The sequence below is a fragment of the Arachnia propionica genome (assembly GCF_003932785.1).
Lineage (GTDB): Bacteria > Actinomycetota > Actinomycetes > Propionibacteriales > Propionibacteriaceae > Arachnia > Arachnia propionica_B.
Window position 1 is genome coordinate 1 of sequence record NZ_RQYT01000020.1, and the last position, 48,045, is coordinate 48,045.

The window sequence follows — 48,045 nt, forward strand, 5'->3', positions numbered from 1 at the left end:
AGGTCGACGATGCCGCGGTGATGGAGGCTGTGGAAGGGTTCCTCGAGCCGGGTGGGGACGGGACTCCGTCGGTGGGTGAGTTCCTCGCCCATGAGGTGGGTGGGATTCTTCAGATCTCCCCGGATGCGGCGTTGGAGAAGATCGGAACGGTTCTGGATGTGCGGTTCCGGTTCCCCGCATTGTGGGAGGCCTTCCTGTCGGGGAATCTTCGCTGGTGGCAGGTCGCGGAGGTGGTGAACCGACCGTCGGTGTCCCAGCTGAATGCGGAGGCTGCTGCCCGGTTGGATCGGAAACTCGCGGTGGCGTTGAGGTTGTGGTCGTGGCAGCGGATCCGCCGCAACCTCGAAGCCTGGATCATCGCCGCCGACCCCGACGCAGCGAAAGAGCGGGAGATCCAGCAGCGGGAGAACCGCTATGTGGCAGTCGATACCGTCAAGAACGGCCACTGCGCGTTGTATGGGCTGTTGGATCCCCGCGACGCCATCGACTTCGATCATGCCCTGACTGAGGTGGCGAAAACCCTCCCCACCGAGGCGGGGGATCTGAAACAACGCCGCGCCGCGGCGGTCGGTGTCCTCGCGAGACGGGCGGGTGGGCAGGAGATGCTGCCCCAGACCACCCTCATCGTTCACATCAATGCTGATGATCCCGCTCTGGATCCGGATGCTGAGGGCTCGGGTGTGGCGGAGGTCGAACGGTGGGGCGCCTTCCTCACCACACGACTGCCGGAATTCTTGAAGGACTCGAAGGTCACCGTCCGACCCGTGGTCGATCCACTGCGCCATGCTCCGGAGGATCTCCATGACCCGTCGCTCGGGTTGCGGATGGCAGTCACCGCATTGATGCCAGTCGATGTATTCCCCTACGCCTCCCGCACCTCCAGGGCCTGTGATCTGGACCACACCATCCCCTACCGCGACGGGATTTCAGGGCAGACCAGGTGGGGGAATCTGGCGCCGTTGGCCCGCAGGTCACATCGGGCGAAGACCTTCGGCGGCTGGACACTCACTCAACCAGCGCCGGGCTGGTTCCACTGGCGCTCTCCAGCAGGGTTTGAGTATCTCGTCCATGCCACCGGCGGCACGATGTGTCTCCGAACTCCGGAACCAGAACCCAGGGTGGAGGAACCACCCCCACCCTGGCTCGACCCACCCGAACCCCCAGAGACCAGGCCGGTCGAATCCGAGGCCTGGGAATGGATCCAATACGCCCTCCACTGAACACCCTCTTCCCACCCCGCTGGTCGAGCCGAGGGGCCCTTTCCCTCCGTTGGTCGAGCCGGGACCCGAAATGAAGTGGAGGGGCCCGTGTCGAGACCTGGTGAGAGTTCGCGGGGACCGTTGCGGAGGTCTCGACACGAGGCCTGCGGCCTCGGCTCGACCAGCGGAAAGGTGTCGATCTGGGTGCCCGTGCTCCCGTGGCCGGTTCTCCCGTTCCCCGTTGGTCGAGCCGGGTCCCGGAACGCAGTGGAGGGGCTCGTGTCGAGACCCCGTGAGGATTCGCTGGGACTGTTGTGGAGGTCTCGACACGCTCGCTTCGCTTCGCGGCTCGACCAGCGGACAAGTGGCGATGCTCCCGTTCCCCGTTGGTCGAGCTGAGGGCGTGGCGCGCCCGATTGTCGAGACCCGGTGAGAGTTCGCAGGGACTCTTAGAGGGTGCGCGGATAGGCGCATCTACTGCGGTCGCCCCGGTGACCCCCTGACTTCGTTGTCCTCCTCGAACGCACGATCCAGTGCGCTCTTCGTCGTCCGCCTTGTCAGGAGGCCACCGTGACGATCCTCGTCACGATCCCCCTATCCGCGCACCCTCTTACAGAGGTCTGGACACGGACGGCTCGACCAGCGGAGAAGAGTCACGAATGACCTCCTCAGCACCCCTGGGTTCGCCTGCCTTACGACGGGTTCGCCTGCCTTGGGTTGGAAACGCCTGCCTTCTTTCACTTTGCCTGCCGAACTAGACAGGCGAGCCGTGGAAATGGCAGGCGAAACAGCGTCAAGGCAGGCGAACCGGCGGGATGGGGGAAGTGGGCTGTGGTACGCGGGATGCTGAACGGTGGCGGGCCGGCCCGCATGTGGCCCCGGTCGATCCGGTGCTACGCCTCGTGGACCCGGTTCGTCAGTGCCCCGCGGGCCGCCCAGAGGAACAGGTCCCCCGTCGGGCCGGTCAGGGTGGGCATGGTGGGGCCGCGCCCGATGGTGCGCGTCAGGCCCTCGTCCGTGCGGATCCTCACCGGGCCGATGGGAGGTTTCACGCAGGTGATCTCGAAGTCCAGCAGCCGACGTGCGATCTCCGGGTCGAGGTCGATGCCCTCGTCCGCGGGTTCGAGATCGAAATGATGGAGAACGACCTCCCGCAGCCGCACCAGCGGCAGCTCATGGACCGCGATGTACAGGCCCGGACGCAGGTGGAAGGCCCCGGTCAGGTCGGTCAGCTTCGCCAGTTCGTCGTGGAGTTCCCCCGCACTCGTGTCGAGGGCGATCTGGATGTCCAGGCCGTCCGCCGTCGCGAGAACCTCGTCCTCGTCACCGAGGCTGGGTTCGAGAAGATCCGGCGATGTGCCCGCCAGGAGCTCTCGGGCGATCCGGGTGAGGTTCCGTGCCCCCGTGATGAGGTGGGCCGCGACGTGAGCGCGACTCCAGCCGGGCAGCATCGAGGGCGCACACCAGTCGTCCGCGGAATACGTGATGGTGCGTCCCAGCAGCAGGTGGGTTCGGTCCCGGATGGCGTGCAGGACAGCTTCAAAGGGGGACTGTGCCTGGTCGGGATCGCCACTGGACATGCCGACAAACCTAGCAGCCTCCGCGTCCGTCGGTGCACCGGCATAGCATGAGGTCTCGTGAAAGCACGACCGTCCTCCCGTGGCCTGCTCGTCCGTGGCGCCAGGGTCCACAACCTCAAGAATGTGTCCCTCGACCTGCCGCGGGACGCCCTCATCGTGTTCACGGGGCTCAGCGGGTCGGGGAAGTCGTCGCTGGCCTTCGACACGATCTTCGCGGAGGGACAGCGTCGTTACGTCGAGTCGCTCTCGGCCTATGCCCGTCAGTTCCTCGGCCAGATGGACAAGCCGGACTGCGACTTCATCGAGGGCTTGTCGCCGGCCGTCTCCATCGACCAGAAGTCGACCTCCCGGAACCCCCGCTCGACGGTCGGCACCATCACCGAGGTGTACGACTACCTGCGGCTGCTGTTCGCCCGGATCGGAGTCCCGCACTGCCCGGAGTGCGGTGCCCCCATCGGCAAGCAGAGCCCCCAGCAGATCGTCGACCGGCTCATGGGGATGCCCGAGGGCACCCGGTTCCAGGTGCTGGCCCCCGTCGTGCGGGGCCGCAAGGGAGAGTTCCTCGAGGTGTTCCGACAACTCGTCACCGACGGGTACGCGCGGGTCCGGGTGGACGGCGAGATCCATCCGCTCACCGAGGTGCCGCCGCTGGATCGGAAGCGGAAGCACGACGTGGACGTCGTGGTGGACCGGGTCGTGGTGAAGGAATCGGCCAGGCAACGCATCACCGAGTCGATCGAGGCGGCCCTCCAGCTCACCCAAGGGGTGGTGGGTGTCGAGTTCGTCGACCTGCCCGCCGACGACCCGGAGCGCGAGAAGCGGTTCTCGGAGAAACTCGGCTGCCCCAACGAGCACGACGTCGCCATCGATGAACTCGAACCCCGCCAGTTCTCCTTCAACGGGCCGTGGGGCGCCTGCCCGGAGTGCTCCGGGCTCGGCACGATGCTGGAACCGGATCCCGAACTCATCGTTCCCGACGAGTCGCTCAGCCTGCTCGACGGGGCCATCGCGCCCTGGAACACCCCCCACCTCAAGGGACACTTCGAGCACGTGCTCGAGGCCCTGGCGCTGGAGTACGGGATGGACATGAGGGCGCCGTGGCGCAGCCTGTCCGCGGCCCACCGCAAGGTGCTGCTCCACGGTGTCCCCGGGGCCGTCACCGTCTCCTTCCGGAACCGGTTCGGGCGGGTGAGGTCCTTCTCCCAGAAGTACGAGGGAATCATCCCGTTCGTCAAGCGCCGCCACGGCGAGGCGGAGACCGACGCGGGGCGGGAACGCTGGGGCGGCTACATGCGGGAGATCAACTGCCACGGCTGCGGCGGCGCCAGGTTACGGCGGGAGAGCCTCTGCGTCACCGTCGACGACCGCACCATCGCCGAGGTGGCCGACCTGTCCATCGGCGACGCGTTCGCCTGGCTGGATCGGCTGCACCTGTCCGAGCGGGACGCCCGGATCGCCGAACGGGTGGTCAAGGAGATCCGGGAACGGCTCCGGTTCCTCCTCGACGTCGGGCTCGACTACCTCACCCTCTCCCGCGCCGCGGGCTCCCTCTCCGGCGGCGAGGCGCAGCGGATCCGGCTCGCCACCCAGATCGGTTCGGGACTCGTCGGCGTGCTCTACGTCCTCGACGAACCCAGCATCGGGCTCCACCAGCGCGACAACCTCCGACTCATCGAGACCCTCATCAGGCTCCGCGACCTGGGCAACACCCTCATCGTCGTCGAACACGACGAGGACACGGTGCGGGCCGCGGACTGGGTGGTCGACATCGGCCCCGGGGCGGGGGAGTACGGCGGAGAGGTGGTCGTCTCGGGCCCGGTGACGGACCTGCTCGCCTGCGAGGAGTCGCTGACCGGGCGGTACCTCTCGGGTCAGCTCGCCATCGACGTGCCGTCAGTGCGTCGCCCCGGCAACGGCAAGGCGGTGACCGTCCTCGGGGCGAGCGAGAACAATCTGCGGGACATCGACGTCGAGTTCCCGCTCGGGAGGCTCGTCGCGGTCACGGGGGTCTCGGGGTCCGGCAAGTCGTCGCTCGTCAACTCCATCCTCTACACGGCGGCGGCGAAGCAGATCTACAACGCCAAGGCCGTCCCCGGAAGGCACCGTTCACTCAAGGGGCTGGAGCACCTGGACAAGGTGATCCAGGTCGACCAGTCGCCGATCGGACGCACCCCCCGCTCCAACCCGGCCACCTACACGGGGGTCTTCGACAAGATCCGCAGCCTCTTCGCCACCACCCCGGAGGCGAAGGTCCGCGGCTACCAGCCGGGCCGGTTCTCATTCAACGTCAAGGGCGGCCGCTGCGAGAACTGCACCGGCGACGGCACCATCAAGATCGAGATGAACTTCCTGCCGGACGTGTACGTGCCGTGCGAGGTGTGCCACGGGGCACGGTACAACCGCGAGACCCTCGAGGTGCACTACAAGGGCAAGTCGATCTCCGAGGTGCTGGCGATGTCCATCTCGGAGGCGGTGACGTTCTTCGAGTCCATCCCCGCCATCGCCCGGCACCTGCGGACCCTGGAGGAGGTCGGTCTCGGCTACGTCCGCCTCGGACAGCCGGCGACCACCCTGTCCGGCGGCGAGGCGCAACGGGTCAAGCTGGCCGCCGAATTGCAGAAACGGTCCACGGGCCGCACCCTCTACGTGCTCGACGAACCCACCACCGGCCTCCACTTCGAGGACATCCGCAAGCTGCTCGCCGTCCTGCACCGGCTCGTCGACGCGGGCAACACCGTCGTCGTGATCGAGCACAACCTCGACGTCATCAAGGCCGCCGACTGGATCATCGACATGGGGCCGAGCGGCGGGTCACGGGGCGGGCAGGTCGTGGCCGTCGGCACACCCGAGGAGGTCGCTGCGACGGAGGGCTCGGCGACGGGCGAGTTCCTCGCCCCGCTGCTCAACCGTCAGTGACCAGCCGGTACGTCGTCCAACCGGTGCTGAACCCGACCGCGACCAGGTCCGGGCCCAGGGCTGCGAGACACAGGGTGGCGCCGATGCGCCGCTCGGCGAGGAGTTCTCCCTCCCGGTGCCAGGCTCGCAACCATCCGTCCTTGTCCACGGTGACCAGGATCTCCCCTGAGGGGCCCAGGGCGACGACGTCGAGCGGCATCGCCTCGCCGGGCATCGGGATGCGGGCCAGCTCCTCCCCGAGGTGGGGATCCCAGATGTGCAGGGCCGCGTCGTTGCCGAGCGTGGCCAAACGGCCCCCATCGAGCGGGAGCAGACCATCGTGGAACGATCCTTGCTCCTTGGCGCCCGGGAACAGCTCGCCCAGCAGCCCACCCGCGGCGTCCCACAGCAGGACCGCGTCCTCGAAACCCGCACTGGCGATCCGGACGGTGCCATCGGGCTCGGTCCAGGTGGCGGTGGAGAGCACCCAGTCGGTGTGACCGGACCATGGTTCCCCGAGCTGCCCGCCGAGGGGATCCCACAACCGCAGGGTGTGGTCCTCCGCCCCCGAGAGCAGACGCGATTGACCCTCCATCCCCACCGGGACGAGGCAGGAGACCCAGTCCTCGTGCCCCCGCAGCACGTTGAGCACCTGCCGGGTGCGGAGGTCCCACACGACGATGGTGCGGTCGTCGCCGGCACTGGCCAGCAGGTGCCGCCCATCCGGGGCGACCAGGGTGACCAGGGCCCGCACCGCGTCGGTGTGTGCGTGGAGGGCTTCACCCACCGGTTCCCCCGTCGCCGGGTCCCAGACCTGGATGACGCCGGTCACGTCCCCCGTCAGCAGGAGAGCGCGACCGTCGAGGGTGACCGGCGCGACGGCGAAGACCGGCTGGAAGGAGGGTTGGGTGACGGGCAGCAGGGCGGGATCCCACAGCCACAGCATCCCGTCGGCGTCGCCGACGACGAAGCCGCCATCGGGCGTGGTGGCCATCGCGGAGCAGTCGTGGGGCCTGCACACCGGGCGGCAGCGGACCCGGCCGGTGCCGGGGTCGATGAGCCGGAAGCCCCGGACATCCCCCGCGACGGCGAGCTCGTCACCCGACGTGGTCGGCAGGGCCGCCCAGAGGGGGAACCCGTCAGGGGTGGGCACCACCGTGACCCCGGTCCGATCCAGGAACCGCACCGTGCCGTCGTAACAACTCACCCCCAGCTGCCCACCCCGGATGAGGACCGAGGTCAGGAAACCGCCGCCGGGGTCGATGCTCTGCACCTGGGCGGCGGAGGCGAGGTCCCACAGCCGCAGCCGACCGTCCCCGCCGACGGTGGCCAGCCGGGAGTCGTCGAGGGCGAGGATCCCGCTGACGATGCCCTCATGGCCCTGCAACTCACCGGTCGGCGAGCCGTCGGCGATCCGCCACCACCGGATCCGACCATCCGTGCCACCGGAGACCAGGGTGTCGCCCACGAGGTGGAGCACCGTGACGCCACCTGGATGCGCATCGGGAACCCGCCACCGCTCCTCCGCGACCTCCGGGTCCAGGAGCAGCAGGGTGCCGTCGGCGAGCCCCACCGCGATGCCCTCGTCGGGTGCCGCAACCGCGAGGACGGGAACGTCGAAGCGGCACCAGCCCAACTCCCAGGTGTTCGGATCCGAGGCGATGACCGCGCCGTCATCGGCGCCTGTGACGAGCCGCCAGGAACCATGTGGACGGTGTTGGACCACGATGGCCCTGATCGTGGAGTCGTGCACCAGGTGGTGCCGGTTCGGTGGGGTCGGGTGCCTCAGCTCACACACCTGCCGCCACGCCGCCGGGGTCATGGGAGATCCAGCCGCCTCTGGAAGGCGGCCAGTGGTCGCTCCGAGATGAGCACGAACCGGATCAGCTCCAGGCTGCCGGGATCGTTCTGGGCGGTCCGGGCTGCGGTCACCGCGGCCGCGGCCACGTCATGGATGGACCAGCCGAAGGCCCCGGCCGAGACCGCGGGCAGGGCCACGCTCGCGCAGCCGAGTTCCTTCGCCAGCCGCAGTGAGTTGTCGAACGCGGCCCGCAGCAGCGCCGGGTCGTCCTGGCCGGCTCCCCGGTTCGGTCCCACCGTGTGGATCACCCACGAGGCGGGCAGGTCGAAACCGGGGGTGGCGACGGCCTCACCCACCGGCAGCCCCTTGCGATGCGTGGTGTCACGCAGTTCCCGGCAGGCCGCCAGCAGCTGCGGACCCGCGGCCCGGTGGATCGCCCCGTCGACGCCGCCCCCGCCCAGCAGGGTCCAGTTCGCGGCATTCACCACGGCATCGACGGCCTGCGCGGTGATGTCCCCGATCACCGCCTCGATGACGGTCATGGCTGCTCCTCTCAGAGATGGGTGGCCAACAGTTCGGCCAGGCTCATCGCATCACGATCCGCCAGACCCTTGAGCTGGGTCCGGCAGCTGAACCCGTCGGCCAGCACGATGGCCTCCGGGTGCGCGGCGACGGCGGGCCCGAGATCGTGGTCGAAGACCTTCACGCTCACGTCGTGGTGGCCGATCTCGACGCCGAAGTTCCCCGCCAGTCCGCAGCAGCCGCCGACCCGGATCAGCTCGGCCCCGGAGCTCGTCAACAACCGGTGATCGGCCTGCCAGCCGATGACCGAGGCGTGGTGACAGTGGGGCTGCGCGACGATGGTGTGACCGCTGAGGTCCGGAACCCGGAAGTCCGGGTCCGCGGTCAGGAACTCGGCGAGGGTGAGCACGGCGCCGTTCAGGGCCTCGACGTTCGGGTCGTCGGGAAGCAGCTCCGGGGCGTCGGAACGCCACACGCTGGTGCAGCTGGGCTCCACCCCGACGACGGGGATGCCCTCGGCGACCACGGGAGCCAGGGCCGCGGCTGCGCGGGCCAGTTGCCGGCGGGCGCCGTCGAGCTGCCCCGTCGAGATCCAGGTCAGGCCGCAGCAGGCGGTCTCCTGCAGCACCCGGGGCTCGTACCCGAGGCGGGCCAGCACCTGGACCGTCGCGGCGAAGGAGGTCGACTCGAAGCAGTCGCTGAACGAATCCACCCAGACCAGCACCGGCCCCTTGGGGCCCCCCGTGGGCAGCGGGGTACGACGCCGGGCAGCCCTGGCGGCGAAGCGGGGGATCTGGCGGCGGCCGTCGACGCCGGCCCCCCACTTGAGGAGGGCGCCGAGCCCAGGGGCGCGTCCGACGAGGTTGATGAGGGCCCCCAGCCCCGGCACCCGCGTGATGATCCGTCCCCAGCGGGGCAGCCAGCCGAGCGAGTAGTGGTTGCGGGGACGGAGCCTGCCCCGGTACCGCTCGTGGGTGACCCGGGCCTTGTAGGCGGCCATGTCGATGCCGGTCGGGCAGTCCCGGGCGCAGCCCTTGCAGCTGAGGCACAGCTCCAGCGCCTCCGCCACCTCGGGGGAGCGCCAACCCTTGGTCACGAGGGAACCGTTGACCATCTCCTGGAGGATGTGGGCGCGACCCCGGGTTGAGTCCTTCTCCTCGCGGGTGGCCTGGAACGACGGGCACATCACCCCGCCGGAGGCGGTCGTGTTCGACAGGCACTTGCCGACCCCGGAGCACTGGTGCACCTGGGTGACGAAGTGGGGGTCGGAGACGTTGAGGGGGGAACGAGTTGCCGCCACCATCCGGAGATTGGCGTCGGTGGGGTCGGGATCGACGAGCACCCCCGGGTTGAGGAGGTTCTCCGGGTCGAACAGGTGCTTCACCGCCGCGAAGAGCCGCAGCGCGTCGGGGGAGTACATCCTCGGCAGCAGCTCCGAGCGGGCCCGGCCGTCGCCGTGTTCCCCCGACATGGAGCCGCCGTGGGAGGCGACCATGTCGGCCGCCTCCAGCATGAACGCCCGGTAGCGGGCCTGCCCGTCCGGGGCCTCGAAGGGGAAGTCGATGCGGGCGTGGACGCAGCCGTCGCCGAAGTGCCCGTAGGGCAGGGAGTGCAGCCCATGACGTTCGAGCAGGGCCTCGAAGTCGCGCAGGTAGGCGCCGAGCCGTTCCGGGGGCACCGCGGCGTCCTCCCAGGAACCGTACGCCGGTTTGTCGAGGGACACCCCGGCCAGGCCCGCGCCATCGGCTCGGAGCTTCCACAGCCCCGCCGCCCGGGCCGGGTCATCGACGATCCATCCGGCCTTCGTCGCCGCCTCCGCCAGCAACGCCTCGGCGCGGCCCCGGATCTCGACGGGGTCCTCGCCCGCCAGCTCCACGAACATCCAGCCCTCGCCCTCGGGCAGTTCGCCGACGGCCTCGCGGCCCTGCTTGCGGATGACCACGTCGACGATGCGGCGGTCCAGGCCCTCGCAGGCCGTCGGTTTGAACCTCAGCAGCCGGGAGATGTCGTCGCCCGCATCCGGCATGGACGGGTAGCCGAGGGCCACCATGACCCGATGTGCGGGGTCCGGGGCCAGTCGGACGGTGGCGCGGGTGATGACGCCCAGGGTCCCCTCCGTCCCCGCGAAGAACTTCGGCACGTCGAAGCCCTTCTCCGGAAGGAGATGCTCGAGGGAATAGCCGGACACCTGGCGGGAGAACCGTCCGAACTCGGTACGGATGGTACCGAGGTTGCCCATGACCAGATCGCGGAGCTCGGGCAGGTCCTCGCGACCCAGCAGCCGCAGCTGCCCGTGGCCGTCGATGATCTCGAGTTCCACCACGTTGTCCGCCATGCGCCCGTAGCCGAGAGCGCGGGGACCACACGCGTTGTTGCCGATCATCCCGCCGACGGTGCACCGCGACGACGTGGACGGGTCAGGGCCGAGGCGCAGCCCGTGGGGTGCGGCCGCCTGCTGGAGGGACTCCTGGACCACACCCGGGTCGATGACGGCGGTGCGGGCCTCCGGGTCGATGGCGTGGATCCGGTTCAGGTGACGGGCCACGTCGATGACCAGTCCCTCGCCGACGGCGTTGCCCGCACAGGACGTCCCGGCACCCCGGACGGTCACGGGAATGCGGCAGCGCAGCGCCGCCTGAACCAACGTGATGAGCTCCTCACGGGTGCGCGGCCGTGCGACCGCCAACGGAGCCACCCGGTACAGCGAGGCGTCCGAGGAGTACAACGCCCGGGTCAGGGTGGAGTCATCGACGAGGTGGGCCAAGGGGCCCAGGGCAGCGCGGAGACGGCTCGTCACGCCTCCTCATACTAGAGGGTGCGCGGAGAGGAGCATCCACTGCGGTCGCCCCCGATCCTCCTCACCGATCACCCTCGTGGTCGGGGACGGCCAGGATGGCCTCGCTCGCCCGACCGACGACCGTGAGGTCCTCCGGATCCACGACATCGACGAGGATGCGCCGCACCGCGGCCACGTGTCCTGGTGCCACCTTCTCCAGGAAGGCCAGACCGGCTGGTGTGAGTTCCGCGAGCACCCCGCGTCCATCGGCCGAGCAGTTCTCCCGGCGGGCATGACCTCGTGACTCCATCCGTTTGATCGTGTGGGTGAGGCGGGATCGGGACTGGCTGACCGCGTCCGCCAGTTCACTCATCCGCAGCTTGCGCTCCGGCGCCTCGGAGAGCCGAACCAGGATCTCGTACTCGGCAAGATCCAGACCGGCGCGACGCAGATCGGCATCCAGGTAGTTCTGCATCCGATGCGTCGCACTCAACAGGTTCCGCCAGATCTTCTGTTGTTCGGCATCCAGCCAGCGCACCTCGTTCATCATGTCATCCTATCGGCAGTGCCTGATCACGTCAGCCTGTGGATCAGGGGCCTCCATTGCACTAGGCTCACTGCGCAATATCAACGAGGAGGGGCCATGAGCCTGCAGGACGACCTTCTGAACTTCGCCAACTCGGTGGGGGACATGTTCCGCAACCGCGTCGCGACGACCCCGGATGCGCTCGCCTTCATGGATCCCGATCGGGCCCCGGAGGGTCCCAACACGTGGCACCGCCTCACGTGGTCCCAGGCCCGCACGCGGGTCGATGAACTCGCGGCCGGACTCATCGCGCGGGGCCTGGGGTATGAGGAGCGGGTCGGGATCATCAGCTCCACCCGGTTGGAGTGGATCCTCGTGGACCTCGCCGTCGCCTGCGCCGCAGGGGCAACGACCACCGTGTACCCCAACACCGCCGAGGAGGACGTCGACTACATCCTGACCGACTCGGGGTCGGTCATGGTGGTGGTGGAGAACGCCGATCAGCTGCGGAAGGTGGAGGTCTCCGCCGCCCTCGCATCGCAGATCCACACCATCGTGGTGCTGGACGTCGAGGGAGTGACGCTCAGTGACCGGGTCATCTCCTACGAGCAGCTCGGTGAGCTCGGGCGCCAGCGCCTTGCCCAGGATCCCGAGGCCGTCGATCGCGCCATCGCGAGCACCTCCAAGGACACCCTGTCCACCCTCATCTACACCTCCGGAACCACTGGCCAGCCGAAGGGGGTGCGGCTCCTGCACGCCTCGTGGATCTACGAGGGGGCGGGAACCAAGCACTGGGAGATCATCGACCACACCGACCTGCAGTACCTGTGGTTGCCGCTCTCGCACGTCTTCGGCAAGGCGCTCATCGCCTGCCAGATCGCCTACGGCTTCGCCTCGGCCGTCGACGGGCGGATCGACCGGATCGTCCAGGGGCTCGGCGAGGTGAGGCCGACCTTCATGTGCGGGGCACCCCGGATCTTCGAGAAGGTGCGGGCCGCGGTGCTGACGAGCAGCACCGGGATCAAGGGCAGGATCGCCCGGTGGGCCTTCGCCGTCGGGCGGGACTCGCGCAGCTACCGCCTCGAGGGCAGGCCCATGCCGAGGGGGCTGGCCCTGCGCTACCGGATCGCCGACAAGCTGGTGTTCTCCAAGCTCAAGGAGAAGCTGGGTGGCCGCATCAAGTTCCTCATCTCCGGTTCCGCGAAGCTGTCGAGCCAGGTGCAGGAGTGGTTCTACTCCGCGGGGATCCTCATCATCGAGGGGTACGGCGCCACGGAGACCTCTGCCATCGCCTTCCTCAACGTCCCCTCCGAGCCACGGTTCGGTTCCGTCGGCAAGGTCATGCCGGGGATCGAGACCCGGCTCGCGGACGACGGGGAGGTCCTCATCCGCGGCCCCATCGTCACCCCCGGCTACCACAACCTGCCGGAGGTCACGGCGGAGGCCTTCTCCGACGGCTGGTTCCACACCGGCGATCTCGGCGAGTTCGACCAGGAGGGCAACCTCACCATCACCGACCGGAAGAAGGATCTCTTCAAGACCTCCGGAGGCAAGTACATCGCGCCCCAGAAGGTGGAGAACGCGGTGACCACGAACATCCCCTACATCTCCCAGGCCATCGCGGTCGGCGACGGGAGGAAGTACTGCTCCGCGCTGCTGGTCCTCGATCCCGTGCTGCTGCAGAAGTGGGCCGACAAGCATCAGCTCGGACATCTCAGCTATGCGGAGCTGAGCCAGCGTCCCGAGATCCACGCGTCCATCGAGCGCCAACTCCAGAAGGCGAACTCCCGCCTGGAGCGGTGGGAGACCATCAAACGGTTCGCGATCCTCGACCACGAACTCACCGTCGAGAACGACGGGGTGACCCCGAACATGAAGATCCGTCGTTCGGCCGTCACGCAGCGTCACGCGGACCTCATCGAGTCGCTCTACGACGCCGAGGACTGAGATGTTCGCCACCATCATCGGGCTGCGGTGGTCCGACCTCGACGCCCAGGGGCACGTCAACAACGCCCTCGTCGCCGACTACCTGCAGGAGGCGCGGGCGGAGTTCTTCCGGGCCGGTCCGTGCTCCGACCTGCTGGACTCCGGCGTCGTCGTGGTGGGGCACCAGATCCGCTACGACGCCCCGATCTCGTACTCGGATGACGGGGTGCGGGTGTCGCTGTGGATCTCCCAGCTGGGTGGGGCCCGCTTCAAGGTGGCCTATGACCTCCATCAGGGCGACACGCGCGTCGCGACCGCGCGGACGGTGCTCTGCCCCTTCGACTTCGACGCCGGCTCTCCGGTCCGGCTCTCCCAGGCGGATCGGGAATGGCTCGGCTCCCACCGCGCCGAGACGGAGCCCCTGCGGGAGCTCGACGCCCCCGAACTGGGGGAGGCAGGCACCGTCACGCCGTGCCCGATCCGCTGGTCCGACCTCGACTCCTACGGTCACGTCAACAACGTCAAGGTGTTCGACTACCTCATGCAGGCACGCATCACCGCCACCACCGCCTGGGACCCGGCCATGACCCGGTCGGGGGCGGGGGAGTCCAGCCTCACCTGGCTCATCGCCCGCCAGGACGTCGACTACGTCAACCAGATCCCCCACCGGATCAGGCCGTACGCGGTGCGGACCGCCCCCGTGGCCCTCGGCAGATCGTCCATCACCCTCGCCGGGGAGGTCTTCGATCCCGACGACGGCACCCTGTTCGCCCGTGGCCGCACCATTCTCGTCGCCGCGACCGGCGCCGACGAGGTGCCCACGAAAACCGACCTGCCCGAGACGCTCCGCGCCACCCTGACCGCCAGGCTCGTCACGGCTCGATGACCAGACCCTGCGGGTGGATCCTCGCCCCCGATTGACGCATTTCTTGGTGCAGCGGATGGGCGGTGGCCCGCTCCCCGTCGATCTCCTCGATCCGGAACCGCTTCAGCCTGCCCTCGGCGACGGCGGCCACGAGGCAGGACACGACCCGGCTGGCCGCCCCCTCCCGCTGGAACAGCGTGAGGCTGCGCAGCCCCCGCCCCAGATGCGCGAGGCACTCGCCGTCCGAGAGCACCACCAGGGATCCGGTGGCCCTGGTGGGTCGGGCGCTGGGATGGGACGGCCAGGCCAAGGACTGCCCGTACGGGTTCGCGGGATCCTGGGCGGCGAGCAGGTGGGCCGTCGGGTCGCCGTGCTCCCGGAACGGGGCCGTGCGCTGCGTGAAGTCCGGTGGGGCGAACTGCGCCGGGCCGAGCCCCTCGACGAAGACCCCGCGATCGACCACCCCCTGCGCCTCGAGCTGACGCAGGTCCCGGTAGACGGCCGACCAGCCGCCCGGCAGCCCCGTCGCGACGGGGCGGGTCACCAGCCCGAACAGTCCGAGCCACTGCGCGAGGAACACCTCCGCTCCGGTCGGCTCGTCGCGGACCGCGTACCAGCGTCCCGGCAGAGCGGCGCTGCCCGGGGCGGGACGAAGGGGTCGGGCCATGCGGCGCCGGGTGGGGCGCGGTGTCGGCGTGACCCGCGGCATCGCCCCGAGCAGGGCTCGCAGAGGATCCATGGATCCGGGCGCGATCGTTCCCGCCGCGGCCGCCGCCCACGCCTCGTCGGCCCGGTCGGTGGGGATGATGCCGTCGCCGAGCTGCGCGGCGAACTCCCGCGCCGCGTCCTCCGGATCGGGGCGTGGCGGCAGGAGATCGAGGTCGCGCACGTCCACGATGGCGACGGGCGGATCCTCGCCCGTACCGAAGACCCGGATGACGGCGGCCCCCTGCGCGAGGAGCAGGTCGAGATCCTGGGGCCGGTACCCGGGACACCGGGAGGGCAGCAGGTGCGTCTCCCACAGACTCGCGGGCAGGACCGTTCCCGCGAGCACGCCGAGCGCCTCCAGCACCGAGTCGCAGCTGCCGATGCGGTGCACCTCGGTGAGGAGGAACCGCGCGTAGGCCCTCCCCGGCAGCGGGGTGACCCCGGCCCTGGCCTCGGCGAGGGACCGCTCGACGAGGCGCTGCCAGACCCCGGCGTCGCAGTAGTGGACGCCGTGCCCGGTGCCCAGCCTTCCCCGCACGAGGCGGCCTGCGGAGACCTCCGCGTCGAGGAGCCGCTCCGCCGTACCGTGCTCGATGCCGAGGGAGGCGGTCAGGTCGGCGACGCGGAAGGGTGGGCGGGTGCGGGCGAACCGGTCCACCAGCTGCACGAGCGGGTCCCGCCCCGGAACCTCCCCGGGAGCCCCGGTGAACAGTGGCAGGTCGCTGCGGGCGACGATCCGGGTCACACCGGCCAGCTCGACCTCGGCCCAGGCCGGCGGCAACTCGGCGGGCAGCGGGACGTCCGAGCGGGCGGCGAGCTCGTCCCTGGTCAGCGGGCCGAGCCGGCGGGGCAGGTCGAGGAGTTCGTCGAGGTCCTGCGCCCTTCGCCCCGGCAGGGTGTGCTGGAGTTCACCCCACAGCCGTTCGACGACGGCGTCGTCGAGGATGCGGGACGGATCGCGGCCCAGCCCGAGGGCCTCCAGCGATTCCGCGTCCAGTGCGAGCCCGGCCCCGCCCCGGTCGCCGACGGGAAGGTCGCCCTCGTACATGAAGGAAGCGGCGTACCGGTGCAGCAGGGAGGCGGCAAAGGGCGACGGCGAGGCGGTCACCACCTCGACCACCCGGTGCCGACCCCAGGCCAGGTTCTGCAGCAGGTCCTTCAGCGCGGGGAGGTCCCATTCGTCGTGCAGCAGTTCCCGCACCGCCTCGACGGTGATGGGGAAGCGGGGGTGCCAGCGGGCGACCTGGTGGAGTTGGGCGGCCCGGTTCCGCTGCTGCCACAGTGGCATGCGTCTGCCGATCCGGCGCGGCAGCACCAGGGAGCGGGCCGCCGCGTCACGGAAGCGTGCCGCGAACTGCCCGGTGGTGGCGATCCTCTCGACGACGATGTCCTCGATCCGCTCCGGTGGGACGTGCACCAGGTCGACGAACTGCTGCGGCAGTTGCCCGTCCGGGAGCCGGAGGATGATGGCGTCGTCGGCGACGATCGGCCGGGCATCCACCCCGGAGCACTCCTCGATCGCTGCCGCCATCGCCACGGCCCAGGGCGTGAGGACGGCCCTGCCGAGCGGGCAGTGGACGATGACCCTCCAGTCGCCCAGCTCGTCGCGGCACCGTTCCACCACGACGGTGCCGTCGTCGGGGACGACGCCGGTGGCCGACATCTGGTCGCGGACATGGGCGAGCAGCTCCGCCCGGGTCGCCTCGTCGATCCACGGCACCTCCAGCCGGTCCTCGCCGGAGGCGACGCGTCGGGTCAGCTCCCCGATGCGTCGCCCGAGCTCGGCGGGGCGCGACGGCTCCTCGCTGCGCCAGAACGGCATCCGCCCGCTGAGCGGAGGTGCGGGTACCACACGCACCTGGTCCCGGGTGATCGCCACGACCGTCCACGAGGAGGCGCCGAGGGTGAACGTCTCACCGACGCGGGTCTCGTGCACCATTTCCTCGTCGAGTTCCCCGACCCGACGTCCCGGCCCCTCCGCGTCGTCGAGGAAGACCCCGTAGAGTCCGCGGTCCGGGATGGTGCCGCCGGAGGTGAGGGCGAGCCGACCGGCGCCGCGCAGTGGGAACAACCGACCGTCCCTGAGGGTCAGCCGGGCCCGCAGCTCCGCGAAGTCCGCGCTCGGGTAGGTGCCGAGCAGCAGGGTCAGGACGTCGTCGAGGGAGCGTTGCGTGAGGTGACGGTACGGGTGGCTCCTGCGACAGGCCCGCAGCCACGTCGCCACCTCGAGCCCGGTCCCCGGATGTGCGGCCGCCTCCGCCACCGTCTGCTGGGCGAGCACGTCCAGCGGGGTCTCGGGGAGGTGGACCTGTTCGATCCGCCCCGCCAGCAGGTCCCCCGTCGTCACGACGGCGGCCGCGAGTTCACCGCGGTGCAGCACCTCGATGCGGCCCCGGGAGGTCGCCCCGACCTGGTGCCCGGCCCGGCCGACCCGTTGCAACGCGGAGGACACCGACGGGGGCGCACCCACCTGGATCACCTGCTCCACGGCCCCCATGTCGATCCCGAGCTCCAGGGTGGCGGTGGCGACGACGGCTCGCAGTCGCCCCTGCTTGAGGTCGGCCTCGATCTCCTCGCGCAGGTGTTTGCTCACCGAGCCGTGGTGGGCGCGGGCGATGAAACCGTCGCCCCCGCGTTCCGCCCACAGCTCGTTGAGGCGGCCGGTGAGGGTCTCGGCGGTCCGTCGCGCGTTCGTGAACACGAGGGTGGAGCGCGCCGCCAGCACGTCGTCGAGGATGCGTTGGTGGATCGTCGGCCACGGGTCCGTCAGGGGTGCGGTGCGCACGGCGACGTCCCAGTCCTTCGTCGCCTCGGGGGCCACGACGGTGACGTCCCGGTCGCCGCCCAGGAACCGGGCGATCGCGTCGACGGGCCGCACGGTCGCGGAGAGGGCGATGCGTTGGACGTCGCGGCCGACGAGGAGGTCCAGTCGTTCCAGGCTGAGTGCCAGGTGGGAGCCGCGCTTCGTGCCCGCGACGGCGTGGATCTCGTCGACGATGACGGCAGCCACGTCCCGCAGCGTCTCGCGGGCCGACGAGGTGAGCATGAGATAGAGGGACTCGGGTGTGGTGATGAGCACATCGGGTGGGTGCCGTTTCAGGCGGGCACGTTCGCTGGCGCTGGTGTCGCCGGAGCGGACCCCGACCGTGACCGGCTGGAAGGGGGCTTCGCTCAACCCTGCCTTCTCTGCCAAGCCGGCGAGGGGCTGCGCGAGGTTGCGTTCGACGTCGACCCCGAGCGCCTTGAGGGGGGAGACGTAGACCACCCGGGTTCCCGTGCCGGTTCGGGGCTGGAAGGCGAGGCGATCGAGCCAGTGGAGGAACGCGGCGAGGGTCTTGCCGGAGCCGGTGGGGGCGATGACGAGGGTGTGGTCCCCGGAGCGGATGGCCTGCCAGGCCCCCTGCTGCACGCTGGTGGGGGCGTGGAAGGTCGAGGTGAACCACGACCGGGTGATGGGGGAGAACCCCGCGGGCAGCTGCGTCATGACCCTCCCTTCGCCACAGCCACAGAGTAACGATGTCGCGGAATGGTTCGAGAAGATTGCGGAAATGTAACAGTTCGCGCAAAGTCGATCGCCAGTACGAACGATTGGGAGCGTGAACATTGATCGACAATTGCGCACCTGCCTATCGTGATCGCACACGAGGAACAGCTCCTGTTCACCACTGATCCAAGGAGATATCAATGCAGATGAAGCGACTGCTCGCGGTCACCGGACTGCTGTCCGCCGCAGCCCTGGGACTGACAGCCTGTGGTGGCTCGGCCACTCCCGCTGCCACGACCGGCTCGTCCAAGGCCGTGGAGTCGAAGCCGTCGACGGATTCCGGCAAGGGCGAGGTCGTTGAGATCGAGTACCTGCACCGGCTGCCCGACGGTGAGGGCATGACCAAGGTGGCCGACATCGTGGCCCAGTGGAATGCGGAGCACCCGGAGATCCAGGTCAAGTCGACCAAGTTCGACGGCAAGGCCCCCGAGATGATCGCCAAGCTGGAGCAGCAGGTCTCCGCGAACTCGGCCCCCTGCCTGGCGCAGGTCGGCTATGGCGAGGCCCCCGAACTCTTCGTCAAGGGCCTGCTCGAGGACGTGACCAGCGAGGCCGAGAAGTACAAGGACAAGTTCAGTGGCGCCTACGGTCAGATGTCCGTCGGCGGCACCATGGTCGGCCTGCCCCAGGACACCGGCCCGCTCATCTACATGTACAACGAGGCCGAGTTCGCCAAGCTCGGGATCACGGTCCCGACCACCTCCGACGAACTGCTGGCCGCTGCGAAGACCGCCGCTGCCGCAGGCAAGTACATCCTCGACTTCGAGACCGACGAGATGGGCTACTGGATGTCGGCCCAGGCCGCGAGCGCGGGAGCCGTCTGGTACACCGCCAAGGACGAGAAGTGGGTCGTCGACACCGCCGACGCGAAGACCGCCGTGGTGGCCGACTTCTGGCAGCAGGCCCTCGATGCCAAAGCCACCCTCACCCTGCCTCGCTGGACCGACGAGTACGACAAGGCCCTCGTCGACGGGACGCTCATCGGCAACATCGCTCCCGCCTGGGAGGTCGGCTTCGCCCTCGACAAGCTCGACGGCACCCCCGCCGAGGGCCAGTGGCGCGTCGCGCTGCTCCCGACCTTCGGCGGGTCCGCCATGACCGGGCCCGACGGCGGCTCCGGCGTCGCCGTCATGAAGGGCTGCGCCCACAAGGCTGAGGCCATGGAGTTCAATGCCTGGTTCAACACCCAGATCGACGCCCTCGCCTCGCAGGGTCTGCTGCCCGCGGCCAAGGGTTCCGTCTCGACGCCGGAGAAGACCCTCAAGCAGTTCGGCAACCAGGATGTGTTCAAGGTCCTGTCCGAGGCCAACGGCCAGCTCGCGCCCGAGTGGGGGTACATCCCCGGCTTCTCCGCCGTCGGCCCGAGGATGAACGAGAAGGCCACCGAGGTGGCCGCGGGAACCGCGAAGGTGGTTGACATCTTCACCGTGGCCAAGGAGGTCTCCGTGCAGTCGCTCAAGGACGCGGGCCTGCCCGTCGCCGAGTGACCCGAGTGAACTGAGGGGTCGGGGTCGGGCGCGCCGTCCCGCGGTGGCGCCCGACCCCGACCCCCATCCGGAAAGGTGCCCCATGTCCACGACCGTTGACCGTCCGCGACGGCGGATCAGCCGCCAAGCCAGACATCAGGCCATCTCGGGGTGGCTGTTCGCGCTGCCCTTCGTGCTGCTGTTCTGCTTGGTGTTCATCGCCCCCATCGTCGTCTCCGTCATCGAGGGCTTCCATCGGAACCTGCCGAAGGGCGGGGGACTGTTCGGTGGCGGCGAGCTCGTCCGGACGTTCGTCGGCTGGCAGAACTTCCAGGAGGTTGCCGCGAATCCCGCGTTCTGGGCCGGCGTGGGCCGGGTGATGCTGTTCGGCGCCTTCCAGATCCCGATCATGATCGGGGCGGCGCTTCTGCTGGCCCTGCTGCTGGACTCCTACCTGGTGAGGCGGCCGGGGCTGTGGCGGCTCGCCTACTTTCTTCCCTTCGCGGTTCCGGGACTCGTCGCCGCGATCCTGTGGCGCTTCCTGTATCAGCCGACGCTGTCCCCGTTCGCGGGGGCCCTGCCCTTCGACCTGTTCGGCGAGAACATCATCCTCGCGTCCATGGCCAACATGACGACGTGGACCTACACCGGCTACAACATGCTCATCTTCCTGGCCGCCCTGCAGGCGATTCCCGGGGAGCTGTACGAGGCCGCCCGGATCGACGGGGCCTCCGGATGGCGGATCACGACGAGGATCAAGATCCCCCTGGTGCGTGGCGCCGCGCTGCTGGCGGTGCTCCTGTCGATCATCGGCACCATCCAGCTGTTCAACGAGCCCGCCGTCCTCCAGCACGTCGCGACGTGGATGCCGCAGGACTACACCCCCATGATGATGGCCTACAACACCGCCTACGGTGCCCTGACCCCGGGTGGGCCCGGACCCGCATCCGCCGTGACGATCCTCATGGCGCTGGTGGCGGGGGTGCTCGCCTTCGTCTACGCCATGATCCAGAGGAAGGTGGACTGACATGGCCACGCCGACCGCTACGACCCGGGACGGCCTCGTGTACCGGCCGTCGATCCCCAACCAGCCGCCGCGCTCCATCGCCCCGTCGACGACGGCGAGGAACCTCACGACGGTGCTGCTGGTGTTCGTCGCCGTGTACTTCCTCATGCCCATCCTGTGGCTGTTCTTCGCCTCCTCGAAGTCGAACAGTGGGATGGTCAGTTCCTTCGGGTTCTGGTTCGCGGAGGTGAACTGGGCCTCGAACTGGAACCTCCTCATGGAGTGGACGAACGGGATGTTCCCCCGCTGGGTGCTCAACTCGGTGTTCTACTCGACGGTGTCGGCGGCCGTCGGCACAGTGGTGTCGGTGGCCTGCGGGTACGCCATCGCGAAGTTCGCCTTCCCCGGTCGCCACGTCATCCTCGTGGTCATCATGATCGGGCTCCTCATGCCGGTGGCCCTGCTGACGGTGCCGCTCTACGTGATGTTCCTCCACGCGGGGCTCGTGAACACGGTGTGGGCGATGCTCATCCCGTCGATGGTGAGCCCCTTCGGTGTGTTCCTCGGCCAGGTCTACGCCAAGGCGTCTGTTCCGACCGAACTGCTGGAGGCGGCGCGCATCGACGGCGCGGGTGAGGCGCGGATCTTCTTCACCATGGTGCTGCGCCTGCTGGCCCCTGCGATGGTGACGATCTTCCTGTTCATCTTCGTGGCCACGTGGAACAACTTCCTGCTGCCGCTCATGATGTTCGACGACCCGGCGCTGAAGCCGGTCACCCAGGGCCTCTACGGCATGGTCTCCTACTTCGACCCGGAGAAGGGGTCGATCATGCTCGGATCCCTGCTCGGTGTTCTGCCGTTGGTGGTGCTGTTCCTGTTCCTCCAGCGCTTCTGGGTGAGCGGACTGGCCGCTGGAGCCGTGAAGGGCTGACAGCATTCGAACCGCGCCCAATGCCTGTTGACGAGGCGTCTAGACTCCATGCATGGCGACCTATCGGGTGTCCCCGGCGTGGCGGATCAGCGCCGTCGGGGATGGCTTCGAGATCCACGGGGGCGACGATGCCCGCTACGAGTTGGACGCCTCATGGTTGGCCGCCCGGCTGGCTGCCGACCGAGGGGTGGCCCGCGACGAGGTGCCCACGACGGAATCCGGGCAGTTCGAGCAGCTGCGGGCCGCGGGGGTCATCGGCCCCGTTCTCCAGCGACGTTCGGGGCGGGTCAGCCTGTTCGGGGACGACCTGCCGTCCGGGGTGCGGGGGCAACTCACCTGTGACGTGACCGACGACGAGGCAGATCTGGTCGTCGTCGTGCGCCATCGGTCGACCCACCGTGCCATCTTCGAGCGGGTCCTCGAGGTCGAACTCGACCGGGTCCACCTGTACGCCGACATCTCGTTCCACCACACGGTCTCGCTGGGCCCCCTCGTGATTCCCCATGAGACCCCCTGCATCGGTTGTCTCCTCGGGCGGGTACGGGAACGCTGGGGCGATCACCAGCCCGCCCCCGAGCCCGCGGTCGTCACGGATTTCGGGCCCCTGGTCGCCGCGCTCGTCTCCACCGAGGTCGAACGATGCCTCGACGGCGACACCTCCCTGGTGGGTCGGATCGTCGCCTGGGACCTGCAGCAGCGACGCGTGATGAGCGAACGGCTGCTGACGGTGCCTGTCTGCCCCTACTGCTCAGATTTCGACAACCCAGGAGTGATCCCCGGATGAGAGCCGTCCGCACCCAGTTCGATGCCGGTGAGTTCTCCGGCACCGTGGCCACGCCCACGTGTTCCTCGTGCTGCTGTTGCTGCTGTTGTGTGACGACTTTCGTCACGGCCAGCGTCGTCGGGGCCAGTGCCACAGCGAAGGCGAGCCGACACCACCGCATGCCCCGGCTCGCGGCGTTCTTCGCCATCATGCTGGGGGGATTCGCGCCCTGGTTCCTCATCGCGCCGCTCACCCTGGCTGTCTTCGGTCCGTGGGAGATGAGTGGCGGGATCCTCCAGTTGCTGGGCCTGGGCGTCCTGCTGATGTGGGCGGCCTACCAGGCCTTGGCCATGTGGCTTCGGCCCCGTACTGCGATCCGCAGCGGGCTGATCGTCACGGGCGCGGTCCTCGGTATCGGCCTTCTCGAGGCCATCCTCGTCTACACCGTGCTGTTCAGCATCCCGGGGCTATCGGTGTTGTTGCTCACCGCGTACCCCGTGTTGGCGATCATCGTCGCGATGCTCGTCAGTGGCCGGTGGGAGAGGCGTGATGATCGGAGTGGTGTGAGTTTCGTGGAGAGGCTGGCGGGGGTCACCGAGCCGTCGGACGACGAGCCCACCGCCGATGACTGAGAGCCTCAGCTCCCTGCTCATGGAGGGGGCGGTGGGGAATCGGCACGGCCTGGTCCTGCAGCCGCAGCGGGCCCGGTTGTCGATGGCCGACGTCACCGCCGTCGTCCACTACGGCGTCCCGCGGGTGGTGGACCGGCCATGGGAGAGTGCCGCCGGGGGAGTGGCCCGGACTGAGAGGGACGCCCGGCTCGCCGCCATCGGGGAGGCCATCGAACGGGCGGCCTCGGCGCAGGTGATCCTGCCGACGCGACCGCGCCGGGGCACCCCTGCCGAGGCGCGCATCGACGCCGAGGAGTTCGCGCTGTTCACCATCGAGCAACGGGCCCATCCCGCCTTTCCCCACCATGCGTTGTTCGACGACGACTGCCCCTACGTCGTCGCCCACGACCTGCAGGACAACGCCCCGTGGTGGGTGCCGCAGCCCTTCGTGACCCTGCAGGACCCGCATCGCACCGGGATGCCGACCTCGTCCGGCCTGGCCGCCGCCCCCACCGCACGGGAGGCCCTGCTGCGAGGGCTGCTGGAACTGATCGAACGTGATGCCCTCATGACGACCTGGCTGCACGGGCTGCCGGGACGGGCCGTCGCCGCAGCCGAGCAGCAGGTCCGGGAGGTGGGGCGGCTCGACGGCGAGTTCACCCTCTTCGACCTCACCCCCGCCTACAGTCCGTTCCCCGTCGCCGCCGTCATGGGCGGCATCCCCAAGCGCGGCCAGTGGCGGTACTCGCTCGGGGTGGCCTGCCGCAGTACGTGGGGGGCGGCGGCTGAGAAGGCCTTCCTGGAGTGGAACCAGGGGGTCCTGTTCGCCGGGATCTACGGGGAGTACGTCGACGTGAGCGACCTCACCGACTACGCCCGGGTGAAGAGCTTCGACCACCACGCGATGTTCTACACCCGCAACCCGGAGCACTGGCCCCGGCTGCCGATCCTCAACCACGACGGCGGCCTCCACGAGCCCCCCTCAATCACCCCCGAGGGGGAGCCCCTCGACGCCGCGCGACACGCCCTGAAGGAGGCGGGTATCCGCGTCCTCTACCGGGACATCACCACCATCGACGCCATCCAGGCGGGCCTGCACGTGGTGAAGGTCCTCTCCCCGGACATGGCCCAGATCTACGCCCACGAGGAGTGGCCACTCATCGGAAGGGTGGAGGGGATGCTGGCCGAGCGCTATCCCGATCGGATCCGGGTGTCCCGTTTTCCCAACCGCATGCCGCATCCCTTGGGATGATGTCCCCATGCAAGCCCTCCGGACCCAGTTCGATGCCAGGGAGTTCTCGGGCACGGTGGCCACTCCGACCTGCTGTTCGTGCTGCTGTTGCTGTTGCTGCGTGACGACTGCGGCCACCGCGAGCATCGTCGGGGCCGGGGCGGCCGCGGTGGCGGGGAACCGGCGCGGGCTGTCCCCTCTCGCCACCTGGTGTGGAGCGATCCTGGGGGTCGTGGCGCCGTGGCTACTGATCGTCCCCCTCCTCCTGAGCGCCGTGATCCCGGGGTATGGCGGGGAGATCATTCCCCTGCTGATCCTCGGGGTCCTGCTGACGTGGGCGGCGTACCTGGCGTTGGGGCGAATACTGCGTCCCCACGCCCGCCTCGGGATCGGAACGGGGATGATGGTGGTGGTCTATGCGTTCGGGTTCTTCGAGCTCCTCATCGTCGGGCAGGGGCTCATCACGCTCATCAAACGGGAGGATGGCAGCGCCACGTCAGCATTCCGCCGGTACCTGGTGTTCTCGGCCGTGGTGGCCGCCGTGGTCGGAATCGTGTTCCTGACAGTGCGTGGCTCTCATGGTCGAACCCTTGCCGAGCAGTTGGCTGATGTGCCGCCCCGGCGGCCGGAGGGCCCACCTCCCGGGGGTGAGGGCGAGTGACCCGGTGCTTCGACGACTTCTGGCAGGCCTCGAGCCTCGATACCCACAACCTCGCCGAGTTCGGGCGACAGATGGCGGCCTTCGACGGGGACGGCAGAACGCTGAGACTCGAGTACTCCGCCGCACCACTGCCGCTGCCCGGGGTCAGGCGTACTGCCCTGGACCGCATCGCGGTCCGGCGGCACAGCATCCGGGAATTCGGCGACCGCCCGCTGGGTGACAAGGAGCTGTCCCGGCTGCTGGCCTCCTGCCGTGCCTGGGGCGGTCCGGAACACCGGAGCTTCCCCTCTGCCGGTGCCTCATACGCGGTGGAGGTGTTCCTCGTCCAGTGGCGGCCAGGAGCACGCATGGCCTACTACGATGCCGTCGACCACGGCCTGGTGGAGCTGCCGGACCCCGCCCCTGCGTGGGAGGAGGCGTCGTCGCGCATCAATGCGCCGGTGACGGGGGAACCGGCTGCGATGGTGGTGGCGGTGCTCTTCACGGATCGGTTGACGGACAAGTACGACGAACGGGGCGGCCGGTTCGCGCTGCTGGAGGCCGGCGCCGTCATGCAGCAGCTGTCACTGGTGACGGCGGAACTGGGATTGGCGGGAGTGGTGGCGGGCGGGCTGGTGGACCGGTACTGGTCCACGCGGCTGGGCGTGCGGGAGTTCGGTGGCCGCGTGGCCTTCGGCTACTTGGTGGGTCATCCGGCCGATGTCAGAGGAGGACCGGGTCGTCGGCGCTGATGCGGACGACCTCCAGGTCGGGGTCCGCCTCGATGGCGGCCGCGATCCGCTCGGTGCACCCGACGATCATGCTCGGCAGGTCGATGTCGGCGTCCAACTGGAAGGTGCCCCCCTCGTCCCACATCCGATTCGGCAACATCGGAGGGTCAGCGGGATCCTCCAGGGCGCGGCGGAGTTCCTCGGTCACCTCGACGACGTCGTAGCTGCGCAATACCCCCTTGTGGGTCGTCAGGTGCTGAGCGGGGGAGGGGCGGCGGCGTCCGCCGTAGCCGTCCCATTGTCCGATCCACACGGCCCCGGTGGCCAGGGCCAGCAGGACCCTCATGAGTGGGACCCGGGAGTGGGGACACTCAGGACCTTCCTCAGGTTCCCAGGGCGCCAAGGAGGCGCCCACCCCGCCCCGGTAGGTTCGTCCCGTGGCCGACTCCCAGGAGGCACGGGCGAGGTCCACGCCGGGGGCGAGGTCGCTCCACCGGACGGGGAAGCCGTCAGGAAAGGTGGCGGGGTTGAAGATCCGGACGAGGCACGGCCAGTGGTCGCCGACCATGGACCCCCAGGGAAGAGGGACAGCGGGAGGCGAAACGGGCATGGCGGAGACTCTCACGGTTGCTGGAGCGGCGCAAGACCCTCACGTGGTTCACTCGCCCGGCTGCTTGTCACGGAGGTGTGATCCAACGCTCGATCAGGCCATGACAGGAGAAGCCGAGTCCGCGGTACAGGCCGAAGCCCATGCGGGTGGATTGGAGGAGGATCGCCGAGTTCTCGGGCCCCGCAGCGGCGAGTTGCGCGGTGATCCGCCCTCCGTACCCACATCGGCGGTGCGAGGGTGTGGTGGCCACCCAGTAGATGCCGTGGCTCGTTGTGGTGGTGAGGGAGTACCCGGCTGCCACCGGTTCGTCGTCGTGCGACAGCACCAGCGCTCTCAGCGACGGGTGCAGCAGGACCGCGTTCGAGGCGAACAGGTTCACGGTGTCGGTGTGGTCGGCGGACGGATCTGCAGCCGCGAACTGGGCCAGGTGGACTCGACGGAACGACTCACAGGATGCGGCGTCGGTGACCCGTGTGATGGTGGCCGAAGCAGGGAGGCGTGGCGCGGCCTCGGGGCGTGACCGTCCGGGTTCGGCAGTCATCAAGGCGACGGATGGTGCCTGCTGGAACCCCAGACGCCAACAGCTGAGTGAGGCCGAGGAACCGGAGTGGGTCCAACACCACTGGCGACGTCCCGTGTCCGCAGCCACAGCCAGCGCCTGCTGTGCGGCCTCCTCCCCGCCGTCCAGGTCGAACGGAATGGTCGCCGAGAAGAAGCTGCCCTCGATGGGGCCCAGAAAACTGATTGCCCGCGAGCCGTGGCGTTCCTCGAACCCGTACACCCGGAGTAGTGCGAGCAGGGACTCTGCGCAGTGGCGAAGCATGTCACATCTCGATCCGTTACGTCCCGGGGATTGGGGTTCACCGGCGGTGGGTGATGCGGCCCTGCCACATGGTCAGCTCCACCGGGTCGGGCAGGTCGCGACCGTGGTAGGGGTTGTTGTGGCTGCGCGAGGCGGTGGCGGCGCGGTCCACGACGGCCCGACGGGTGGGATCGAGCAGCACGAGGTTGGCGGGCTCCCCGACCGCGATGGGGCGGCCGTGTCCCTCGGCCCTCCCGATCCGCGCCGGGGCATGGCTCATCCGCTCCGCCACCTGCGCCCAGGTGAGGCGCCCCGTGTCCACCATGACCTCCTGCACCACGGCGAGGGCCTGCTCCAGGCCGAGCATCCCTGGCCGGGCATCCACGAAGGCGTGGTCCTTGTCCTGGGGCGCGTGCGGCGCGTGATCGGTGGCGACGATGTCGATGGTGCCGTCGGCCAAGGCCTCGCGCACCGCCTCGATGTGCTCGTCGGTGCGCAGCGGGGGGTTCACCTTGAACGTGGTGTCGTAGCCGCTGAGGTTCGACGTGTCCAGGTAGATGTGATGGGGGGTGGCCTCGGCGGTGACGCGGATGCCACGCCTCTTCGCCCACCGCACCACGTCCACGCCCTCCGCGGTCGAGATGTGGCAGACGTGGAGCCTCGACCCCGTCGCCTCGGCCAGTGCCACGTCGCGGGCGATGATGACGGATTCCGCGACGGGGGGCCAGCCCGGCAGCCCCAGCCGCCCGGACAGCTCGCCCTCGTGGCAGCAGGCGCTCGGCCCGGCCAGCGACGAGTCCTGGGAGTGCTGCGCCAGCACACCGTCGAACGGCTTGACCCATTCCAGGGCCCGACGCATGAGACCGGCATCCATGACGCAGGATCCGTCGTCGGAGAACACCGTCACCTGGGCGCGGGAGCGGTGCATGAGCAGCATCTCCGACAGCTCCTTGCCCGCGAGTCCCTTCGTGATGGCACCGATCGGGAAGACCCGGCAGTGGCCCGCCGCCGCCCCGAGGTCCAGTACACGTTCGGCGGTCTCGGCGGTGTCGGTCACGGGTTGGGTGTTGGCCATCGCGAACACGGCCGTGAACCCGCCCCGCGCCGCCGCCAACGACCCCGAGGCCACCGTCTCCGCGTCCTCGCGTCCCGGCTCCCGCAGATGCACGTGGAGATCCACCAGACCGGGCAGGGCCCGAAGGCCCGCGGCGTCGATCACCTCCGCCCCCACGGGGCGTTCCGCGACGAAACGGCCATCCTCGACGAACAGGTCCGTCACCGTGTCGTCGGGGAGCGTGACCGAGGAGATGACGTGACTGGACATGGCTGTTCCTTCTAATCGGCGAGGAGATGGTGGAGGACGCTCATCCGGACGGCCACCCCCGCGGAGACCTGGTCCAGCACGATGGAACGGGGATCGTCGGCCGCCGCCGAACTGATCTCCAGACCCCGGTTCATGGGGCCGGGGTGGGCGATCGCCGCGTGAGGGCGGAGCCTGGCCAGCCGCGGCACCGTCAACCCGTAGGCCTCGATGTACTCGCGTTCGGACGGGAAGTAGCCGTGCTGCATGCGTTCCCGCTGCACCCGGAGCATCATCGCCACGTCGACGTCGGCGATCACCTCGTCGATGTCCGTGACCACCCGCACCCCCCAGGACGACACCGAGGGGGGCATGAGGGTGACCGGCGCCACGAGCACCACCTCGGCGCCGAGCCGTTGCAGCAACAGCACGTTGGAGCGGACCACCCGCGAGTGGAGCAGATCCCCCGTGATCGCCACGACCTTGCCCGACAGGTCGCCCTGGTCGTGGGCGCGGAAGTGACGCAGCATCGCGTGGGCGTCCAGCAGCGCCTGGGTGGGGTGCTCGTGGGTGCCGTCGCCGGCGTTGACCATCGAGGCCCGCACCCACCCCGCCGCCTGGGCGACGGTCCCGGAGCCGGGATGGCGCATGACGATGGCATCCACCCCCATCGCGTCGAGGGTGAGCAGGGTGTCGCGCAGCGACTCGCCCTTCGACACCGACGACCCCTTCGCGGACATGTTGATGGCATCAGCCGACAACCACTTCGCCGCGATCTCGAAGGAGCTGCGGGTCCGGGTGGAGTCCTCGAAGAACAGGTTCACCACCGTCCGACCCTTCAGGTCCGGCAGCTTCTTCACGGGCTCGTCCTGGAGCCGGTGCATGCGTTCCGCCAGCTCCAGGATCGAGGCGATCTCGGAATCGCTCAGATCCGCGATGCTGAGCAGGTGCTTCAACAGGGTCCCTTCCGATCAGGCGCGGCTGCGTTCCTGGACCCGGAGGTTGCGCTCCGCCTCGTCCAGCCTCTCGCTCAGCAGACGACGAACCTGGTCGGTCGGCTCACCCTCCTCGAGGTAACGGCGGAACCGGTCCACGACCTCCCGGGTGGCCAGGGGCTCCGGGAACAGCCAGCGCAGGGCCGTGCCGATCGCCGCGTAGCCGCGGGTCTCCCAGCCGTCCTCCCGCTTGGACACCTTCTGCAGCAGATCCGCGTAGGCGTCAACGTAGGGGGCGAGCACCTCGTCCTGTCCGTAGTGGACGAAGCCGGAGGCGATGCTGCGGTGCGTCTCGTTCGGCACACTCGCGTCGACGGCGGCGAGCTGCCAGGCGGCGGACTTCGCGTCGGCCGTCGGGATCCCGGCCCGGGCCCCGGCGGCGCGCTCGGCGCCGGCGTTGGTGTTGTCGCGCTCCAACTCGGCGGCGATCTCCTCCTCACCGAAGACCCCGGCACGGGCCAGGGCGGTGACGATGAGCCAACGCAGCTCGGTGTCCACCGACAGATCCGTCGGCACCTCCTCGCCGGAGAGCCACACCTTGATGAGCTCCAACGCCTCCGGGCTCCGGGACGTGCCGATGAGGGTCTTGGCGATGATGAGCTGGGCGTCCGACCCCGGCTCGGCGTCACGCAGCAGCCCCGCGAGGCCGGCGACGAGACGGGCGTTCGCCTGCTCCCGCAGCTCGGGGGCGGTGAAGCGCCCGGAACAGGCCGCCGCCTGGGCGAGCACCGTCGTCACCGCCGCCATGTCCTTCTCGCTGCCGATCCCGGCGAGGGCGAGGGACACCAACTCCTGGGGAGCGATCTCGGCGTCACGGACGGCATCCCAGAACAGCGACCACGTGATCGCGCGCGCCAGCGGGTCGTGCAACCCGTTGATGTGGGCGACCAGCGCGGCGCGGGACGCGTCGTCGAGCCGGACCTTCGCGAAGGTGAGGTCGCCGTCGTTGAGCAGAACGACGGCCCCGCGGGACCGGCCGACGAGCTCCGGGACCTCCGTGCGCTCGCCCTTCACGTCGATCTCCACGTAGTCGATCCGCTCCAGCGCCTCGTCACGGACGGCGTAGATGCCGATGCCCAGCCGGTGGGTGCGCAGTGTCGGATGCTGCTCAGGGGCGGTCTGGACGATCGCGAAGCGGGTGAAGGTGCCCTTCTCGTCCACCTCGAACTCGGCCCGCAGCGTGTTGACGCCGCTGGTCTCTAGCCACTCCGAGGCGAACCATGACAGGTCCCGCCCCGAGGCGGCTTCGAGCTCGGTCAGCAGGTCGGCCAGCGTGGTGTTGCCGAAGGCGTGCTTGGTGAAGTACTCGCCGACCCCCTTGAGGAAGGAGTCGATGCCGACGAAGGACACCAGCAGCTTCAGCACCGACGCGCCCTTGGCGTAGGTGATGCCGTCGAAGTTCTGCTCGACCTTCTCCAGGTCGCTCATGTCCGCGGCGATGGGGTGGGTGGTGGACAGCTGGTCCTGCAGGTAGGCCCAGCCCTTGCGTTCGTTGGAGAACGACACCCACGGGTGCGAGTCGGTGCCGTGCTTGCGGGCGATCTCGTCGGCGGCGTAGTGGGAGGCCCACTCGGCGAAGGACTCGTTGAGCCACAGGTCATCCCACCAGCGCATGGTGACGAGGTCGCCGAACCACATGTGGGCGAGCTCGTGGAGGATGGTGTTGTCGCGCGCCTCCATCTCGCGGGCGGTGACGCGGGAACGGAAGACGTACTGGTCCCGGAAGGTGACGCAGCCCGCGTTCTCCATCGCCCCGAAGTTGAACTCCGGCACGAAGATCTGGTCGTAGGAGTCGAAGGCGTACGGCACCCCGAAGGCGGCCTCGAACACCTCGAAGCCCCGCTGCGTCGTCGTGAGGATGGTGTCCGCGTCGAGGAACTCCGCCATCGACGCCCGGCAGGCGACGGCCGCGGGCAGCACGCCCTTCGCAGAGGTGATCTCCCCCTTGACGACGTGGTACTCGCCCGCCACCAGGGCGGTGATGTAGGTCGACATCCGCGGGGTGGGGGCGAACTCGAAGCGGGCCACCCCCTCGCCCGCGGGGACACCGTCGACACTGGGGGAGTTGGAGAACACACTCCACTCGGCCGGGGCGAGCACGGTCAGCTGGAACGTGGCCTTCTGGTCCGGCTGCTCGAAGGTGGCGTACATGCGTCGGGCGTCCGCCGTCTCGAACTGGCTGTACAGATACACCTTGCCGTCGGTGTCGACGAACCGGTGGAGGCCCTCCCCGGTGTGGGAGTAGCGGCCCACGGCCTCGACGACCACGGTGTGGTCCCCCTCGGTCAGGTCGGCCAACGGCAGGCGGTACCCGTCGAACCCCTCCAGGGGGAGGGCGACGCCGTCCAGCGTGGCGGAGCGGATCTCGTCGGCGATGATGTCGAGGTGGGTGGAGCCGGACTTCGACGAGAAGTCGAACTCCGTGCGGGAAAGGAAGTTGTGCTCCTTGTCCTCCACGCCATCCCCAGTGACGTCGACGGTGACCCGGTAGGCCTTGGCCTGCACGAGGTCGGAACGGGCAGCTGCTTCTTCTCGCGTGATATTGGCGGTTGCCATGAACACCTTCGATTCTTGAGATCAGTGAAATTCCTGAACCCTCGTACTGTAACGCGCGCACGCCCGGGACGAGAACAGGCGCACTGTGCAAGCATGAGGTCATGACCAACCCCGCCACGAGGTGGCAGGAGCTCAATCAGGAGCTCCTCGCCGCGAGCGACGCCTACTACGGTGGCAGCGAACCGATCCTCTCCGACGCCGCCTACGACGAACGAATCCGCGAGTTACAAGCGCTTGAGGCCGATCATCCGGAGCTGAGGCGCCCCGATTCGGTCACCCAGCAGGTGGCCTTCACCCGCGAGACGGACTTCGCCCCGGTGGCGCACCTGCAGCGGATGCTGAGCCTCGACAACGTCTTCAACGGTGAAGAACTGGACGCTTGGCTGGCGAAGACTCCGGCCGAAAGTTACCTGTGTGAACTCAAGATCGACGGGCTCGCCGTCAACCTTCGCTACGTCGATGGACGGCTCGCCGTGGCGGCGACCCGCGGTGACGGCCGCACCGGGGAGGACGTGACCGGCAACGTGGCGACGATCGCGGGGGTTCCGCACCGGTTGCGTGGTGCGGATGTGCCGTCGCTGCTGGAGGTGCGGGGTGAGGTCTTCTTCCCCAGGGCCGAGTTCGCGGAGTTCAACGACGCCCTCTCGGCGACCGGGCACAACCGGTTCGCCAACCCACGCAACGCCGCAGCCGGGTCGCTGCGGCAGAAGGACCCGAGGATCACCGCGGCCCGGCCCCTGCGGATGATCGTCCACGGCGTCGGGGCCGTCACGGATGTCGAGTTCGGCTCGCAGAGCGCCGCCTACGAGGCGCTGTCCCGCTGGGGGTTGCCGGTCAGCGACGCCACCCGGGTCCTCACCACCGCGGACCAGGTCCGGGAATACGTCGCCCACCACGGCGAGCACCGGCACGAGGCCAGCCACGAGATCGACGGCGTCGTCGTGAAGGTCGACGCCCTCGCCGAGCAGGACCGACTCGGCGCGACGTCCCGCGCCCCGCGTTGGGCCATCGCCTACAAGTACCCGCCGGAGGAGGTGCACACCCGGCTGCTCGACATCCGCATCGGCGGGGGCCGTACCGGACGCTGCACCCCGTTCGGCGCCATGGAGCCGGTCCTGGTCGCCGGGTCGACCGTCGCGATGGCGACCCTGCACAACGCCCACGAGGTGGCGCGCAAGGGGGTGAGGCTCGGCGACGTCGTGGTGCTGCGCAAGGCGGGGGATGTCATCCCGGAGATCCTCGGGCCGGTCGAGTCGCTGCGGGATGGCTCCGAGCGGGAGTTCGTCATGGCCACGCACTGCCCCTCCTGCGGGACGAGACTGGTGCAGCAGCGGCTCGGGGACAAGGATCTGCGGTGCCCGAACGCCCGGAGCTGCCCCAGTCAGCTCCGGGAACGCCTGTTCGCCCTGGCCGCCCGGGGTGCCTTCGACATCGAGGCGCTGGGAGCGGTGGGTGCGAGAGATCTGCTCGAATCCGGACTCCTCGTCGACGAGGGGGGCCTGTTCTCGCTCACGGCGGAGGACCTGGCCCGCACCACCGTGTACTCGTCACGGGGAGGTGGGGTCAACGCGACGGGGGTGAAACTGCTCGAGAACCTCGAGGCGGTCAAGCAGCAGCCACTGTGGCGGGTGCTGGTCGCCCTGTCGATCCGAAACGTCGGTCCCACCGCGGCCCGCGCCCTGGCGAGCCGGTTCGGCAGCCTGGAGCGGATCCGCGAGGCGTCGATGGAGGAACTGGCCGACACGGAGGGGGTCGGGGCGGTCATCGCCCAGTCCCTGAAGGACTGGTTCACGGTCGACTGGCACGTCGCCATCGTGGAGGCCTGGCGGGCGGCGGGCGTGCGCATGGCCGACGAGGTGGTGGAGCCCGCCGATGGGGAGGATGCCGCCGTCGGTGGGCAGACCCTGGCCGGGATCACCGTCGTCGTGACCGGCAGCCTCGAGGGGTTCACCCGCGACGGCGCCAAGGAGGCGATCCTCGCCCGCGGCGGGAAGGCCGCCGGGTCGGTCAGCCGGAAGACCCACTTCGTGGTGGTGGGGGAGAACGCCGGCAGCAAGGCCACCAAGGCCGAGGAACTGGGGCTGCCCATCCTCGACGAGGCCGGGTTCGTGAAGCTGCTGGAGCTGGGGCCCGCCGGGGTCAGCGGCGACGACGGGGCAGCAGCCGCGCCCTGATGGCGCGGTGACGGCTGACGATCCCGCTCACGCCGTCGCGCCCGAACTCCCGTGGCGGCGGTTTGGTGCTCATGCGTGGAGTGTACGTTGGGTGCCCATGTCGATGCAGTGCGACCTCCCGGTGCGGAGTGCCCGGCGATTGTCGAGTGCCCCGCACCGTCGTCTGGCCGGGCACGACGGCGGGGTGACCGACCTCGCTGTCGTCGACCTGCCGACCGGGGAGCAGTTGCTCGTGAGCGTGGGCACGGACGGTTCGGGCGTGGTGTGGGATCCGGAGCGCGGGCGGGAGGTGGCGCGTCTTGTGGGTCACCACGGCGCCGTCAACGCCGTCTGCTCCCTCGCAGCGCCGGACCGAGGCGCGCGCGTCGTGACGGGAGGAGACGACGGGACCCTCAGGTTCTGGGACCCCTGCACGGGGGAACCGTGCGGCGATCCGATCCGCACCGGTTTCGACGTCGTGACCGAGGTCCTCGCCTGGCGGTGCGGGACCCGGGAGTTCCTGGCCGCGGTGGTGGGCCGTGACGACGCAGGGGACACGATCCTGGTCGTGGATCCCGTGAGCTCGGAGCCGCTCCAGGTCGTTGGTGAGGGCAACCACGAGCTGAGTCATCTGGGGGTCCTCACCATCGAGGGGAGGCAGGTGCTGGTGGCCCTGGCGGCCGACCGTGAAAGGGGGAGCGTCTCGATCCGGCTGTGGGATGCGGGGACCGGCGAGACGGTCCTCGAACCGATCGCGGTGCCGGACGACGATGCCGAGGCGATGATCGTGGTGCCCCTGGAGTCGGGAGGAAGCGGCCTGGCCGTGGTCCTCGACGAGCGGGTGATCCGGGTGGATCCGGTCACCGGCGATGTGCTCGGCGGCCCGCTGCTGCACCCCGAGAACCAGACCTCGGCGGTGACCTTCTTCCGGGCCGTCTCCGGGGAGCCGCGGCTGGTCACGGTCCTCTCGACGGTCTCGGAGCTGTGGGACGCCAGGTTCCCCTCGGTGATGCTCTGGGACCCGAGGTCACAGGACCTGCTGGGGCGCTTCCCGACCGGCCATCTGGGGCGGATGGATCGGGTGGTCGTGCTCGGCGACGGGGAGACCGTGGCATTGGCCTGCCGGGACGGCAGCGTGCGGCTGTGGCGGTTCGACGAGGCCCTCGGTCATCCGATGCCGGGGCCGACCGGGCGCGAGGGCTCCGGGGCGCCCCTGGACCATGTGCCTGAGCCCGGGGGAGCTGGCCTGCTGCTCACCACCTACCACCCGGCCGGGGTCACGGGGGAGGACCTCCTCTCCAGCGGCCTGGAGTACGACCTCTGGGACGCCGCGACGGCAGAACTGATCGGTACGCTGCCCGGTCGATTCGCCGACGCCGTCGCCCACCAAGACGCCTCCGGGAGGGCGGCCGTGCTCACCCTCCAAGAGGATGGTGCATTGACCTCGTGGGATCCGCGTACCCTCACCCCGACCGGAACGTGGGCCACGAACACCAAGGGACGGTGGTTCCTCCGTCCCGAACCCGGGGGCAGCCGCGTCGCCTGTTTCGGCGCGGGACCGGAGGTGGATGTGTGGGATCTCGCCAGTGGGGAACACGTGGCGACGTTCCGCGACGACGATGTCGACCATCCCTGCCTGGAACCGGAGGCGGTCGCCTGGGTGCTGACGCCACAGGGGCCGCAGCTGGTGATCGCGCATGTGACCCACCTCACCCTCTGGGACCCCGCCTCCGGTGACCTGCGCAGCCATCGACCCGAGGACGGGGCCGCGCTGGGTCGGCAGCTGCACCCCGGACCGGGATGGGTCGCCGTGGGTGACCACGAGCAACGCATCATCCTCGTCGATGCCACCTTCATGGAGGTCCTCGCCGTCCTGTCCTGTCCCGAGGGCATCGCCGATGTCGCCACGCTTCCCGATGGCCGGGTCGTCACCTGCACCGTGGCCGGAGGGATCGACCTCTGGGATCCCCGATCCGGGTCACGACTCGCCCGGCATGGAGTCGGGGCCGAGGTGAGGCGGATCCTGGCGTTGCCCGACGGCTCGCTGGCGCTCGGACTGGTCGACGGCTGGAGCATCGTGACACTGCCTGCGACGAACCCGGGATAGTCTTGTCGGTCATGGATCGTGACGCGTCGGAATGGGTGTCGCGGATCACCGACGACGTCATCAAACTCACCTGGGGTGTCCCGGCCCTGCTGCGCGGCCGCACCCACGTCGCCTCCGGGCACGTCCTGAGCAGCGGGATCGACGAGCGGGGTGAGGTCGTCGCCCGGATCGGCGGGGAGGGCAGCCGCAGCCACGACGTCCGGGTCCGTCACGACCAGTACGGGCTCTCCAGCACGTGTTCCTGCCCCATCGGGGGAGGCTGCAAGCACGCCGTCGCCGCGCTGCTCGCCGTCAGGGACTCCCGCGCGGTCGCCACGACGACGTGGGAGAGCGTCGTGTCCGCGATGATGCCGCCTGCCACCGGCGGGGGTCGAGAACTTGGCCTGGAGTTCAGCGCCCGCGGCGGCGAGGAGGACCCCAACGCGATCCTGCTCCGCCCCCTCGCCCGCACCGCCCAGGGCTGGTCCAGGAACCGGGCCGCCTGGAGCGACCTGCACTCGCCCTACCCCGATGCCGGCTGGGAGCCGCGGCAGCTGGCCCTGCTGCAGCAGCTGCTGCACCTCCAGGGCGGCCACCACCCCGCCGGAACGGCCACCTGGCTCGTGCTCGGCGAGCTCGGCCCCCTCGTGTGGCCCCTGCTGCGTCGGATCGAGGCGGCGGGAGTGGCGCTGCTTCCGGGGGAGGGGCTCCGGCAGGTCGCGCTCGCCCCGGAACCGGGTCGCCTGTGGATGGACGCCGAGACCCAGGAGGACGGCTCCCTCCGGCTCACCGTGGATGGCACCCTCGGCCCGTTCCCCGACGGAGGGCGACGATTCCTCATCGGCCTCCCCGCCCACGGCGTCGGGGAGCTCGCCCCCGGAGGGAACCTGCGGCTCGTGCAGCTCGAGGAGACCCCGCCCGAGGCCCTGCGCTCCCTCGTCCCGACCCCGATGGACCTGCGGGTCCCGGCCGAGGACGTGCCCAGGTTCCGGCTGCTGTACCTGCCCACTCTGGCCCGTGAGGGGCTGCTCCACACCGGGGAGGACCTGGCCTCGCTGCTCCCCGCCCCGGTGCTGGTGCTGACCCTCAGCCACGCCGAGCGGCAGTCCCTGCGGGCGCGGTGGACGTTCCGGTACCGCTCCGACGACTGCAGCACCGACGTGCCCCTCGACCCGGGGGCGGGTGGGGCGTCCCGGGACCGGGGCCGGGAGGAGGCCCTGATCCGGCGGGTCGCCGAACTCCTCGACCGTCCCGCCCTGCTCGCCGCCGACGGTCGTCTCGCATCGCGCGTCGAACTGTCCGGGATCGCGGCGGCCCGGTTCGCCACCGAGGACGTTCCCCGGCTCGCCGCCGCCGGGGTGGTCGTGGAGGGCGACGCCGTCGAGGAGTGGTTCCGGCGTTGTGACGAGGCCCCGAGGATCGTGGTCGAGGCCCTCGAGACCGCCGACCGCGACTGGTTCGACCTCCACGTCGAGATCCGTGTCGCGGGGAGGCAGGTGCACCTGGCCGACATCATGATGGCGCTGGCGGCCGGGGACGACGCCATGCTGCTCGACGACGGCACCTGGTTCGAGCTGACCACCCCCCGTTTCGATCGGCTGCGGCAGCTCATCGAGGAGGCCAGGGCGCTCCACGATCCGAACACGGACGGCGAACTGCGGATCAGCCCGTACCAGGTGGGGCTCATGGCGGATCTGGAGGAGCTCGCCATCGAGCAGCGACACTCCAACCGGTGGCGGCAACGGGTCCGGGGCCTCCTCGCCGTCGCCGCCGCCGTGGACGTCGCGGTGCCGGACGGGCTGAGGGCGGAGCTCAGGCCCTACCAGCGGGAGGGGCTGTCGTGGCTCGCGAGGCTGTGGGAGGCCGGCCTCGGTGGGGTGCTGGCCGATGACATGGGGCTCGGCAAGACCCTCCAGACGATCGCGCTGCTGGAACGCGCCCGGCAGCGAGGCGACCTCGACACCCACCCCGTCCTGGTCGTGGCCCCGGCCAGCGTCGTCGGGACCTGGGCGGCGGAGGCGGCGCGGTTCGCCCCGGAGCTCGCCGTCACCACCATCACCGCCACGAAGGCCCGCCGCGGATCCCGCCTCGCCGACGAGGTCCGCGGAGCCCACGTCGTCGTCACCTCCTACACGCTGCTGCGGATCGAGGCGGAGCACTACCTGGCCCTCCGCTGGCGCGGCCTCGTCCTGGACGAGGCCCAGTACGTGAAGAACCCCCGCTCGCGGACCCACCAGGCGGTGCGGGACCTTCAGGCCCCTGTCACCCTCGTCATCACCGGCACCCCGCTGGAGAACTCCCTCGGCGACCTGTGGTCGATGTTCGCGCTCGCCGCCCCGGGCCTGTTCCCCCACCCGGCCAGCTTCGCCGAGCGGTACCGCCGACCCGTGGAGAACGACGGCGACACCGCGGTCCTCGCCGAACTCCGGGCCCGGGTCCGACCGTTCATGCTGCGCCGCACCAAGGCCCAGGTGGTGCGGGAACTCCCGCCGAAGATCGAGCAGGTGGTGCGGGTGGAACTGCCCCCTGCCCACCGCCGCGCCTACGAGCAGCGCCTCACCCGGGAGAGGGTGAGGGTGCTCGGCATGCTCGACGACCTCGGCCGCAACAAGGTGGCCATCTTCCGGGCGCTGACGAGGCTGCGCCAGCTGGCCCTCGACCCCCGGCTGGTCGACCCCGAGGCGCCGCCCGTGACGTCGGTGAAGATCGACGCCCTCGTCGACCAGTTGCGGGAACTGGCGGAGGAGGGGCACCGGGCGCTGGTGTTCTCCTCCTTCACGAGCTTCCTCAACCTGGTCCGCGAGGCCCTGGTGGAGGAGGGGATCGGCCACGCCCACCTCGACGGGCGCACCCGGAACCGGCAGGAGCGCATCCAGGAGTTCCGCGACGGCACGGACCCGGTCTTCCTCATCTCCCTCAAGGCCGGGGGAGTGGGGCTCACCCTCACCGAGGCCGACTACGTCTTCGTCCTTGATCCGTGGTGGAATCCTGCCGCGGAGAACCAGGCCGTCGACCGGGCCCACCGGATCGGTCAGTCCCGGACCGTCCACGTGTACCGGCTCGTCGCCGGCGACACCATCGAGGAGAAGGTCCTCGCCCTCCAGCAACGCAAACGGGTGCTCTTCGATTCGGTGGTCGACACCGGCGAGTTCGCCTCGGGAGCGATCACGGCCGACGACATCCGCGACCTCATCGAATAGGAGCACCATGCCCGAAGGACACGTCATCCACCGGCTCGCCCGCGTCTTCAACGAGGAGTTCGCGGGCCGTCCCGTGGCGGTGTCCTCACCCCAGGGGCGGTTCGCGACCGAGGCGTCCCGGCTCGACGGGCGGGTCCTCGCCGGGGCGGAGGCCGTCGGCAAACACCTCCTGATCGAGTTCGACGTCGCCGAGCCGCAGTGGATCCACATCCATCTGGGGCTCATCGGCAAGCTGCGGGTGCAGCCGGAGGCGGCCCCCGTCGGCGTGGTGCGGCTTCGGGTCAGCAACGGGGAGGTCGCCGCCGACCTCCACGGGCCGCAGTGGTGCCGGATGCTGACGAGACAACAGCGCGACGACGTCCATGCCGGGAGCGGCCCCGACCCGCTGCGCCCCGACGACGACCCCCGCGACGTCCTCCCGCGCATCCAACGCTCCCGGCAACCCATCGCGGCGTTGCTCATGGACCAGCGGATCGCCGCCGGGGTGGGCAACATCTTCCGGGCCGAGGTGCTGTTCCGGCACGGGCTCGATCCGATGGTCCCGGGGCGGGAGATCGACGAGGCCACCTGGCTGACGCTGTGGCACGATCTGCAGGGGCTCATGGGGGTCGCCGTCGACCGCGGCCGCATCGACACCGTCGCGGAGGAACACTCGCCTGAGGTGCAGCAACGCCCGCCCAGGGAGGACCCGCACGGCGGCGAGGTCTACGTCTACCGCAGGGCGGCGCAACCGTGCCTGGTGTGCGGCACACCGGTGGCGATGACGGACCTGGCGGGACGTTCCCTCTACTGGTGCCCGTCGTGTCAGCGTGTCAGGGGTTGAGGAGGCTACTCTTGCGCGCATGGATCTGAGCCAGTACGAGGCATACCTGTTCGACCTCGACGGAGTCATCACCCCCACGGCAGAGGTGCACATGCGCGCCTGGGCCGAGATGTTCAACGAGTTCCTCTCGGGTCTCGGCGACCAGTCCCCGTACACCGATGCGGACTACTACGCCCACGTCGACGGGAAACCCCGCTACGACGGGGTACGCGACTTCCTCGCCTCCCGCGGGATCACCCTCGACGAGGGGCAACCGGACGACGACGGCGGACAGCAGACGGTGTGCGGTCTCGGCAACCGGAAGAATGACGCCTTCAACGAGATCATCGCCCGCGACGGCGTCACCCCCTACCCGGGCTCGAAGGCCCTCATCGAGGAACTCGCCCGCCGGGGCGCCCGGCTGGCGGTGGTGTCCTCGTCGAAGAACGCCGTCCCGGTGCTCAGGGCCGCCCAGCTGGAGCAGCACTTCAGCGTCATCGTCGACGGGAAGGTCGCGCTGGCCCACGACCTCAGGGGCAAGCCCGCGCCGGACACGTTCCGCTACGCCGCCGACCTGCTCGGCACCCCTCACGAGCGGGCCGTCGTCATCGAGGACGCCCTCTCCGGGGTCCAGGCCGGGGCCGCCGGTGACTTCGGACTCGTCGTCGCCGTCGATCGCGGCGTGGGTGTCGAGGCGCTCACCGAGGCGGGCGCCGACCTCGTCGTCAACGACCTCGAAAGGCTGATGGACTGATGCGCTGGATCGCCACCGACCCGCTCAACCGTTCCCGGTTCCCCGTCGAGCCGTGGCGGTTCGTCGAACTCGAGCCGAGTCTTGAGGACCTCGGCGTCACCGAGACCCTGTTCTCCGTCGGCAACGGCTACCTCGGCATGCGGGGCAATCCCGAGGAGGGGCGCAAGTCCTACGCCCACGGCACCTTCATCAACGGTTTTCACGAGACCTGGCCCATCAAGCACGCCGAGGAGGCGTTCGGGTTCGCCCGCACCGGCCAGACCATCGTCAACGTCCCGGATGCCAAGCTCATCAAGATCTACGTCGATGACGAACCTCTCACCCTCGGTATCTCGGACCTTGACTCCTACGAGCGCGCCCTGGATCTCAAGGAGGGGTGCCTGACCCGCAGCATCGTGTGGCGCACCCCGTCGGGCAAACGCCTCCAGCTGCGTTCCCGACGGATGGTCAGCTTCACCGACCGCCACCTGGCCCTGTTCGAGATCGAGCTGACGATGATCGGGGGTGATGCGCCCGTGGTGCTGTCGTCGCAGATCGTGAACCGGCAGGACGGCTTCGACGACCACCGGCGTTCCCAGGAGGAGGGCTTCGACCCGCGGCGGGCGGGGCGCTTCAACGGGCGGGTCCTCCAGCCCCGCGGCCAGTGGGAGGAGGACACCCGGATGGCCCTCGGCTACGAGACCACCGGCTCCGGCATGACCCTGTGCGTCGCCGCCGACCACCACCTGGACACCTCCAACCCGTTCGAGGTGGTCACCCGGGTGGAGGAGGATCAGGCGAAACTCGTCTACCGGATCGACGCCAGGGCCGGGGTGCCGATGGTCATCCGGAAGGCGGTGGCCTACCACACGTCCCGGGGCGTGCCCGTCATCGAACTGTACGACCGGTGCCGACGCACCCTCGACAGGGTGCGGGACAAGGGCTTCGACCACTTCTTCGACGCCCAGCGCGCGTGGCTGGACGTCTTCTGGAAGGACTCCGACGTCGAGATCGGTGGGCAGCCGGCCATCCAGCAGGCCGTGCGCTGGTGCCTGTTCCAGCTGGCCCAGGCCGCCGCCCGCTCCGACCAGCTGGGGGTTCCCGCCAAGGGGGTCACCGGATCCGGGTATGAGGGCCACTACTTCTGGGACACCGAGATCTACCTCGTGCCGTTCCTCATGTACACCGCCCCCCGGGTGGCCAGGAACACGCTGCGTTACCGCGTCGGGCTGCTGCCGCAGGCGAGGGAACGGGCCCGGGTGCTCAGCCAGGACGGAGCGCTGTTCCCGTGGCGCACCATCAACGGGGAGGAGGCGTCGGCCTACTACGCCGCCGGCACCGCCCAGTACCACATCGACGCGGACATCGCCCACGCCTTCGCCAAGTACAGCGACGTGACCGGCGACATCCAGTTCATGTACCGCGATGGTGCCGCCGTCATGGTGGAGACCGCAAGGCTCTGGGCGGACCTCGGGTTCTGGCGGACCGAGGCCGACGGCCGCGAACGATTCCACGTCCACGGGGTGACCGGGCCCGACGAGTACACGGCCGTGGTGAACAACAACATGTTCACCAATGTCATGGCCCGCGCCAACCTGCGTCGGGCCGCCGCCCTCATGCGGGAGATGGAGGTCGAGGACCCCTGGGCCTTCGAGCGCGTCATCGGGACCCTGGGTGTCACACCGCAGGAGGTCGCCGAGTGGGACCGGTGCGCCGACGGCATGGTGATCCCCTTCGACGAGACGTTCGGCATCCACCCGCAGGACGAGAAGTTCCTCACCAGCGAGCTGTGGGACCTGGAGAACACCCCGGCGGACAAGTTCCCTCTGCTGCTGCACTTCCACCCGCTCGTGATCTACCGGTTCCAGGTGCTCAAGCAGGCGGATGTCGTCCTCGCCCTGTTCCTCCAGGGGGATCAGTTCACCCGCGAGGAGAAACGCGCCGACTTCGAGTACTACGACCCGATCACCACCGGCGACTCGACGCTGTCGGGAGTGGTCCAGTCCGTCATCGCGGCGGAGGTCGGCTACCAGGACATGGCGATGCAGTACTTCCTCACGGGCCTGTACGTCGACCTCGCCGACATCCACGCCAACGCCCGCGACGGTGTCCACATCGCCTCGACGGGCGGCGTGTGGAACGCCCTGATCTTCGGGTTCGCGGGCATGCGGGACTACCAGGGGCACATCAGCTTCGACCCGCGCCTGCCCGAGGACTGGGACGACATGCGTTTCCCGATCCAGGTCCGCGGATCGTTGGTGCGGGTGCTGCTCCAGCCCGACGCGATCACCTTCGACGTCGAATCAGGCGATGCCGTCGAACTGGAGGTGCGGGGCAGTCTGATCCGGGTGGAGCCGGGCGAGCCCGTTCGGGTCGCGCTTGACGGTCAGGGTGAACGGTTGCCGTCGCTCACCGGGCGCAACCCCGTCACCGGGGGCCGCCGCGCCGACGGTTCGGTCGTCACCGCGATCGTCCCGGAGGCCCCCGTGACCGACCTGGTCGGTGGGGAGTGACCGAACCCACCCTTCACCTGCCCGACGGGGCCGTCGAGATCCCGGACAGCGAGGGAACGGGGTACTGGCTCGGCCCGGTGCAGCTCGAGGTGCGTCAGCATCGGGGAGCAGCGGCCTCCCTCGACGTGGTGCTCACCAACACGGGCGGAACGGAGACCACCACGGCGGGGCTGCTGCTCGACTGGGACCCCGACTGCCCCGTCGCCTGGCTGTCCGGCAGTGTCGGATTCGTCGTCGCCCCGGGCGGCACCGCCGTGTGGCGGATGCTGAGCGGATGGTGCAGCGACGCCCGCAACCCCGTCTCCGGTCCTGCGGCGCGCCTCTTCGGGGAGACCGTCCGGCTCGCCCCCGGCCAGCGGGTGTGGTCCCGCTGGCGGCAGGAGCCGGTGGAACGGGGTGCCTTCCCTCTCCCCGCCTGGGTGCCGGAACGTCGCCATCTGCCGGAGGGACAGGAGATCGAGGTGCGGGACCTCGATGTGGCCCTGTCCGGGACCGACCTCACCTTCCGCACCACCGAGGAGGCCTCCCTCGTCCAGGGGCGGGTGGGGTTGCATCAGCTCGCCGTTCACGGCCCGAACGGTGTGGCCGAGGTGGAGGTCGGGTGGTACCACCCGATGCAGTGGATCGTCCCCTCGGCCCTCGACAGGTGCCGGGACCGTGACATCGAGGCGTGGCTGCTGGCCTGGCTGCTGTCCCAGCCAAGCCTTGGGAACGATGACGCACAGCTGGATCGGCTCGACGTGGCGTTGGGTGCCTCACTCGAGGAGCCGACGCTGTTCAGTGTCCTCGCGGCGCTGCGGGCGGCCTCCAGCACGGAACTGCCGCTCGGCGACGACCCGTTGCAGGCGGCCACGCGGTTCCTCGCGGATCATCCCGGCAGCGACGACGGCGCGGTCGTGGCGATCGCGGCGTTCCTCAGCGGCGGAGTGGATCCAGTGGTCGAGCTGTGCCGGGAACCGGGAGGACCCGCGTGGAGCCTCCTCGCGGCCGACGGGGATGGGGGAGTCGCTGAGCTGCTGGCCACCCTCGAGTTCGGGTTGCCGAGCTCCGTACCCCCGACCTACACGGCCAGGGACGTGACCCTGGCCCGGTTGTGGCTCGCGTCGCGCCCGGAGTCGCCCCACCACGTCGAGTTGGCGGCCGTCGCCGACGCCGCCGCGTCGCGTCTGAAGTGCGCGCTGTCCCGTAGGGCCGATCCGCTCGCCGTCGCCTGGCTGCTCGTGGGGGAGTCCTTCCGGTGAGCCCGGCATAATCGAAGGGGGCGGGGGTCAACCCCGGCCTGTCGCCGACCAGTCAGGAAGAGCATGACCCACGAGGAGAACGAGGCCCGGCCGAGGACCCGGTTGGACGAGACGATGCGCGCGTCGCTCGGTGCGACCGCCGTGTTGATGCTCGCCACCGTGGTGTTCTCGATGGTCATGACAGGGGCCTATCTCAACTATCTCCAGGCCTGGCTCGGCCCCTATCTGCTGGCGGCGAGCATCGCCTGCGGGGTCCTGGCGCTGTGGACCCTGCTCGAGACCGCCGAGCAGGCCGGGCGGCGAGGAGCCGCTGACGGCCACGGCCACGGTGTCCCGAAGGTCGGTGCCCTGCTGCTCGTGCCCGCGCTGCTGTTCGCGATGGCGGTGCCGTCGTCGTTGGGTGCGGATGCGCTGAGGGAGGCGCAGCCGCAGCAGCGGGTGGCGGCGGATGAGGCGCTGGTCTTCCCGCCGCTCGACGAGGAGGAGGTCAACGAGCTCAGCCTCCAGGACTACTCGGATCGATACGTCTTCGGTCATCCGGAGGAACTCGTCGGCAAGCCGGTGCGGCTCCTCGGTTTCGTGGGGCGGCTGTCGACCCTTCCGGAGGAGCAGTGGACGGTCAACCGGTTCCGCATCTTCTGCTGCGTGGCGGACTCCACCCTGTTCGCCGCCGTCGTGACGGGCGCCCCGATGCCGGAGGGCAGGGACGTCTGGGTGGAGGTCGAGGGGGTGATCGACCTGGCGGCCAGTGACCGGCTCCCGGTCATCGTCGCCACCGACGTGGAGGTCGTCGCCAAGCCCGAGGAGCCCTACCTGTGAGCGCCACCTTCCGCCGCGTCTGGCTGCTGCCCTTCCTGGGTGTGATCCTGCTCATCGTCCTGCTCCAGATCACCGATCGGGTGGGACCGGTCGTGAGGCTCGAAGGGGCGTTGGTGCCGTGGAGCACCCTGTTCGTCGGCATCGTCATCCAGGCGCTGCCCTTCCTGGTGCTGGGCGTGACCGTCTCCGGGGCCATCGCGGCCTTCCTGCCGAAGGATCTCCTGGCCCGCATCACGCCGCGTTCACCGCTGCTGGCCGTCCCGACGGCCGGGGTGGCGGGAATGGTGCTCCCCGGGTGCGAGTGTGCATCGGTCCCGGTGTCGCAGTCGCTCATGCGTCGTGGCCTGCCCCAGGCCGCCGCGTTGGCCTTCCTGCTGGCGGCCCCCGCCGTCAACCCGATCGTGCTCGTCGCGACGGCCGTGGCCTTCCCCGGCAACCCGATGATGGTGTGGGCGAGGCTCGTCGCCTCGCTGCTCGCCGTGGTCGCGACGTGTTGGCTGTGGTTGGCGGTCGGCAAACAGGAGTGGATGCGTCCTCAGGACGGCCACCACCACGACGGCCAGACCCGGGCGACGGTGTTCCGGGAGACGGCCATGCACGACCTGCTCCAGGCGGGAGGCTTCCTCGTCATCGGCGCGGCCGTGGCCGCCGCCTTCAAGGTGCTGCTGCCCGTGGGGGTGCTTGCCTTCCTCACGGACAACGTGTGGGCGGCGATCCTCGCGATGGCCGTGCTCGCCATCGTGCTGTCCCTGTGCTCGGAGGCGGATGCCTTCGTCGTCTCGTCGTTCTCCACGATCTCCCCGACGGCGCAGCTCGCCTTCCTCGTGGTGGGTCCGATGGTGGACATCAAGCTCTTCGCCATGCAGTCCGGGGCCTTCGGGTCGCGGTTCGCGACCCGGTTCATGCCGCTCACCCTGGTGTGCTGCGTGGCCTCAGCGGTCATCGTCGGCACCCTCATGTTCGGGCAGCTCTGACGACCCCGAACACCTTTACTGTCCGAATGGCCGACAGGAATGGATGAGTCTGGGCGTCCTCACTACGTTGTGCGCCATGACTGAACAGCAGGGGAATGGGGCGGCGAAGAAGCTGTTCCGGAATCGTTGGTTCATCGGGGCGGCGGCCGGGATCGTCGGGATCGCGATCGGCGCCGGGGGAGCGGGGGAAGGGACGCACACGGCGGTCCCTCAGTCCGCGACGAGCGTCGCGCCCGCCCCGACGGTGACCGCCACGGCCACAGCGACGGCCACCGCGACCGCCACCACGACGGCCACGGTCATGGCGACCGAGACCGTGACGGCGGAACCGCAACCGGCTCCGACCGTGACGGTGACCTCCGTGGTCACGGAAACGGCCGTCAGTGAACCACGAGGGCTGGTGGACAGCAACGCGGGCAAGCAGGAGAGTTCCAGGAAGGGGTCAAGCGCCTACTACAAGAACTGCAGTGAGGCCAGGGCCGCGGGGGTGACGCCGCTCCACCGGGGCGACCCGGGCTACAGCTCCAAGCTGGATCGCGACGGCGACGGGGTGGCCTGCGAGTAGCGGCCTGTCACGGCGTCGTTGGTCGAGCCTTCCGTGTTGAGACCTCCGCAGCAGTTCCTGCGAACTGTCACCGGGTCTCGACACGGGTCCCTCCACTTCGTTCCGGGTCCCGGCTCGACCAGCGGGAGGAAGGGAACTATCGGCCAGGGGCAGAGTGCCCAGCACCCGGGCGACATGCGCGCCCGGGTCGGTACTTCTCCGCTGGTCGAGCCGAGGCCGGAGGCCTCGTGTCGAGACCTCCGCAACGGTCCCTGCGAACTGTCACCGGGTCTCGACACGGGCCCCTCCACTTCGTTCCGGGACCCGACTCGACCAACGGAGGGAAAAGGGACCCCTCGGCTCGACCAGCGTGGAGAAAGAGGATCCTCACCGACGCTCTTCCGGCCGGGGGCAGGGGGAATCAGCCCCGGTCAACGCGGGTGCGTAAAGAGGATGTTCAGCAGAGGGCGTATTGGATCCATTCCCAGGCTTCGGATTCGACCGGCCTGGTCTCCGGGGGCTCGGGCGGGTCCAGCCAGGGTGGGGGTGGCTCCTCCAGCCTGGGTTCTGGTTCCGGAGTTCGGAGACACATCGTGCCACCGGTGGCGTGGACGAGATACTCAAACCCTGCCGGAGACTTCCAGTGGAACCAGCCCGGGGCGGGTTGAGTCAGGACCCAGCCGCCGAAGGTTTTCGCCCGATGCGACCTGCGGGCCAACGGGGCGAGGTTGCCCCACCGGGTCTGCCCGGTCTCGCCGTCGCGGTAGGGGATGGTGTGGTCCAGATCACAGGCCCTGGAGGTGCGGGAGGCGTAGGGGAACACATCGACTGGCATCAATGCGGTGACCGCGGTCCGCAACCCGAGCGAGGGGTCGTGAAGATCCTCCGGTGCGTGGTGGAGTGGATCAACGATCGGCCGGATCGTCACGCGGGAGTCCTTCAAGAACTCCGGCAACCGCGAGGTCAGGAACGCACCCCACCGCTCCACCTCAACCA

Annotated in this window: 34 protein-coding genes; 22 read left to right on the forward strand and 12 right to left on the reverse strand. The window is 69.7% G+C overall.

Annotated elements, in window-relative coordinates; all coding sequences use genetic code 11:
• The coding region (locus EII35_RS09095) for a DUF222 domain-containing protein (protein WP_148098938.1) at nucleotides 1-1,220 on the forward strand (1,220 nt) is incomplete at its 5' end.
• A gap of 872 nt (nucleotides 1,221-2,092) precedes the next feature.
• Here EII35_RS09095 and EII35_RS09100 read toward each other — a convergent pair.
• The gene (locus tag EII35_RS09100) at nucleotides 2,093-2,779 is read right to left on the reverse strand and encodes a maleylpyruvate isomerase family mycothiol-dependent enzyme (protein WP_125228156.1); all 687 of its coding nucleotides are present in this window, start codon (nucleotides 2,777-2,779) and stop codon (nucleotides 2,093-2,095) included.
• Between the two features lie 57 nt (nucleotides 2,780-2,836).
• Here EII35_RS09100 and uvrA point away from each other — a divergent pair, with 57 nt between their 5' ends.
• Complete coding sequence (gene uvrA / locus EII35_RS09105) at nucleotides 2,837-5,695, forward strand: excinuclease ABC subunit UvrA (protein ID WP_260465082.1); 2,859 nt, start codon at nucleotides 2,837-2,839, stop codon at nucleotides 5,693-5,695.
• Here the strand turns inward: uvrA and EII35_RS09110 are convergent.
• The 4 genes from EII35_RS09110 to EII35_RS09125 all read right to left on the reverse strand — a co-directional run bounded on the left by EII35_RS09110 (nucleotide 5,682) and on the right by EII35_RS09125 (nucleotide 11,323).
• On the reverse strand, nucleotides 5,682-7,496 hold the full coding sequence (locus EII35_RS09110; protein WP_125228157.1) for a WD40 repeat domain-containing protein: 1,815 nt from the start codon (nucleotides 7,494-7,496) through the stop codon (nucleotides 5,682-5,684). The two genes, uvrA and EII35_RS09110, sit on opposite strands and share 14 nt — an antisense overlap.
• Complete coding sequence (locus tag EII35_RS09115; protein ID WP_125228158.1) at nucleotides 7,493-8,017, reverse strand: O-acetyl-ADP-ribose deacetylase; 525 nt, start codon at nucleotides 8,015-8,017, stop codon at nucleotides 7,493-7,495. The genes EII35_RS09110 and EII35_RS09115 overlap by 4 nt, the downstream gene beginning before the upstream one ends.
• Nucleotides 8,018-8,028: 11 nt before the next feature.
• The gene (locus EII35_RS09120; protein ID WP_125228159.1) at nucleotides 8,029-10,794 is read right to left on the reverse strand and encodes an FAD-binding and (Fe-S)-binding domain-containing protein; all 2,766 of its coding nucleotides are present in this window, start codon (nucleotides 10,792-10,794) and stop codon (nucleotides 8,029-8,031) included.
• A 61-nt stretch (nucleotides 10,795-10,855) separates the two neighbouring features.
• The gene (locus EII35_RS09125; RefSeq protein WP_312019300.1) at nucleotides 10,856-11,323 is read right to left on the reverse strand and encodes a MarR family winged helix-turn-helix transcriptional regulator; all 468 of its coding nucleotides are present in this window, start codon (nucleotides 11,321-11,323) and stop codon (nucleotides 10,856-10,858) included.
• Between the two features lie 93 nt (nucleotides 11,324-11,416).
• On the opposite strand from EII35_RS09125, the gene EII35_RS09130 reads away from it, so the two are divergent.
• Both EII35_RS09130 and EII35_RS09135 read left to right on the forward strand, forming a co-directional pair.
• On the forward strand, nucleotides 11,417-13,246 hold the full coding sequence (locus EII35_RS09130) for an AMP-dependent synthetase/ligase (protein ID WP_125228160.1): 1,830 nt from the start codon (nucleotides 11,417-11,419) through the stop codon (nucleotides 13,244-13,246).
• 1 nt (nucleotide 13,247) lies between these two features.
• Complete coding sequence (locus tag EII35_RS09135; RefSeq protein ID WP_125228161.1) at nucleotides 13,248-14,111, forward strand: acyl-CoA thioesterase; 864 nt, start codon at nucleotides 13,248-13,250, stop codon at nucleotides 14,109-14,111.
• Here EII35_RS09135 and EII35_RS09140 read toward each other — a convergent pair.
• Complete coding sequence (locus tag EII35_RS09140; protein ID WP_185744246.1) at nucleotides 14,098-18,282, reverse strand: DEAD/DEAH box helicase; 4,185 nt, start codon at nucleotides 18,280-18,282, stop codon at nucleotides 14,098-14,100. The two genes, EII35_RS09135 and EII35_RS09140, sit on opposite strands and share 14 nt — an antisense overlap.
• Before the next feature lie 200 nt (nucleotides 18,283-18,482).
• On the opposite strand from EII35_RS09140, the gene EII35_RS09145 reads away from it, so the two are divergent.
• From EII35_RS09145 to EII35_RS09180, 8 genes are all read left to right on the forward strand, one after another.
• Nucleotides 18,483-19,829: an ABC transporter substrate-binding protein gene (locus EII35_RS09145; RefSeq protein ID WP_125228163.1), complete on the forward strand. Its 1,347-nt coding sequence runs from the start codon at nucleotides 18,483-18,485 to the stop codon at nucleotides 19,827-19,829.
• 82 nt (nucleotides 19,830-19,911) lie between these two features.
• Complete coding sequence (locus EII35_RS09150; protein WP_125228164.1) at nucleotides 19,912-20,835, forward strand: carbohydrate ABC transporter permease; 924 nt, start codon at nucleotides 19,912-19,914, stop codon at nucleotides 20,833-20,835.
• Between the two features lies 1 nt (nucleotide 20,836).
• The gene (locus EII35_RS09155) at nucleotides 20,837-21,745 is read left to right on the forward strand and encodes a carbohydrate ABC transporter permease (protein ID WP_125228165.1); all 909 of its coding nucleotides are present in this window, start codon (nucleotides 20,837-20,839) and stop codon (nucleotides 21,743-21,745) included.
• A 52-nt stretch (nucleotides 21,746-21,797) separates the two neighbouring features.
• The gene (locus EII35_RS09160; protein ID WP_125228166.1) at nucleotides 21,798-22,529 is read left to right on the forward strand and encodes a TOMM precursor leader peptide-binding protein; all 732 of its coding nucleotides are present in this window, start codon (nucleotides 21,798-21,800) and stop codon (nucleotides 22,527-22,529) included.
• Nucleotides 22,526-23,140 carry a hypothetical protein gene (locus EII35_RS09165; protein ID WP_125228167.1) on the forward strand — a complete coding sequence of 205 codons (615 nt, stop codon included), beginning with the start codon at nucleotides 22,526-22,528 and terminating at the stop codon, nucleotides 23,138-23,140. Before EII35_RS09160 ends, EII35_RS09165 begins: the two co-directional genes overlap by 4 nt.
• Nucleotides 23,133-24,371, forward strand: a complete 1,239-nt coding sequence (locus tag EII35_RS09170) for a YcaO-like family protein (RefSeq protein WP_125228168.1) — start codon at nucleotides 23,133-23,135, stop codon at nucleotides 24,369-24,371. The genes EII35_RS09165 and EII35_RS09170 overlap by 8 nt, the downstream gene beginning before the upstream one ends.
• Before the next feature lie 100 nt (nucleotides 24,372-24,471).
• On the forward strand, nucleotides 24,472-25,011 hold the full coding sequence (locus EII35_RS09175; RefSeq protein WP_125228169.1) for a hypothetical protein: 540 nt from the start codon (nucleotides 24,472-24,474) through the stop codon (nucleotides 25,009-25,011).
• Entirely contained in the window at nucleotides 25,008-25,742 is a 735-nt protein-coding gene (locus tag EII35_RS09180; protein WP_125228170.1) for a SagB/ThcOx family dehydrogenase, read from the forward strand. Before EII35_RS09175 ends, EII35_RS09180 begins: the two co-directional genes overlap by 4 nt.
• On the opposite strand, the gene EII35_RS15915 is transcribed toward EII35_RS09180, so the two are convergent.
• The 5 genes from EII35_RS15915 to pepN all read right to left on the reverse strand — a co-directional run bounded on the left by EII35_RS15915 (nucleotide 25,714) and on the right by pepN (nucleotide 31,984).
• Nucleotides 25,714-26,331, reverse strand: coding sequence for a hypothetical protein (locus EII35_RS15915; RefSeq protein ID WP_185744247.1), 618 nt, complete (start codon nucleotides 26,329-26,331; stop codon nucleotides 25,714-25,716). The two genes, EII35_RS09180 and EII35_RS15915, sit on opposite strands and share 29 nt — an antisense overlap.
• Nucleotides 26,332-26,398: 67 nt before the next feature.
• Nucleotides 26,399-27,154 (reverse strand): GNAT family N-acetyltransferase, encoded by a 756-nt coding sequence (locus EII35_RS09195; protein WP_125228173.1) that lies wholly within the window; start codon nucleotides 27,152-27,154, stop codon nucleotides 26,399-26,401.
• Between the two features lie 37 nt (nucleotides 27,155-27,191).
• Nucleotides 27,192-28,457 carry a dihydroorotase gene (locus EII35_RS09200; protein WP_125228174.1) on the reverse strand — a complete coding sequence of 422 codons (1,266 nt, stop codon included), beginning with the start codon at nucleotides 28,455-28,457 and terminating at the stop codon, nucleotides 27,192-27,194.
• A gap of 11 nt (nucleotides 28,458-28,468) precedes the next feature.
• Complete coding sequence (locus EII35_RS09205) at nucleotides 28,469-29,389, reverse strand: aspartate carbamoyltransferase catalytic subunit (protein ID WP_125228175.1); 921 nt, start codon at nucleotides 29,387-29,389, stop codon at nucleotides 28,469-28,471.
• Nucleotides 29,390-29,404: 15 nt separating this feature from the next.
• A complete protein-coding gene (gene pepN, locus EII35_RS09210) occupies nucleotides 29,405-31,984 on the reverse strand; it encodes an aminopeptidase N (RefSeq protein WP_125228176.1) in 2,580 nt (859 codons plus the stop codon).
• A 101-nt stretch (nucleotides 31,985-32,085) separates the two neighbouring features.
• Between pepN and ligA the strand changes: the two genes are divergently transcribed.
• From ligA to EII35_RS16515, 10 genes are all read left to right on the forward strand, one after another.
• Nucleotides 32,086-34,158, forward strand: a complete 2,073-nt coding sequence (gene ligA, locus EII35_RS09215) for an NAD-dependent DNA ligase LigA (RefSeq protein ID WP_125228177.1) — start codon at nucleotides 32,086-32,088, stop codon at nucleotides 34,156-34,158.
• Between the two features lie 97 nt (nucleotides 34,159-34,255).
• Nucleotides 34,256-36,244: a WD40 repeat domain-containing protein gene (locus EII35_RS09220; RefSeq protein ID WP_125228178.1), complete on the forward strand. Its 1,989-nt coding sequence runs from the start codon at nucleotides 34,256-34,258 to the stop codon at nucleotides 36,242-36,244.
• An 11-nt stretch (nucleotides 36,245-36,255) separates the two neighbouring features.
• Nucleotides 36,256-39,423: a DEAD/DEAH box helicase gene (locus EII35_RS09225; protein WP_125228179.1), complete on the forward strand. Its 3,168-nt coding sequence runs from the start codon at nucleotides 36,256-36,258 to the stop codon at nucleotides 39,421-39,423.
• A 7-nt stretch (nucleotides 39,424-39,430) separates the two neighbouring features.
• A complete protein-coding gene (locus EII35_RS09230; RefSeq protein ID WP_125228180.1) occupies nucleotides 39,431-40,246 on the forward strand; it encodes an Fpg/Nei family DNA glycosylase in 816 nt (271 codons plus the stop codon).
• Nucleotides 40,247-40,265: 19 nt separating this feature from the next.
• A complete protein-coding gene (locus EII35_RS09235) occupies nucleotides 40,266-40,979 on the forward strand; it encodes an HAD family hydrolase (RefSeq protein ID WP_125228181.1) in 714 nt (237 codons plus the stop codon).
• Nucleotides 40,979-43,471, forward strand: a complete 2,493-nt coding sequence (locus EII35_RS09240; protein ID WP_125228182.1) for a glycoside hydrolase family 65 protein — start codon at nucleotides 40,979-40,981, stop codon at nucleotides 43,469-43,471. Before EII35_RS09235 ends, EII35_RS09240 begins: the two co-directional genes overlap by 1 nt.
• The gene (locus EII35_RS09245) at nucleotides 43,468-44,712 is read left to right on the forward strand and encodes a hypothetical protein (protein ID WP_125228183.1); all 1,245 of its coding nucleotides are present in this window, start codon (nucleotides 43,468-43,470) and stop codon (nucleotides 44,710-44,712) included. The genes EII35_RS09240 and EII35_RS09245 overlap by 4 nt, the downstream gene beginning before the upstream one ends.
• Nucleotides 44,713-44,775: 63 nt before the next feature.
• Entirely contained in the window at nucleotides 44,776-45,531 is a 756-nt protein-coding gene (locus tag EII35_RS09250) for a TIGR03943 family putative permease subunit (RefSeq protein WP_125228184.1), read from the forward strand.
• Nucleotides 45,528-46,505: a permease gene (locus EII35_RS09255; protein WP_125228185.1), complete on the forward strand. Its 978-nt coding sequence runs from the start codon at nucleotides 45,528-45,530 to the stop codon at nucleotides 46,503-46,505. Before EII35_RS09250 ends, EII35_RS09255 begins: the two co-directional genes overlap by 4 nt.
• Before the next feature lie 76 nt (nucleotides 46,506-46,581).
• Nucleotides 46,582-47,070 (forward strand): excalibur calcium-binding domain-containing protein, encoded by a 489-nt coding sequence (locus EII35_RS16515; RefSeq protein WP_125228186.1) that lies wholly within the window; start codon nucleotides 46,582-46,584, stop codon nucleotides 47,068-47,070.
• A 436-nt stretch (nucleotides 47,071-47,506) separates the two neighbouring features.
• Here EII35_RS16515 and EII35_RS09265 read toward each other — a convergent pair.
• A partial coding sequence (locus EII35_RS09265; RefSeq protein WP_221739722.1) for an HNH endonuclease family protein occupies nucleotides 47,507-48,045 on the reverse strand: 539 nt, incomplete at its 5' end.

What these genes read in the sequence shown, in the direction of transcription:
- EII35_RS09100 (WP_125228156.1), bottom strand. Translation starts at nt 2,779, where the DNA reads ATGTCCAGTGGCGATCCCGACCAGGCACAGTCCCCCTTTGAAGCTGTC.
- EII35_RS09110 (WP_125228157.1), bottom strand. Translation starts at nt 7,496, where the DNA reads ATGACCCCGGCGGCGTGGCGGCAGGTGTGTGAGCTGAGGCACCCGACC.
- EII35_RS09160 (WP_125228166.1), top strand. Translation starts at nt 21,798, where the DNA reads ATGGCGACCTATCGGGTGTCCCCGGCGTGGCGGATCAGCGCCGTCGGG.
- EII35_RS09250 (WP_125228184.1), top strand. Translation starts at nt 44,776, where the DNA reads ATGACCCACGAGGAGAACGAGGCCCGGCCGAGGACCCGGTTGGACGAG.
- EII35_RS09230 (WP_125228180.1), top strand. Translation starts at nt 39,431, where the DNA reads ATGCCCGAAGGACACGTCATCCACCGGCTCGCCCGCGTCTTCAACGAG.
- EII35_RS09170 (WP_125228168.1), top strand. Translation starts at nt 23,133, where the DNA reads ATGACTGAGAGCCTCAGCTCCCTGCTCATGGAGGGGGCGGTGGGGAAT.
- EII35_RS09220 (WP_125228178.1), top strand. Translation starts at nt 34,256, where the DNA reads ATGTCGATGCAGTGCGACCTCCCGGTGCGGAGTGCCCGGCGATTGTCG.
- EII35_RS09140 (WP_185744246.1), bottom strand. Translation starts at nt 18,282, where the DNA reads ATGACGCAGCTGCCCGCGGGGTTCTCCCCCATCACCCGGTCGTGGTTC.
- EII35_RS16515 (WP_125228186.1), top strand. Translation starts at nt 46,582, where the DNA reads ATGACTGAACAGCAGGGGAATGGGGCGGCGAAGAAGCTGTTCCGGAAT.
- EII35_RS09240 (WP_125228182.1), top strand. Translation starts at nt 40,979, where the DNA reads ATGCGCTGGATCGCCACCGACCCGCTCAACCGTTCCCGGTTCCCCGTC.
- ligA (WP_125228177.1), top strand. Translation starts at nt 32,086, where the DNA reads ATGACCAACCCCGCCACGAGGTGGCAGGAGCTCAATCAGGAGCTCCTC.
- EII35_RS09225 (WP_125228179.1), top strand. Translation starts at nt 36,256, where the DNA reads ATGGATCGTGACGCGTCGGAATGGGTGTCGCGGATCACCGACGACGTC.
- EII35_RS09125 (WP_312019300.1), bottom strand. Translation starts at nt 11,323, where the DNA reads ATGATGAACGAGGTGCGCTGGCTGGATGCCGAACAACAGAAGATCTGG.
- EII35_RS09115 (WP_125228158.1), bottom strand. Translation starts at nt 8,017, where the DNA reads ATGACCGTCATCGAGGCGGTGATCGGGGACATCACCGCGCAGGCCGTC.
- EII35_RS09200 (WP_125228174.1), bottom strand. Translation starts at nt 28,457, where the DNA reads ATGTCCAGTCACGTCATCTCCTCGGTCACGCTCCCCGACGACACGGTG.
- EII35_RS15915 (WP_185744247.1), bottom strand. Translation starts at nt 26,331, where the DNA reads ATGCCCGTTTCGCCTCCCGCTGTCCCTCTTCCCTGGGGGTCCATGGTC.
- EII35_RS09130 (WP_125228160.1), top strand. Translation starts at nt 11,417, where the DNA reads ATGAGCCTGCAGGACGACCTTCTGAACTTCGCCAACTCGGTGGGGGAC.
- EII35_RS09145 (WP_125228163.1), top strand. Translation starts at nt 18,483, where the DNA reads ATGCAGATGAAGCGACTGCTCGCGGTCACCGGACTGCTGTCCGCCGCA.
- pepN (WP_125228176.1), bottom strand. Translation starts at nt 31,984, where the DNA reads ATGGCAACCGCCAATATCACGCGAGAAGAAGCAGCTGCCCGTTCCGAC.
- EII35_RS09155 (WP_125228165.1), top strand. Translation starts at nt 20,837, where the DNA reads ATGGCCACGCCGACCGCTACGACCCGGGACGGCCTCGTGTACCGGCCG.
- EII35_RS09165 (WP_125228167.1), top strand. Translation starts at nt 22,526, where the DNA reads ATGAGAGCCGTCCGCACCCAGTTCGATGCCGGTGAGTTCTCCGGCACC.
- EII35_RS09135 (WP_125228161.1), top strand. Translation starts at nt 13,248, where the DNA reads ATGTTCGCCACCATCATCGGGCTGCGGTGGTCCGACCTCGACGCCCAG.
- EII35_RS09235 (WP_125228181.1), top strand. Translation starts at nt 40,266, where the DNA reads ATGGATCTGAGCCAGTACGAGGCATACCTGTTCGACCTCGACGGAGTC.
- EII35_RS09150 (WP_125228164.1), top strand. Translation starts at nt 19,912, where the DNA reads ATGTCCACGACCGTTGACCGTCCGCGACGGCGGATCAGCCGCCAAGCC.
- EII35_RS09195 (WP_125228173.1), bottom strand. Translation starts at nt 27,154, where the DNA reads ATGCTTCGCCACTGCGCAGAGTCCCTGCTCGCACTACTCCGGGTGTAC.